This window comes from Bacillus cereus group sp. N21 (genome assembly GCF_016483395.1).
Taxonomy (GTDB): Bacteria; Bacillota; Bacilli; order Bacillales; family Bacillaceae_G; genus Bacillus_A; species Bacillus_A pseudomycoides.
Window position 1 is genome coordinate 1 of sequence record NZ_JAEHBX010000046.1, and the last position, 40,504, is coordinate 40,504.

Consider the following 40,504-nt stretch of genomic DNA (forward strand, 5'->3'; position numbering starts at 1 on the left):
CCCCTCCAAGTAAAAGTGTAACATCCATGTTTATTCATGGTCTTTTTACACTGTCTACCTTAAGGGGATAATATCAACCAGTCTGTCCAAAACAAAAAAGAGTTCATCCACCAAGTGTTTAGACTTATAGCATAAAATACGATTCCGTTAGGAGTCTACTATTCACCGTGTTATTCTTCATATATTTGCACCAGAACCGATTTTATCCAATTATTTTAGAATATTAAAATAATTAATAATAATACAAGCAACGAATATACTATTCATTTTTTTGTTATCATTATCATTTTTTATTTGTGACAACTTGTTGAACAACGGATTATTATACATAACCTAGAAAAAAATAGAGAATAATGTAGATTTTTGTCTAATGATATGTATGTACACTTCCTATCTGCTAGATATAGACTGTGAAGTGTAAGGACCTTATCTTACAAAAAACTTAAAGGAGGCTTATAAAATGGGGAAATTTACAGGATTTTCAAAGTTTACACTTGCTACATTAATAGGAATAGGTAGCTTAGGTGCCTTTTCTCAAACAGAAGGTGTAAAAGCTGAAAGTTTGGATCGTATTTCTCATGAAAATGTTGAATTTAATTCACCTTCTACTATCACAAATACTTTTGAACAAAGAGCTAATATTGTCCCTGAATCAAAAGTAATCACAAACCATTATGTGAAGTACTCAAAAACTAGTTATCAGGTTAAAGAAAGTATTCCAAAAGAAATTTATTATTCATCAGATGGTTTTAAAGGTTATATACAAGCAACAACTATAATTGATATTGGTGACCATTTCCTGACTCTCTATTCCGGAACTGTAATTCGATGTTAATTTCATGATTATGTTTATTAAAAGTAGTTTAAAACTTGTGGATTTACAAAAAATAAACCACAAAATTATTCAATTTTATGGTTTATCAAATAAAAGATAATGCTAAGACTACGTCTAATGCTCTTAGATTACCTTCCCCAAAGTTAATTATAGAGTATTAAAGTATTACTGTACAATCAAAAAGCACTCGAATGAGTGCTTTTTGATTGCTATTCCTAATGAAATTCTTTTTCTTTTCTAAAATCTGTTCATACTATTGATTCACAAAGCACTTATGCCCAGATATACAAATCATTTGTGTGAGATTTTTACATACATGTTTGAAATAAAAATTTACATGAATGATTTTAAAAGTTCTTGTACGAATGGAATTACTCCACCCACAAATTTTAAAACAGCCATTGCGATTGCCATAGTATTTCCTCCCCTTGTTTGAGTATTAAGATGTGGTAAATCTTATACCTTCATTTTAGATACATTCCGATATGCAATATTTCATATTAAAAATGTGTTTTATACAGTTATAATAGAATAGGTAAATTCTAAAGCACTCTTAAGTGAACAAAACAGCTAATGAACATATAAAAAAGAAGAGGATTATAAAAACCCTCTTCTTTTTTATGTTAATAAATCTAAGCTTGAATTCATGTTGGTCCTACGTAAGTAGTAATTAAACAAGTAGCAGAATATCTAGAAGAGATAGTTACAAATGTTTTTTACGGCTTTTTTTATATAAATATCATATTTTTATTTTTAACGTTAGGGAATATTGTTAGATGCATATATATATTTTCATTAATCTCTTTTTTTTTAGATATTTAATGATACACTATATGTTGTATAAAGCGAGAGAAATGGTTAAAGGTGGTTATTATAGGTGAAAAAGATATCATTATTTTTGATAATTATTAGTTTGTTATTAAGTGCTTGTAATGGTACTAATATTATTAAAAAAGAAGAGAAAGTTGTAGAAAAAAATACGAAGGGAAATAGCATTATTCCGAAATATTCTATTTCTGATAATTATTATAAAACTATTATTCCTTTAAAAGAACATAAAATAATAAATACAGTTAATATACAAACTAATTCTAAATTAGATATAGATAAATTAGAATTAGGTTTAATGAATATGGCATCTAAGCAATTTGATACAAAAAATCATTTATTACAAAGAAGTGAATATATTGCTCAAAAAACAATAGACGAATTACTCACAAAACAAGAAATACCTTATGTATCTAATATTATAGAATATGATTATTATACTAAGAAAAATTCAGGTGAATTGAGTTTAGCTGGTGTTGTTATCGGTTTAGCCATGACTTCAAATCATTCTAATGAAGAAGCAAATGTTAAGGGCAGTGAAATTGCTAATCAACTTTTAAAAGTTCTTTATGATAATAAGAACTTTGTAAAAGTTCCTATTACTTTTTCTATTTTTAAACAGGAAGCTTCTGATTCTTTAAAAGCCGGTACTTTTATTTCTAGTGTAACAGTACAAAAAGGTGAGAATAGTATAGGACAGTGGGCTAATATTAACGAAAAATCCTTTGCTTATCCTTCTGATGATTTTAAACAAGTATATAATAAAGATAATGAAGAGTTAGATCGTTTTTCTCATGAAGTGAAAAAATTCACTACAGCTGATTATGATTATATACCGGTTAATGCTACAATTTTTTATAAAGATGATCATATGGATACTATAAATATGAATGTTTTAGTTAAATTTAATGGTAAATCAGAACTGATTGCTTTTACACAAATGATAGTCCAAAAGATACTAGATATTTTACCTAAAGATGTTAAGGTTCAAATGAATATAAAGTCTGAGCAAAAAGTTGAAGCAGTTGTTGTAAGAGAAAAAAATGAAGATAAACCTTTTGTTTCTTTTATTGAATATTGAAAATAAAAAAGACAGTTATTATACTGTCTTTTTTATTTTCAATATTAGTTTAATGTACCATGGTTATTTTATCATTAGCGCTTTAAAATAATTAGGCGAACAAGTGAAAAAAGATTGTGCTCTAAAACAGATTATTTAGCTCTACAATTGTATCCGCTTCTATAAGCTTAAGTTGCTGCCCCGATTTAACCTATTCGTAACGAAGTGCTTCAATTGGATCTAATTTCGCCGCCTTATTCGCTGGAATTAATCCGAAGATAATACCAAGCGTCATCGAGAATAATACGCCGCCAACAACTACTTGCCATGAAACGAGTGGTGGCCATTTCGCAAATGTAGAAACAATATATGCGCCCCCGTAACCAAGACCAATTCCGATTAATCCACCAAGAAGCGTTAACATAACAGCCTCAATTAAGAATTGCAGTAAAATTTTACTGCGCGTTGCCCCAAGTGCTTTACGTACCCCAATTTCACGCGTACGCTCTGTTACGGATACGAGCATAATGTTCATAACGCCAATACCACCAACGACTAATGAAATGCCAGCAATACCTCCAATAATCATCGTCATGATATTTGTCATCTTAGAAATACCATCTTGAATTTCTTTTAAATTCATTACCTCATATTTACCTGTAAACTCACTTGGCTTACGACTATTTAATGCATCAGCCGCTTTCTTTCCAGCGTCATCTAAATTATCTACATTTTTCGCTTGGACAGAAATCTCTTGAATTTCATCTGTTCCATACAACGACGGCCATAACGTTAGTGGAATTAGAACTTCTGAACCTCCCATTCCCATGAATCCGCCCTCGGCTTTATATACACCAATAATTTGCAGCGGTTGGCCTTTCATTTCAATAATCTTTCCAACTGGATTTTCTTTTTCAAATATCTTTTCTTCTACATCGGAACTAATCATGACAACGTTATTTCCATAATCGATATCTGTATCATTTAAAGAACGGCCTTTTAACACCTTAACTTTATTCGCAGCGAAATATTCGCTGTCTAGCCCTTTAATATTCACCATATCTTTTTTATCATTGACATCAAGTGTTTCCATGTTTGAATTCGTCTTAATTACGTGTGAAATCTCTGGAAGCTTTTTAATTTCAAAAATATCTTCTTCTGTCAATTTCGGTTTTCCCATGGATTCCATACCAAATGAATCATTCATGTCAGGAGTATAGTGAATAGAAATCACACTATTCCCAGAACCAACAAATTGTGATTTTAACGCTGCTTCCCCGCCCTGCCCAATCGCAACAACAGTAATAATGGAACCAACACCGATAATAATCCCAAGCATCGTAAGTGCTGAGCGCAGTTTATGAGCTAGAATTGAAGATAGGGCAATCTTTATACTATCTAGTAAACTCATACCGCACACCTTCTATCTTCTGTAATTTTCCCATCCCTTAGTACGATTCGGCGCGAAGAATACGCCGCAACTTCATCTTCATGCGTAACCATAACAATCGTTGTACCTTCTGCGTTTAACTTTGTGAAAATGTCCATAACTTGCTCCCCAGACTTTGTATCAAGAGCACCAGTTGGCTCATCCGCCATAATAAACGTTGGATTATTCGCAATAGAACGCGCGATAGCCACACGCTGTTTTTGCCCACCTGAAAGTTCGCTTGGCAGGTGGTGTACACGATCAGCCAATCCAACTTTCTCAAGTGCTTCAAGAGCTCTCTGACGACGCTCTGCTTTCTTCACACCGCCATATATAAGCGGTAGTTCTACATTTTCTACTGCTGAAAGACGTGGCAATAAGTTAAAATGCTGGAATACAAAACCGATATATTCATTACGAATAAGGGCAAGTTTTGCTTCATCTGCCGTTAAGATATTCACGCCGTTTAACACATATTCCCCTTCTGTCGGACGATCTAAACAACCGATAATATTCATGAGGGTTGATTTCCCTGAGCCAGATGGTCCCATAATGGAAACAAACTCACCGTTTTGAATTGTTAAACTAATACCATGTAAAATCGGTACCGCTAGCTTCCCTTGGTAATATGTTTTATGAATATTGTTTAACGTAATCATTTTTCTTTCACTTCCATTCCGTCATACACGTTGTCGGAAGGATTTTTAACCACCTTTTGTCCCACTGTTACACCTTCAAGAATTTCTGTCCAATCTCCATCAGTAGAACCTTTTTTCACATTTTGTTTACGAAGCTTTCCTTTGTCTTCTACATAAACAAATAGATTACCAGCTTTTTCAATAATACTTTTACTAGGAACAGCAATCATCTTCTTATTCTCTAAGTTTACTTGCAGTGATACGTGATAGCCTGGAGATAAACCTTCTTGTCCACCTAAACTAGCTTTATATGTATACTGAGACATATTTTGTGTTCCCTCACCAACACCAGCTGCTTGAGCCATCTCTACACTTGTCGGAAATTCACTTACTTCTGTAATTTTCCCTGTCCATTTCTTCTTACTATTTGCTTTTGCAGTTGCAGTAAATGTTTGATCTTTTTGGATTTGTGATTTTTGAAGTTCTGTTAATGTCCCTTGAATTTGGAATGGTTCTTTAGATGCGATTTGTAAAAATGATTTTCCTTGTCCACCCATTGCTTGCGTCGAACCTTGTGCTGCATCTTTATCTAATTTTTGTACAACACCAGCAAAGTTACTATAAATTGTGAGTTCATCTTGTTTTTTCTTTAATTGTTGTGATTGTAATTGACCTTTTTCTTTCTCAAGTTCAGTTGTTTTTTGCTGTATTTCTAGTTCACTTACTTGCTCTTCTAACGGATCTGTTACTTCTTTTCCAGCGCCGCTATCTTTTGCTTTCTTAATCTCTTTATTTAGTGAATCTATTTTCTTTTTCCCTTGATCATAGCGCATTGTTGCCATTTTTTGATCAAGCTCAGCTTGCTTCAATTGTAGATTGATTTCTTCATTATCATAAGAGAATAACTTCGTCCCTTTTTCTACTTCTTGCCCTTCTTTCACCGCAATATCCTTCACTTTTCCTTTTGTCGGATCTGCATAGAAGCTCTCAATATTCCCAGGCTTTACTTGTCCAGAAATCAATTTTGTATTATTGAGTGTACGTTCTGTTACTTTCTCAAAGCTAACAGCGTCTCCCTTTGCTGTCTCCTTCTTCTTACCTTGCATAACAAAAATATTGACGGCTGCAACGATGACAATTAATGCAATAACCCCAATGATAATCCATTTTTTCTTTTTAGTTGGTCGATGTGTTGTAGTTGGTAACATAATGCCTTCCCCTTAATGATGATATAATTTAGTACATACGTTTATTGAACAATTTATATGGGACAACCCCCTAAAGTAACTGGCTATAAACCAAAAAATAAAAGCTAAAAACCTTTTAATACCTTAGGCTATATGAAGCACAAAATAAAGAGGTCGATCCTTTATTTTAAAGAAACTGACCTCTTTATTTTGTGCTTCATATGATATAAATAATTGCAAAAACTAAACTACATCACTGCTTTTAATAATTCTGTTACTAATGGAATTACTCCACCAATGAATTTCAAAACTGCAATTGCGATTTCCATATGATTTCCTCCTCTTTTTTGAGTATTGAATTGTGGTAAATTTTTATACTACTATAATAGCGAGAATTCATTTGGATATCAATGCATTTCGATATGCAATATTTCATATTTATACGCTTTTTTAATTTTTTAATATATCAAATCTAAAGTGTTTTCTGATGAATTCAACAGTTAATAAACATAAAAGTTTCCCTACTTAAAAAGAAGTTAATTTTTGTGATTTTCTTCTTTTTTGTGGCAGATCCTAGATAATTTGACTATTAATAAGTGAACTAATGTTCATTAGACATAGAGGACACCCTCCTATTATAAAGCATGACATTAAAAAAGTTATGGGATCTTCAAAAGAGGTGATACAAGCGACTCAATTGCGATATTTTAACAACCGAATACTCCGTCAGCCTACTCTGTTGTTTGATAAGTGTTTCTCGAAGCGGCTATTATAAATGGCTAAACTGACAAGGATTCCTTGCACCAAGACAATAGGAAAATGAAGAGCTGAAACACTTCATCCAACAGTGTTATGAGAAAGTAAAAGGTGTGTATGGTTATAGTAGGAGGTGATACATATGGTAAATTTACGTGAAATAAGAAATACTCATAAAAAAAGAGATAAAGCATTTTATGAAGTGCTTTATCTCTTTTTTATGAGTGAGGAATGTATTTGGGGATATTTTCGGTATGTTTTTACACAATTTCCGTATCGCATAAATTTTATTTTAATATGTGCTATTACATATTATTTTATCATTCCCCCGACAGAAGAATCCCACTTCAAAGAATGTAAAAGGTGTAGCCCAATGAGTAGGTGTGAGATGAATGTCGGTTAGGCGTAAGCCTAAAGGTTATTGGGTTTACAACGAATAAAGAATACTGGGATTTTAGTATTCAGCGTATCTAGAGATGTAGGTTGTGTGCAACGAATCCGTAAGTACCATATTTTAGAGTTTGTGTATCAAATACAATGTGTTAAAAATGTATGTTATGTAATTTTATAGTTCTTGGTTTTAATTTGATGTAAAGTATTTATGAATACGATAGTAAAAATTATGACCAATAAAGCCTTTTCCCACAAAAAGTTATGTCTAAGTATAAGATTTGCACATAAATTATACCAATTAATAATTAATAAGATCCCAAAAATCCACACACAACTTTTTAATGTGTTTAAGCGGTATTGATATTCTAATATGTTTCTCTTCATATATTTCTGCTCCTATTCGATATAATTAAATAGAATTGTAAACATGATAAGTTAATTTGAAACTTATGTGGAAGAACTTTCTCTTGGAAGAGTCAATAAATCTGGTTACAGCCCTAATTACACATAAAGAAAAAGAATCCCTTATGATTTCTAGGATTCTTTTTCTTGTTTAAAGTTTGCTCATACAAATGATCTGCACCTCAATTCATCTTTGATATACAGACCATTTGTATGATAATTTTTATAAATAATTGCTGAATAAAGAACTTACATAAATGCTTTTAAAAGCTCTTGTACGAATGGAATTACTCCACCTATAAATTTTAAAACTGCCATTGCGATTTCCATATGATTTCCTCCTCTTTTTTGATGTTAAGATGTAGTACATCTTTATGCTTTTATTATAGTAAGCACTTACTTTTTTATCAATACATTTTAATATGCAATATTTCATATTAAGATGCATTTTAAATTCTCTTCCTTTTTTTATGTGTTCATAGATTAAGTGATACAGGGGTTCAGACGAGATACCTGTAAAACGGGGTACCTTCAACATTTTATAAAATAGTAGGCCTCTTTATCTTGTATATATTGAAGGTCTTTCAAATGAAAATAACCTAAGTCTCGGATACATAAATCATTCGCTGTCACAGTTGGGACACACAGAGAGAATAGCGTATTTTTTCATTTTAGGGGGCATTTCTTTTTATTAGCTTGATAGCGATGTGGCGGTACCCCTATTCTCAATAGAGTACACTCTATTGAGAAGGTTAAATATGCAATTTTGCATTTTATAGCATGTAAATATATTGATTCGTATATAATTTTAGGGTTATAAGGGTAGCATGCCATTCCGATCAAGTTAAGATATTAAAGTAGCTCCTAAACGAAAATTCTATTATTTTACAGTTATTTATGAGAATTCAACTCTTTTTTTCGTCTTGGGAAACAACCCATTTCTTAAGTTGATGGGTATGTGTAGTGAGTCCTATCTTAGTCTAAGTACATCATAACATTCTAACTATTATGGAGCGTGTATTATAATGAAAAAGATCTTATTATTGTTTATAACATTAGGAATACTTATAGGATGTGAAAAATCTGATTCGTGTGATGAATCAAGAGCCATCTACTCTGGAAATTGTAATTTTTCTAATACACTCACAAGCGACAAAGCTGAATTACAATTAGATTCCAGATAATTGCTTTTATACTTAATTTTAAACTAATTGTTCATCAGATTATTATACATTTCATGTAGATTATTCTTGGGGTTCTGTTGCAAAGTTTCACAAGAGATAGACATAGATCAGCGTATATGACTAAATATGGTTCTGGTGCAAAAATGTTAGTTAGAATCATAGAATAGCAATTCCCTCTACATTTCTATCTTATGAAGCTAAGCCAAACAATTTATGAATAAATTCTTTCTGGTTTTGGACGGATTCGTCCGGTAAAACAACTTGTCCTTTTTTCATCATATGCATGGCTTCAATACCACTCAATATAGAGATTGCTGTTTTAAATGATTTTAATCCTAACATAGAATGAACTCGCCTTTTATGATCTCATATAATAACCTTTCACCCTCATAATAAGCATGAACGTGAAAGGTATTATATTTTTTACAGGGAGTTTGCAAACAGACATCATTTCCAATTAAAAAAATCCGAAATGGAGAATTCATCCTCCCGACTTTTCATTCTTTTAAATTTTTGAGGTAACAAATGAATGGGACAATACCACGTTAAGCAATTAATTGCGCCTCCCATTGTCGATATATCTCCTACATGAACTGGAATCGCATGTTTATCAGTATGTTTTTGGATGTATTGTAAGACTTCCTGATCTTTAGATAATCCAAACCTAGGAACATAGAGAGCATCTCTTGTTTCTAACATGTTTATATATAAACCTTTGGCTAATGCTATCTCTTGATCATATTGCCCTTCTTCTGTATATGAAGAAGGAACAACTACAAACTCCGCTTCAGGCATTTGCTCTCGAATAATCTCTTGAATGCTATGCCTAAATTCGTAATCTCCTAGAAAGTCACTGATAAACATTGTATGTTCATCAATAAACTTAATCATACCGTCTGCATGTGCAAGCACATCTCCTGGTTCAGAAGGAATGATAATAACTCGACTGACATCTAAATCCCATTCCAGTTGCTCTATAATTTCTTTTTCTGTCCAATCATAATTATCGTCAAGTATACGATCCGTTAATATAATTGTATCTTTTTTATTCCAAATGAGATTACCGCCATCTAATATCAATGGGGAAGTAATATATTCAAAGTCATTTTTCTTCAGCCATTTATTGAATTGTTGATTTAAATATCGACTTTGACTTTCAGGTAAGTAATCTGGTTGGTATTTAAATTTAACGAGGTGATTTGTTACAACTGGTGCAACGTCTCTTAACCAAATGTCGTCATACTCAAAAAAGTTTGTATCAAAGTCTTGTTCTTCCACAGTTCAAGATATAAGTTGATCGGTAAATGCTTTATTTTCATTTAGGTTCTCATTAAAATAAATAAGATCTTCATAAAATGGTCGATAATATTGATTCGATTTATTTGGTATTGCAGTAAAAATAATTCCATTGTGTATTTGATTCATATTGTTTACCTCACTATTTTAAGGGTTATTGAGTAACTGATTGAAACAAGTCATTATCAAGATAAAGTGAAACTTTAATCAGTAGGGGGCTTCATCCCTCAATGGCTATTAGCTCTCACCAATCTGACTTTTACGAGCAGCCCGATCCCCACCTAATTTCTTTGCTTTTGCCGAATTTTGAGATGGGGTTCTTACTGCCCGCAAATAGCTGGATACATACAACTATTCCTCAATTCAATTCTCTTATGATTCTATATTTTAGAAACGTGCACATTTCATGAGTGGATTATAGCACGGAGAAATATTATATATTTATATAAAAAATATAAAGCTGTGGTTAAGCGGAAAATTCGCTCTTGACAAGATTTAAAAACCAAGCCATCATCCATATAAATTCAACTTTTAAAATGAATTACATTCCAAAACACTCTCATAATAGTGTTTTGGAATGTAATTGGTTATTTGTTATTAGTAAATTGCGTAATAGTGACCTTTAGATAAATCTCAAGTAGTTAATATTAAGTTATATCAAAAAGGAAGAATTATTTCCCCTCAAAACACCTTAGAGAAAAATGATAAATACCAAAATTAAATTTACAAAAATACATAACATAATGAAGAAGTATGAAAAACGAAATTGAGGAAATTTCGTGGTATTAACGTAAAACAGTTCACTATCATATAACTCTGGAGATAAAAATATCATATGTATTTTTTTAGTACTGCTAATTACATGGTAATTATCTATCATTAAACTGAAGCTATGATATAAAGAAAAGTCCATGTGTGTTTTATTAAATGTATTTCTACTTTTGAATTCATTTATGAAGAGAATATAAAAAGAGTTCTAAATGAATAGAACTCTTTTTGTTAATGATATGAATAAATAATTTTAAAAGTCTCATGAAATATGCAATTAGATGATTTTTTTATGAGAATTTAAAGCTGACGACTCTAATAGATTATTTTGATTGTATAAGTGTAATAAATGAGTTTCCACTCCTATACAAATCCCTTCTAGTGGAAGGTCATTTGGATCATGACCGAATGGATCTTCGATTTCAACTCCTATCGCTTCAATCCCTATAAATGCAAAACTAATAAACGTAGTTGCAAGCACTGTAAACCATCCGAGACTATCAACAAGACCAATTGGTAAAGTCCCACAAAATATAATCAATAAACTTTTTATATGGGCGAAATATGCAAAAGGAATAGGGGTTGCTTTGATACGGTCACATCCACCAATTGCAGTAAGCAGATTATTCAAATCAGCTTCCATATTAATTATTATATTGGGGTGAAGGTGACCAGATCTTAATCCTTTTGATAGGATAGTTTTTAACATAAACACAATAGTAATCGGTAAATAGTTTGACTCAATCAATAGCTTTTTTTCCTTATCAGAACATAATTTAAACAAATCTTTTACTTCAGATAAATCTTTTTCATCTCTCAAATGTTGTTTAGCCAATTTTGGAAAAGCAATTAATAGATGTAAAAACTTCAGCTTCTCCTGATCCGTATTTTCCCCTTTAGAATCCCAATGACTTAAAAAACTCACCGCCAAATTCCTAGTAGAGCCACCAATAGCGCCAAATAACTTTCTTCCTTCCCAATACCTATCATAGGCAGTATTGGTCCGAAATACTAATAGTAAACCTAAAGCTCCACCAACAATAACCCATGGAGTTTGATTTATATTTATTTCTACATAATAGTGATTAATTATAACCATACCTGTTGAGACACATATATATAATAAAATTTGAGGGAAAATATCCCTTATAATCGTTCCTTTTAATGTAAATACTCGATGTAAGCTATCTTGATTGTTGTAATGAACCATATTTACATAAACCTCTTTCTTTATTAACTTATTTATATTTTTACGGTAATCAAATTCAACATAAAACCAGCTGGATATTATTAAAAAATACAATACCTAACTTTATTTTACTTAGAGGGGTGAAAAAATCCTTTTGTATGAAAAACATACCTGAGCTTTACCATCATCTAATTACAAATTCTTAATTTTACTTGATTGTTTTACAGTCTGTATGTTCTCTGTATTAAAAATTAACAGATTATAAAATTAAATAATAGAATAGTGAATCCAATATCGATTTATCCTTTGTTCATAAACATATGATTTTCTGAACAAGTATCTCTTAACGTACAGTAGCTGTCTGTACGCTAAGCATAAAGCAAGTTAAATAAGTCCATTCATAATGTCTAAAGGGACTTTGCTCACACAAATGATCTGCACATCAATTCACCTTTGATATACAGATCATTTGTATGATAATTTTTATAAATAATTGCTAAATAATGAACTTACATAAATGCTTTTAAAAGCTCTTGTACGAATGGAAGTAATCCACCTACAAATTTTAAAATTGACATTGTGATTTCCATAATATTTCCTCCTCTTTCTTGGTGTTAAAATGTGGGCATTTATGATGATACTCTACTAGAAAAAACTTTTATTTCCATATATTACATATTGTAATTATAATTTTTAAAGTTATACTTTTTCTATAACTTTAAAAATTTGTATTACCAATTATACACTATACGAAAATAATAACTACTCAGCAATACCTTTAATTTAGGAGTTTCATAGGCGAAAATTCGGTCTATTTTTTTGCTACAACACAAACATGTGCGATAACACTACATCTTGTGATAAAACAGGCAAACATATTTTGGTTAATTTTCCCAAATGCCTTATATCTTCATGAGGTGACTGAATAGTTACCAGAAATATTTATATAAGTTACGTATTAGGGTTGAGTTTTTAGGAGGTTTAAATGAGAAAAATATTGCCAGGAGCCATTTCATCTCATACCCAGTATGGGTATTTAAAGGTGCCGAAAAATGTCAAAAGCGAGTGTCCTAAATGCGGTAAATCAAGTGAATTTACGTTAAAAACGAATTTTTACCAAGTTACAAAAAGAGGATTATTCGCAGAAGGGCTTTGTTTTGAATGTAAAAAGCCATCAGAATTCGTGATTATGTTTAATGATTATATGGATCGAATAAATGAAGAAGTAGAAGTTTATATTTATAGTCCTTCGGATTTAAAAGATCCTTCGGATCAGCTCGAACGCAATAAACATGTCCCTATAGACCTTGTCAGGGCGTATCGCTCTACTTTAAATGTCAGTCAGTCAAAAGATAATTCTGCTGCTGCAGTAATGTCAAAACGAGTTCTTGAAAGTGTCCTCAAACATTTTCTTGGAGAGAAAAGTAATGGGCAGCCTCTTTCCCAGCAATTTGAGCAATTGCCAAAATATATCGATTTAACTAAACCGATTCAAGATGTTGGCCACCTCATTCATCCAGACAGCCCTCTTTATGAGATGCTTGAATTGAAACAGGAAATTGATGATGAAACAGTAGCTTTATTAACAGAATTATTAGAAGTCCTTATCCAGTATTTATTTGTGTTGCCTGAAAAAATCGAATCCGTACATGATAAGATTGAACAGAAATTTAAAAAGGTGTAGCACGCACATTTTAATATTTTTATACGCTAAGAGATTTTCAAAAACCAACAGCATGATTTCAATTGGGATTTTAATTTAAAGATAAGTTTTGAGAAACCGTTTAAGCTATTTTTAGCTTATTTTACGTTTTTTACGTTGAAGTGCATTTGTCTCAAATACTTACTGACGCTTTTGAGATTAGGGGATTTTCTTAGATTAGTAAAATCAACGCTTTTTCATGCCGAATTTTGCTTAGCGTATATTTTCGTTAAAATGCGGGCGGTACGTCCTACTCATCCACTTAAGAATTTTTCTATCCTCAAGTATAAAAAATGGTATTCTTTCTAAACCAACTAAATTATATTTCATAAAAATGTTTTAGACTGCAAAAGATATTTGTAACCTGAAAAGGGATTTTCCATTCACATAATCATCTCTATTGGAAGTGAGTGATATTAACTATTGAGTTCTTAAGAAAAATTGGCTTCTTTAGCTAACTAAAGGCATCAGATTTTAAAGTATTCAGCATCAATAAGTATGTATCCTATGAAGGTTAAGAGAAGAACTAGAGTAAAAAAGATTGTTTTTTGCTTTTTACTTCTTTTTTAAACCATCCCCATCTTTTGTTATCCATATCTAAACAATAGTAATCAACAAGAAGAAATAACAGAATGAGTAAGAAATAGAAAAAGATATTCAGTATAATTATCTCCTTTATTATTATCATAGACGCACTAACTTCCTTTTAATTCCATTTTATCAAAAATGATGCTATGTCACATTATGAATATTCTATTCATGGGGTACGGAAACGATTCACAGAATAACCCGCCATATCCGAAAATCCCTCTAATTTCGGCTGGTTCTTTTTATTATACTTTGTCTTGTAGTTCTATTTCTTCTGTCTATTTTAGTCAGAGTATATTTCAAAATTACATCAGCATTAAAATACAGGAACATTCTAAAAATCCCCCCTTATAAATTTAAAAATATATTGTTATATTCTTAAACTTATAATATAATAAACTTACAAAGTTCTTAATATTCAGAAATTTATAAAGGAGGAATTATTATGGCAATTGCAATTTTATCATTTTTAGGTGGAGTAATTCCGTTAGTAACAACTCTTTTAAAAGCGTTCATGTAATCCTTACTTCTTTACAATGAATTATCATCTTACAAATGATCTGTTTATCAAGGCTAAATTGATGTACAGATCATTTGTGTGAGTCTAAATAGCAAAAATGCTTATTTTCCTCTGAACTGTACCCTATAAAATGGACAGTTTAATAAAAAGACCTTTAAAAGTTAAGCACTTAAAAAATAGCCACACTCTGTTTATGAAAAGATCGTGGCTATTTTGAGTAGCCCCAAAAAGAAGGAATCGTTGCCGTGCCCCTTATACATTCCTCTTTGTTCACTAATTTACAAAATTCATTTATTAAACTTTTAGAAACTATATGTTATACTTGATAGGTAGATAGTCAGTAGTCGGCAATCTAATTAAACTGTGGGCCCTAGCTTTGCACCTAGCTAGGGCTTTTTGCTATTCATCAAGTACTATGTGATATACATTCACTATAATTATTTTTATCTATTCCTCATGGTTTCTAACATCTTGTCATTGTAATGTACTATTTCTTTTCTATGTTTCACGTTTTCCCTTGTTTTCCATCATTTCAAATCATAAATCCATTATTTAGTTACTTTATGAAGCGATACTACCATTTGAATTTAGATACAAAATATCAAAATTCAAATAATTAAAATTGATATATTATTGTTCCTACAATACTAGATCTATCAATATATCCCAGACCATTTCGACTATCTTTACTATGGTAACGGTTATCCCCCATTACAAATAATTTATTTGAAGGTACTTCTCTTTCTTCAAAGTTAGCAAGATATTTGGATTTATTACTTAAATCTTTATAAATATAGTTTTCTTTTTTTTCCTTTCCATTAATATACAGAATATCATTTTCTATTTTAACTTTGTCCTTTGGCAATCCAATTATCCTTTTCACATAATACTTAGGATCATTGGGTTTTTTTATAATAACAATTTCTCCATGACGTAATGGAAAAATTGCTGCACCTGCTCTATTAACTAGTATATACTCTTCATTTTGTAAAGTAGGATACATAGATTTCCCTTCTATTTTACATAATAAAAAGTTTAAACTTATTATCATAAGCATCACTGTAATCAATAAAAACAATGTTATATTACGCCAATATTTTGGGTTCTTTTGCTTCATGTTTTTCCATTCCTTATTGATTATTTTCATGAAAAACGCCTCTACAAAATTTTAATGTAGGGGCGTTTCGTTTATATATATTTACTAGAAGCATTCAACTTGTTTGTTTATGGAGAAACGTTACTTCCTTGATTCTTTTTTAAAGCGAAATATGCATCTAAGATATCTTTACCAATCATTGAATTAATTCCACCTTTATCATCATTTACCCATGGTACAACAACGGAAAATGCAACCTCTGGATTATCATATGGGGCATATCCTGCTAAAGTTAAATTGTAACAATGAATACGATTCCCTTCTGAATCTCTACCAACAGGGTCCTCGCCTCCATAAACTGTTTGCGCTGTTCCTGTTTTACCAGCTGGTTTATAAGGAGCTTTTTGAAAATACCTCACACCAGTTCCATCACCCTCTTGGAACACTTGCCTAAAGCCTTCTTGTACTCGGTCGATATATTCCTTTTTCATATCTACGCGGTTCAGCACAATCGGTTGCATAGTTTGTACAACTTTACCAATATCTTCTTCTTGCGTTGTTTGCTCCCGAATTTCTTGTACAATCTGCGGCTTCATTCGATACCCCCCATTTGCAATGGTAGAAACATACTGTGCAAGTTGCAAAGGCGTATATGTATCAAACTGACCAATAGCTAAATCTAGTAAAAAACCTGGTTGATAATTTTGTTTTTTTTGTTGTCCCAACGTTTCATTTGGTAAATCAATTCCAGTCGAAACTCCTAATCCAAATTGCCCAAAATAATATCTCATCCTATCAAATGTAGCCGCTTTAATATCTAAAGAACTGTTCGGTACATAATTTATACCTGCAATTTTTAAAGCTGTATTAAACATATACACGTTAGATGAAACTTGTAATGCCCTTATATCATCAATAGTTCCAAAGTCTTTCCAAGATTTCTTAGCTTTTGCTGTTCCCTTAAATTTCATTGGTGCATCATAAAAATATGTTCCTGGTGTTATGGCACCTGTCTCATATCCTGTTAAAAGTGTTGCTCCCTTTACAGTAGATCCAAGCTCGTAGGAGCTTGTCATTGTGCCTAAAGCATAATCTTCCACTTCTATATTTCCATCTTTTTTGACTAATTTTTTCCCTGCCATAGATAAAAGTTGCCCCGTTTTTGGATTCATCATAACAACAAATGCTCGGTCTAATAAACGTTCTGAACCTTTAAAAGCTTTTAAATGCTTTTCAATAATCTCTTCTACCTGTTTCTGTAATTTCATGTCTATTGTTAACGTTACATTGTTTCCGCTTTTCCCTTTAGAAACGGTTTCCGTTCGAATAATGTTTCCTTCTTTATCAGTAATATTTTTAATTTCTGCTTTTGTTCCATGTAATACATCTTCATATCGTTGTTCAATATAACTTTTTCCTACGCGATCATTACGGCTATAACCACGTACCATATAAGAGTCTAAGTGTTCTTTAGGCAGTCCTTCTTCAGAATTTGTTATATTACCCAATACCGAACGAAATAAATCACCATTTACATAATTACGTTCCCATTCAACTGTTGTATCTACCCCTGGGTATTTAGCTAAATTTTCACTTATAATGGTGTATTCTTTCTCAGGCACATTTTTCTTTATAATTTGAGGTGTCATTGAGTAGCCCGAACTCATTTTACTTTTAATAGCTAATACTTTTAAATCTTTTGGTGTTAATTCGCCTAGTTCTTTATCTGTGATACGTTCTCGTCTTAATTCCTCTATTTTTTTATCAAGCTCTTTCCCTTCAATATTTTTGGCTCGGAATTTTGCCTCATCTTGTTTCGTAATCTTTTTTTGAGCCTTTTCCTTATTTAACTTTACCCAAAAATCCTTTTTATCTGTTTCGGTTAACTTATTTATGTCTTCTTCTGGCATTTCAAGTACGTTTGCCAGATCTCTAGCTGTTTTTAGAATGCATTCTGAATCTACACCCTTCATCCTTGTATATGTAATAGTACGAATAGCATTGTTGTTAACAACTTTTTCTCCTTCCCGATCAAAAATTTGCCCACGTGGAACGGGAATGCTGATTGTGGAATTCCCTTGTTTCTCCGCTATATTCTTATAACTCTCTCCATCAATGATTTGTACTTTTCCTAGCTGAATAATAACAGCTGAAAATAGTAAAAATACACAGAAAAACAATATATTCAACCTTAAGGGAATCGTACTTTTTTTAGTATTTTTTTTCTGTTTTTGTTTCATTTCATTCTCCTCTTAAGTACAATATATTAAAATAATACAGTTCTAAATGTAATTAAAAATAATAAGTTTATTACAGCTGATAGATTTCTAATAAAAAATCATTAACTAATTTAGTATATTGCATTTTACGATTAACGATAATACAACTTCAAATACCCAAGTAAACTTATTAATATGTTATTAAACGGGAGTATTCGTACTTTTCAGAAATAATAAACATCATTGTAAATCAAATAAAAACGACATTATATTAAACGTTTCCAATCCGTCTGTTACTAGCATAACTACTAATGTGAGAGCGATAGATCCATTTTCAAATGAAAAGTAAAATAACAATACCTAGATAAACTCATTTCTTAATTATACAAATGAAAATTTTCCTGTCAAACAAAATTAAAGAACACTTTCTCTATTTAGAGTCTTTAGAGATATCTTTAACGACAATAATTTAATATCTTTATATATAAGTTTTATGAAATTTATTCCACAATAAATTTATTCAAAATCTAAATTGTAAGCACCCTGTCCTACGGATTATACACATTTCATGTTCAATCTTCTCAACAAGCGTGTTCCACAATTTTGTTATTGTTTGAAAAATGTTTTTTGAATCCTCACAAATTTTATCGAATTGTTAATAATCGTTTTATGAATGAACTGTATAAAATACCTTTTTAAAGTTGTGTAGTGTATAAGTTTTATTCAAAAATATAAATTACGTTTAAACGACATTTAAAATAAATAAATCACCAAAAATTGATTCCGATATACTTATTCACCACCTTTATCAATTTAACTTTTTGACAATTTTTTTTTTGTTGATACATCATTATTACTTATATTAATATGTTTTTATTGCTATATTTTAAAAATACATATTTAATAAAAACAATACGAATATTCTTGAGTAATAGGAGGTTTTATTATCAAAGGTAAACATCGTAAGATTGTCCTCACAATATTAGGTTTTTATTCAATTTTAATACTTTACTTTATGTTTCTTGGTTTTGATAGGTTGGGATTAAAATATATTAATTATGAATACCAATACCAGTTAATTCCGACTAGTATTCCTTTAGGATTACCAAATATGACAGGTGAAGAAGACTTTAACCTATGGGTTTTTAATTTTGGGAATTTAACTGCATTCATACCTTTTGGAGTACTAATTCCTTTGTTATACCGCTGTAGCTTCATTCGATTCATTACCTCATTTTGTATTTCAATCCTTATACTAGAAGTTTTACAAATGCTAACTTTTCTTGGAGGTTTTGACATTGATGATGTAATTGTGAATGCAATGGGTGCTATAATAGGATTTGCTGCATATAAAATAGGATTTCGTTCAAATACTTTTTTTAAAAAACTTATTATTACTTGTGTAACAGCATCAATCCTTACTTTAGGATTGATTGTTGTTGTAGGTGAATTTAACAAATCAATAGAAAAGCAGCAACACTCTCTCAAAAACGGAACTATTATAGGACTAAATCAACTGACAGAAACTAATGGATATGCACCGAAAGATAAAAATTTCCATAGTTTTGAAATTGCTCATAAAAAAATTGAATCTAAATTAAATATGTATAGTAGTAATGGAACAGATTTTCAGCAATTTAAATACTTGTTAAAGGGTAAATATGTAAAAATTTCGGGCTATCTTGGTATCCCAGATGGTGCTAGTAAACGTTCTGGAAAGATAATTATTTCTGTGGATGGAAAAGATGTACAAACAGTTCAATTCTCTGAAAAAAACATATCTACATCAAAAAGTTCCTTTGAAATAGAGTTGGATAAAGCAAATGAACTTTGTATCAAGTTCATTGATACCGATGTATTACTATGGGATGTTACACTTACAGAATGGAAAAAATAAAGAATAATCCGCCAATTTAGATACTGGCGGATTATTCTTTATTTGTATATACTTAATATAAAATACAAGTCTTCCAATTTAGGGTATATACCGAACATCTATATCTTAATATGCAATATTGCATATCATATTATTATTTATTTCTGTTAAAATCTTAGAAGTGGATTGTTCATCTAGCAGTTCACAACAGCGTATATTTATTAGTATAATGCTAACCCTAATTACAGACAAAGGGAGAAGAATGTTTATCACTCTTCTCCCTTTGTTTATGTGATTTTTTACGAAGCATTTATGAACTACTCGCCACCTATCCTTCGCTTAGAGGTGGCATCTTCTCAGTCCCGCGATGAAAATAATCATTCATCTTTCTTAGCATTACTTCCCTTATTCCCTATATTAGATATCGGGAGAATGAAATTTCTTTCGATACCTTGATTATTTTACAAAATGGTGATATTTTTTTAAGAACACTTAGAGATGATTTACTATATCACTAAATGTTACTAATTTTTTAATTAGAAATCTAAAATGCTGTATCTGTTTATTTAATTGTGAAGAATATCACTTGTATATTATAACTATATTGAGAAATTATTCTATTATGTATATAATGTTTTAGGAATTTATGTCCGTTTCAGGGCTAGGGGATACACCCTGCAGTGTAAAAAAGTCGAAATATGTACATGATGGCCATTAACATACTAAACAACAAATGTTAGAGCATTTTTTTAAATGGAATATAATAGGCTACTAGAGGAAGGTATTATGAATCAAAATAATGTATATCCATTTAACCAACAGGTTCGTCATCAACAACTAATACAAAGTCGAAATTTAAAAGCAACTAGAAGGAAAAAAGCATTAAGTATATGTGGATTAATAACTTTTATTTTGTTATTATTTTTAAATCGCTTTGGAAAAATTTCAACAATATATGTAACAGGAAATGAAATAATTTCAAAAGCAGAAATTATAAGTCTATCCAATTTAAGCGACAAAGATAATTATTGGAATTTACATGAAGAAGATATAAAAAAAAGAATACAGAAAAATAATCTGATTAAAGAAGTCGAAATTTCAAAGAACTTTCCAAGTCGAGTCACTATTAATGTTAAAGAAAATAGCACTGTTGCATATATGATTAAAGATAATAAGTATTATCTTCTACTTGAAAATGGTACAATGTTGGATAAATTTACAAATGATAAAATCTCCAAAAGTGTACCTGTAATAAAACAATTTACTAGAAATGATGAAAAACAACTTAGAAAACTTATTTCGGAGTTAAATAAATTACCGAGCGAAATACAAAGTATAATATCTGAGATTAATTTTTTGCCGACTAAGAATGATAAATTCCATATATATCTATATGCGAAAAATGGGTTTACAGTGAGCGCTTCAATCACTGATTTGTCTAAGAAAATGGAACTATATCCAGTCATAACTAAAAACTTAGATTCTAAACAATACCCTGTAATTCACTTAGAAGATTCTATATTTGCAAATAACAAATTATAAGCCTTGAAATTACATTTGCTATTATAGGAAAAATAAAAAAGAACTTGTAGTAATGAACTGCCCCCAATTGTTAAAATGTGTCTAACTTTTTGGGGTCACTTCAGAACTATCGGCTTTTTGTTATGTTGGGATTTTCAAAAACTAGTTTCTTGTCCTGGTCACATACGGATAAATCGGATCTCTTAATTCGAAGTCATACGTTTCTCCATTCACAATTCCTACCACCTTCCCACTGTCATATAAATCGAGCAAGAAACCGGCCATTTGTTCAGCTGTATGGAACTTAGGAACAACACCATTATATTCAAAATTATCAACATCATAGGATCGTTTCGCAAATTCGGTCTCTGTTGCAGCAGGAGCCAAGACTTTCGCTTGCATGGCTGCTCCTTTTCCTTTCAATTCTTGTGCGAGACCTTCTGTAAAGGCACTTACATAGAACTTTGTCGCGCAGTAGGTCACAGCATCAGCAACAATCAAGTATCCTCCTCCTGAAGAAATATTGATGATTTGCGTTCCTTCAACATCTGTATAGTCACGTACATAAAGAGAGGACAGAACGGTTAAGGCTTCAATATTCAAGTGAAGCATCGTCTCAATCTTATTTAAATTTTGTTCCCCAAAGGAAGCAAAGTTTCCAAACCCGCGACTTCAGTCGTGAGTCATTGACAGAATCATTCCCTATTCTTTAATTTTAAAAATCTTATTTGGATTCAGAATATTTTTCGGATCAAGAGCTTGTTTCATTTTTTTCATCACAAGAAGTGCTGCTCCATGCTCTTTTTCTTGATATTTTTGTTTACCAATCCCTACCCCATGTTCACCTGTACATGTTCCACCGCGCTCAAGAGCATACATCACAATTTTTTCATTTGCCGCTTCTGTTTTATGCACTTCCTCTGTATCATTTGGATTCACCATTAATAGAACGTGAAAATTCCCATCTCCGACATGTCCAAGTATTCCCCCAACAATTCCCATAGCATCTAAAGTCTCTTTTGCATACTGTATTGCACTTGCTAACTCTGAAATTGGTACACAAACATCCATACTCATCAGTTTTTTCCCTGGGCAACTATGAACATAAGCGTATGCTAAATTATGTCTTGCTTCCCATAATTTATTTCTTGCTGCTGTTTCTGTTTCAAATGAAACAGCCTTACACTTGTGATCTTTAACAATTTCTTTTGTGAAATCAATATCTTGTTTTAATCCCGCTTCATTTCCATGAAACTCTAAAAATAACGTTGGCTCTTCCCTATAGTTTGTTTCACTATATTTGTTAACTTGTTTCATTGAAAGTTCATCAACAAGCTCAATTCTCGCAATCGGAATGCCAGCTTGTAAAATATCAATTACAGCTTCTACCGCATCATTCACTGTCGGAAAAGATGCTCTTGCTGCCATCGTATGCTCAGGTATTCCATATACTCTTAGCGTTAATTCCGTAAAACAACCAAGTGTTCCTTCTGATCCAACGAAAATACCATTTAAATGATAACCAGATGACGACTTTGCAGCTAAATTCCCTGTATGTATAATCGTTCCATCTGCAAGCACAACTTCTAAATCACGAACTTGATCACGCATAACGCCATACTTTACTGAGGTCGTTCCGCTTGCATTTGTAGCAGCCATTCCACCTAATGTTGCATCCGCCCCTGGATCCACACTAAAAAACAATCCATACTTTTTTAATTCTTTATTAAGCTGTGAACGAGTTACTCCAGGTTGCACTTTAACTAGAAAATCTTTTTCTCTTACCTCCAGCACTTGATTCATCAGTGAAAAATCAATTGTAATGCCATTTTCATATGGAATTACATGACCTTCCAAGCTTGAGCCCACTCCAAATGGTACAACTGGTGTTTGGTACTTGTTCGCTAGTTTCATTATCTCACTAACCTCTTTTGTCGTTGTTGGAAATACAACAACATCAGGCAGACTGCTAGGATGATAAGATTCATCTTTACTGTGCAGTTCTCTCACCGTTTCATTTACTACTACTTGTGTTTCAGGAAGTACCTCTTTTAAAGCAATTATCAGATTTGCAGTTACAGCTTTCATTTCATTCTCTCCCACCATTCTGTTACAGATTTCATATACAATTTAAGATCTTTTTATAACGATTCATCTGATGAACTATTTCATACATAATAATCTGAAAAAACTAGTAATTCAAGTCCTAAATAAAAAATGCCGTGCAATTACTATTAAGTTGGACATCCATAAGTTAATCAACTCACAAAAATATGTAACATGAAATTAGAAAAAATCTTCTTTCTCGTTAATGTTTCAGTCAAATCATCCCCAGTAATATTTGTAAAATAAAGATATTTTGTTTATATTCAAATTAACCTGATTACAATTTAGCAATAGAAATACGATGTAAATTTAAATAGCATTTATGGGGGAATCAGACGTGCAATTACCAACCTTTAAATATAATCCAAACGCATTAGAACTAGGGATTTTTAAAAAAGAATTTACGACTTGTTCTGTTTGCAAAAACGAACGTGAGTATGTTTATAGTGGTCCTTTCTATTCTATAGAAAGGGTAGAAAGCATCTGTCCTTGGTGTATTGCTAATGGAAATGCATCTAAAAAATTTGATGGAGAATTTCAAGATCCATACTCCTGTGAGGAAGTAAGTGATGAAGAAAAAGTAAAAGAACTTATCCATAGAACGCCTGGATATGGTGGATGGCAACAGGAGTATTGGCTGAGTCATTGTAATGATTTTTGTGCATTTATTGAATATGTGGAATGGGAAGAAATCGCTCTTTTAGCAATTTCATATAAACGGGTTCCTACACGTTTTATTAGTTCACTACAAAATTGAATATCAATTGCCGTCATTAAATATGCCAGCCTTTCTCTTTGAAATAGCTTAACATTTTCCGGTAATTCTCCCCATACTTCTCTTGAAATTCTTTCCCAAAATCCTCTTCGATGTGCTGCATCATCATATCATGGTAAAAAGCATTTTTTATTACTTCAATTACTGCTGGATGATTCGTCTCTAATGCAGATGGCTTAATCTCTCCTCCGAAACTACCAATTAAAGCTGAACTAGAATCACAGAGAATAGAAAACTTCCTTTCATCAGCAGGCCACTCTTCATCCCTATAATGCTGGAATACATGTTTAAGAGGTGTTTTACATGTTCCGATTGTAATTAAGATAACACTAATTCCTTTGCATTCCGCTACTAGTAGTGCTTCCTCTATATAGTGCAAGTCTTCTGACCAAACATCTACAACTATAGATGTTTCCGCATTTGCAATAACGCGGCGTACAGCATTATCTAATGCATTACTTCCTTGCCAATTATAAAAAGCAGGTGCAGGTCTAGGTGGAGTTTTTAATTGATTGATAAGTGCCTTCGAAGTCTGTTCAAATTCAGTTTGAAAAAGACGGATTAATTGCTCAATTGGAACAGCATTATAAAGAACCGTCTCCCCTTCTATGCTTCGACAAGCTCCTTTATCCGTTAATGATCGTAACGCAGCATATACATTTGTTCTTGAAACAGATACCCGTTTTGCAACTTCATAGCCAGACAAATCGGATTCTTCGTGTAATGTCAAATAACATCGCGCTTCTAGATCTGATAATCCTATCTTTTTTAATAAATCAATCATGGAAACACTCCTTACTTTGCACATAAATTTCGCATTGAATTTAAGTGGTATTTTATAATACTACTTAAATTCATATTAATCTTCCCTTAAGAGAAAGTCAACAAAACTTTATCCGTCTTTTCTTACTTATAAAAAATCAGAACAACATTTTATTACGGATAAGTTTCACATGTATAATTATGGTATTTCTCATTTTTATATCGAAATGTATTCGTAAAGTCGGGGGAATTTTTAATGAAAAAATCATACTAGGGGGCGTTTACAGTTGTACTTGCATTAGCCGAAAGTAAACTGGCCAATTCACAAAAGATTGCTGAAAATAAAACATCCATAATTCCCCGATTAGTAAAAGCTAAGTTTTATTCCTTTCCCCTCTCCACTAGCAAGACAGTAAAAACATCTTTTCTCTATAACCATAGTAAAAAATATCTATACTAAACATTTGCAATATTCCATATAATAATTCTCAATTTACTGTTTATTCTATCAACGTTAAGTTTTTAATGAAGAGTGTTTCTGTTCAAAACCTTGTTCCCCTGCTAATAAGGTTCTGAAAAGTCGTTTCAATACGCGAAAACAAAAAAGTACTCATTGAGAGTACTTTTTTGTTTATTCTAATTTACTGACAGTATTCTATTGTCATCAGACTAAGAAACAAAACACATTCCAGACAGAAAAAATACTTATAACCTATATTCAAAAAGAAATATTTTAATGAATTCTATATTGTCCAGATAATTGTTCTTCTCCCATACGAACTAAACGCTTCGTTATTTCTCCGCCTACAGAACCGTTTGCACGCGCTGTAGAATCTGGTCCAAGTGTAACACCAAGTTCACGAGCAATTTCATATTTCATTTGCTCAATAGCACTCGCTGAAGCTGTTATAAGTATTTCATTTGTATTGTAATTTTCACGAATATTCATTGCTTCACCTCCAGTTAATTTCTTATATGTTTCTCTAATTACCCATAAATATACATACATAAATTCAAAATATTTAACTTCATAACAAAGGGATTCTAGAGTAGAAATCTTTTCCTAATCTATATCCTTTAAATTCATCAACATCAATATCTCCAAGTACTTTATTTCTCTACCATCCAAATTATGTTAAGATTATTTTAATATTTCGAAAAATATATAAAAGGAGCCTAATAATAATGGATGTCTACTTAGTACAACCCACAATTGACTTACAAGAAGAATATTTAGAATTCTATCAAGAATGGAAAAATAGTGGTGAAACGATGATTCCTTGGGTTATCACAAAAGATCCTTCTAATTTTCCAGCAATGGTTCAAGAGTTGCTGGATGCAGCGAAAGGTAAAAACATTCCCGATAGTTGGGTACCGGACTCTACCTATTGGCTTATCACAAATGACAACAAAATCGTTGGTGCTGTAAATATTCGTCATCGTTTAACTGAGCATCTATTCAATGCTGGTGGGCATATCGGTTATGGTATTCGTCCTTCAGCAAGACAAAAAGGATATGCTACAAAATTATTAGCTTTATCATTAGAAAAAATAATAGAATTAGGTGTTACAAAAGTACTTGTCGTTTGTGATGAAGGTAATATTGCTTCAGAAAAAACAATTTTGCATAACAGAGGACTTCGTGATAATGATTTTATCGAAGAAGATGGTAATGTTGTAAAAAGGTATTGGATTGAGCTGCAAACATTCAGTTATTAATGAAAATGGAGGGATTCACATGTCTACATTAGCAACCCAATTAGAACATATAATTCATACTGCATCTCAAAAAATTATACTTTTTTCTGACATGGATATAAAACTCGCCCCAACAAAATGGTCTAAAAAAGAAATATTAGGTCATCTTTGCGATTCCGGTACGGTAAACCATAGACGCTTTGTTGATATTCTTACTTCAAAGGAAACAATTATACTCACTGGCTATGATCAAGATTTGTGGGTGCAAGTACATAATTATCAACAATCTTTTTCAGCAAATGAAATTCTAAAATTATGGGAAGCTATTAACATACAAATGATAAAATTACTAAGCAATGTAAAGAATGAACACTGGCAACTTACATGTAAGTTGGAAGACCAACAGGAAGTAACTTTAGAATGGCTTGTTACAGATTATATTGATCATATGAACCATCATCTTAATCAAATATTTACAAAACATAAAAACTAAATTCCTTTTCACCCTTTCCCGATTTGGATTACATAACAAAAATAAAGAGGAAAGCTCACAGCCGGACCTCCTCCTTATTTTTGTTATAAAAAAACTTATGCTTTCTATACATAAGCACCTTTTTTCTCTATCATTATGCATTATGAGTCATTTGTTTTCTTTATTCTTCTTCCTTCTATTGACATCTTTTAACGTTTTACTAAATCCTAAAATCAAAATAATAAATATTATTCCAGCAATTGCTACCATTTCTAAAATGAATTGCATAGTTCTCTCCTCCTCAAAGTTATGCCTATTATCCTTTATTAAAACTGTTATCTATTTGGACAAACTTTCATTTGGTTCACTTGGCGTGTTTATATCAAATTATAGCTGCCTAATTGTAAATATACTTTTAAAACACCCTATTTCCTATTTATTCTAGTTTATCAAAAGAAGTTTTTTAAATCAGTAGATAAAGTAAATCTTTAATAATCGGTTGGGGCTTCATCCCCACTGATTATTAGCCCTCAAGAATCGAGCTTTTACAGGAAGTTTATCTCCCACCTAATCTCTTTGCTTTTGCTGATTTTTGAGGTGGGAGTATTACTGCCCGCGAATAGCGGATAAATTTTCATTACTGATTTATACGTATACAAAAAGCCACCCCTTCTAGAAAAATACTAGAAAGAATGGCTCAGATCATAATAAAGTGAAACTTCGATCAGTGGAGATTCCCCTAATCTTCCACTAATCGTTAGTTGAATCTATAAGACTTTTATGTACGGTAATTCTTATCTTGCTGCACGTACCTCAGCAACAAGTTTTCCACCCTCTATGCTCATATAAAGCTTCACAGGCACTTCATTTGTATTTTCAAACACTAAATCTAAATATGGATATGCAATTGTAGCATCTCGGCCTTGTGGAACGTATCCTACTGTTTTGGAGTGTGTAGTTCTCTCCACCATTTTTAAACCAGCTTGATCTGCAGCATTAAAAAGAGTAGAAGATGTTTGACATACTCCTCCGCCATAACCATCTACTAGTTTCCCGTCAACAATCTCTTTTCCTAACTGATACCCCTTGTCCGGTGTTGTATCTCCAATTAATGCGTTAAAAGAGAAACGATCTCCTTTTCCTAATACGACACCACTAATATTACTTGCAGACAAACGAATATTCTCGATTCTACCACCTGTAGAACCACCTAAGTTTGTTTCATATCTTCCTAAAACTGCACCATTTCCACTTGCATCTTCCGGCTTCGCTACAGGTTTTTTCTCAACAATTGGTAGTTGGTACGAAGAATCCCACATTCCTACGTTCATTAGTTTATCTACTAGCTCTTTTTCCATTAACTCATAAGAAGGCTTACCTTCTTGCCATGTTCCATCACTTGCCATACGAGAAGGGACCATCTTTTGATCAATAGTTTTTCCGACTTCCTTAGCAACCTTCGTTACTTCTTTTTTAAACTTATTTTCATCTTCAAAATAACCTAAGCTTGCTATATTAACATTTTTTACTTCTTTACCACTTCTAGCATCTACTAAACTTACACTTTCATTGACACCAGTCTTAGCTTCTACTGCATGCTCTCCTATGCCACTTACTAATGAAACTTCACTTATTTTTGTACCACATCCACTCACTATACTTACACATAGTGCCCCTATTACTATACTTTGTACCTTACGTAACAATATACTCTCTCCTTTTCCCTACCATTACTCTTTGTTTTCAATTTTATGTATGTATGATTACATGACTTTGCAATATGACTACAAAATATTACAATTTGATTTCCACTATATTAAAATTACTCTTTTCTTTAAGAAATGTCTACACATATTTACTTAAAAAACTTAAGTTTGTAATGTCCTTCTTATTTAACCAGTATATACCAAATGATTATTCAAAAACAATTTTAATACATTAATATTTTGGAATTCTTCATAGGCAATTCTCATTTATAAAAACTTATCACAAATTCTCTTGAATACATTTGATGAAGCACCCTATTCAAAATAGGTATTTGCCGTGCCACCTATCCGCTCTTACACATACATTATGATGAATTCAAGCAAATTTAGAGAACGGAGGATGTTTATGTATCCCTATAATTCATATGCCCCCTACAACCTTTATAACTATCAACCATCATATGACGGGCAATCGCAATATCAACCATATATAGAACAAACAGAACAAATTGATCCATATGATCCAAATAGACAATTTCAAATTCCAATTTCCTTTCCAGGTAGTGGCGGCCGTCAGTTAGAAAGACGAGTAAATGAGCTAGAACAAAGAGTAAATCAACTTCAACAGACAGTAGAACGTCATACACGTAGACTCAATCGATTAAATCAGCGTTTACGTACTGTAGAGAATCGACTAAACATTCCATTTTCAGCACTTGAGGATGGATTTTAAATTAGTAAAACAAAGAACTATATAGGAAGGGACTCTCCCTTCCTATATTTCAAATTAACAGATAGTAAGCCTCTGTTATCCGTTTTATTTTATTAAATTGACGAAAGTTTTCTCCATCTCTATACTGATAAGAGTCAATGAAATGAAACAAGGTGATAAATATGGATTTTGAAATAAACTTCCTCTCCTTCTATGTCGTACAAGTAGAAGGAAAAGGTGAACAAGCAGATAAGCGATATAAACATTTTCAAACGTTAGATGCTGAAGAATATGAGGACAGCCCCTTAAAAGAGTTCTTAGATGGTGAATTATTAAAAATATCTAAACGAAAAGTAGAACGTCATGCAAAAACCGAACAAGCCCCAACAAAGATTGGTCGATTTATTGTAGAAACTGGGCACGAATTCGATTCCAACCCTCATTATAATTTATTTAATCGTATCCGTTTTGCAGAAACAAAAGAGAATTTTAAAGATATGAGTGAACCTCTCGTTTATACATATATCGATACAAGTGCAGTACGCGGTGGTGTATTTTTAGTTGCTCAAGCAAAACTGAGGAAATACTTTGACGATCCATTCGTATTCGTTATGAAGTGTGACTTCGAGCCAAAAGTTGCTTCCATTTCCGACGAAACAACACTTATTCGCAACGTTGAAATGGCAATTACGACAAAAAATATGAAATCTATTCAATACCCATACATGCCAGAAGAAGGCATTGTCGAGCCTGGCGAACTAAAAATCCACCAAGCATCACACGCACGCTACTTTGAGGATTTCTTAAAATTCGTCGAATACGAACGCTCTATGCCAGAAATTATGAAAACACAAGTTATGGACATGGTATACGACCAAATCGAAGACGTATTTGAAGAAGGTACGGAAGAACGAGAACAATTCGACCAAGCGATGGAAGTATGGGCCGCCAGTCCTAAGCGTGAAATTATGGAACATTTCACAACGGAAGAAGTAATGAAAGCTACAGCGCAAATTGTGGAGCATACCCCTGAGATAGAATTAAAGCTAAAGGCAGATCATATTTCTGTGAAGGCATTGCTTGCAGATTTTGAGGAACAGATTCATATTGCCAAGGTTAATGATAAATATGTACTAATGATTGAGGCGGATACACTTACGTTTGAGAAGGGATTCTCTCCTATTGAGTTTTTGAAGCCGGATGAGTTAGAGAAAGTAATGGAGCGGATTGCGAGTAAGACGTAAAATAAAAGAAATTTTATTGTCACTAAAGCGATTTTTGTATTTGGTAATCTAAAAGTAAGCCCGTATAATCGTTAAAAACCCAGCCATTCTTCTTCAATTACTTCGAAGAAGTGGCTGGGTTTTTAATGACAAAATGGCTGGATTTTCAATTGACAAATACACTAGCTCCTCACATATGAGTTATCTATTCATTCTTCATACATACAAATTTCTTTAAGTCAGCTTTTACTTTGATTTGCTTTCTTTAAGTAAGAAATCGTTTGGTCTAAACCAAATGAGACGTCTGAAGCAGGCTTCCATTTTAATACTTCAATCGCTTTACTATTATTTAACTGGCTATGAAGAATTTCTTCTTTATAGATTGAGGCATCATTTCTTTTATTACGACGTTCCATACATGTTCTACATATCGCTTATAAAAGAGTGATAGATTCTTTCTATCTTTGAAATCATCCCACCTTGAGTTAGATGTTGTCGTGAATATTCCTGAGCATTTCTTCCTAAACGTTCACGAAGACTCTTATTTGCTAAAAGCAATTTAAGAGCATCGGAAAGTTGTTGTACATTTCCCGGTTCACAAATGATCCCTGTTTTTCCGTTTTGAATCATTTCTGGTATACCACCGCAATTTGTTGTAACAATAGCTTGACGAGAAAACATAGCTTCAATAATTGAAATCGGAAAATTATCGTTAATGGTAGGTAAGACATAGATAGCAGAAGAGGAAAGGATTTCCGGTATATCTGTTCTTCTGCCAAAGAACCTGATATTGTCGAGACCAAGTTGTAGTACTTGGTCTTCTAGTCTTTCTCTCATGACACCATCACCAACAATCCATATTTCTACATTAGATAAATCTTGTTGAATTTGCGAGAGCGCTTTCAGAAAAATGTCATGACCCTTTCTGGGAGAAAGGCGGGAAACACAGGAAATTACAAGATTATCATTATACTCTTGTTTAGGTATAGAAGCTTGATGAAAATGTATGCCTGTATGAACAGTAACCAGTTGTTCTATCTTTGCGCCATACTCTTTTAAAGGGGAATGAAAAGAATTACTGATCGTTATGATTTGATCGGATGCTCTTATTCCCTGTTTTTCAATTTCACTAAAATAAACTTCCTCAATTGATCCTTTTTTTATTTTATCGAACTTTAACCGGCTTTTTGTAAAATGTCCATGCGGTGTAAAAAAAAGAGGTTTCTTATATTCTAGATTTAGTTGTCCTAATAAAAAGACAGAAAATAAATCTTGTGCATGAAACACATCATATTGTTCTAGACTTCTTCCTCTTAAGAAAGACTTATACACATTCATGAAACTAGTGTTTTTTATAATTTTTTCATTGACTGTACCATATCGTTGCAGCAGAAAGTCCCTTGCATGTTCGGCAGCCTGCGGGATATCTTGCTCTAGATGAACTGCTGTCATTTGAGTAGGTGAGATGACATCTACGTCATGACCATACTTTTCAAAACCTGTTTTTAAGGAAGTAATATAATTTGATAACCCTCCAGTATTTGGATATCGCAAAAACGTTACGTAGAGAATCTTTAGTTTATTTGTTTTACTTGGTATGCGATTCTTTTTGATTCCAAATGTCTGAAATGGTTCCATTAAATGATTCGTTTTACTATCTATTTTATAGTATTCATCCATGACTTTTAGCAGGCTCGCATGGAAGGGACAGATGTATTCATTTCGCTCTTCCTTTATTGTATTCAGAAGCATCTCCTCCTAACTCTACTAATGTGAAAATTTTATTTATCTTATAAACCTAATTCTCTTCCCCAAGTTGAAACTTTTTCAAGATGATACGTTAATAGCTCACCGCCGCGGTTATCAAATATTCTTCGTAGCTGGGTATGCAATCCCTTTTCTAATGTTCTCTGCAAATACGCCATTTTGTAAAGGTCAATTGGGGCCGTTTTAAATTGAATGCCATTCTTCTGCATTTGTTTTGTATATGATTTCACACAATGCGTGCGAATTTCTTCTGCATGGCTCTGCCAATCTTTTCTGAAACCTAATAATATTTCGACTAAAACAACCATATCAAACCAGACGGGTGCATATTTAATGGACTCCCAATCGATAAACTGGATGTTCCATGGTGCACCCGGTGTCACATTGTTGCTGCACATGTTTTGCATATGAAGATCACCATGCGTTATAGATGAACCATTTTCAAATAGTTCCGGGAAAAAATCCGGTCCCTTATGAAATAGTTTTATTAGCGGTTTATGATAGGGTTTAATGATCTCCCTTAACCGGTCGTCTTTCGCTGCGTCATCGAGAAAAGCAATCGTCTTTCCAATATATTTGGCTCGATTACTTCTCATGTGGCTTGATTCATAAATAGGAAGCCAAGATTTCCAAACATCTTTATGCTTTTTAAAATTGTCTTCAAATGTGTGTGCGTGAAGTTTGGCAACGGTGGGGATAATGTAGTCAAAATGTTTCGGGGAGAAGGTGATCTGGCCGCGTACTTGCTGAACAAATTCCATGAATATCCAGGTGTCATTTCCGTTTTTTTCAACATGGTATATTTGAGGAAGAAACTCTCTCAATATAGGATAAGCTCTCTGATATACATTAATCTCTACTTCATTTTTATAGTTTGTTGAATGATATATTTTTAAAATAATGGGATAATGATTCGTTTTTTTTCGAAGAGATAATTTGTAGATACTCATTCTTGTTGTTGATTTTAGACACTCGATTTTAGCAGGGTCTATTACAACCTTCTCAGCCATTGAATAAGAAAGCTTTTCTGAAATCTTCAACTTCTCAAAATGATGGAATAATACTTTTGCCTCGTACAACGTTTTCATTCCTTTCGTTTTTGTTTCCAGGCGTTCTTCAAATGAGACCACGCACTTCTAATGAATGGCATTGGATCATCCCATGCAAACAAAGCAAACTCTTTTTTGCCTCGCAAGCCTTCATAAAAATCTTTCCACGTCATTTCAGCTCTTTTTTTCTTGTGACGGAACGTTAAATAATACCGCACAAGATAAATCCATTTGACACCGTCTATTTGTTTGATCCTCGGCCCGGGGTTTTGCTTGGTTAAATATAAATAATACATATAAACAAAATCCACGCCAGCAGGTCCTGTCAAGCTATGCGTTAACCAAAAACGAGGATTTATTTCAATAAACTTATAAACCCCATCTCGGGGGTCCTTTTTAAACTCTGCCATACCAATACCTTTAAGGTTCATTTTTTCAAAAAATGGTAAACATATATCCACCAATTCTGGAACTTGTTTACTAACAATATGAGCTCCCGTTCCAAATTCAGCTGGGAATTGATGATTCTTTTGCAAAGAAAATAACGCTAGTAGCTCCATATTGTCGTCATAAAAAGTGGCCACTTTATAAAAATGCTGATTGTCGCCAGGAATGATTTCCTGAATGATGAGCTTTCCATGCTGTCGATACAATTCATACTCATTTCTTAGTTGATCTGGATCTTTTATGAATATGGCCTTTTTATTTATTTTTTTTCGAAACTCATGGCCCAAAGTCGGCTTTAATATACATGGGAAATCGAGGGCCAATATCGCTTCTTCCATTTGTTCTTTATGTTCGATCACATACGTTTTAGGACATGTAATATTATGCTTCACTGCTAATTCATACATTTTGTGTTTATCCAGTATTTCTTCAATCAGCGAATGTTCAGGAAACAAAAATAAATAGTAGTTAGACAGTTCCATTCGATATTTTGAAATGAACACCACATAATCATCCGCACCTGTATACAAAATCGGTTTCAGTTTAAATTCTTTAGCCAAATTGATTAAAAAAGTTAGTAATTCCTTTTCTTCTGATAAAGGACTTGGGCATACTCCACATGAAGCAAGACGTGATTTTCCTATCTTATAAGGTTTCTCTATATCGAACGCATAAACGTTGATCCCTTTTCTCGCTAAGCTTCTGATGATTCCGATTCCATTGGCACTTAAGTCCAGTACAACTGCTGCGTGTTCATGATTCATAGAATTCTTCCTCACTCAAATACTTTTTGTAGATCTTTTCAATATGAGCTGTCATTGTCTCTCTAGTTAAATGCTTTTTAGCAAAGTTTCTTGCACTTTCACCCAACTGCTCCCGACCTTGCTGATTTGCAATGACGAACTTTAATGCACGTGCCAGTTTATCTGTATCTCCTGGAGCGACTAGAATGCCTGTCTTGGAGTGATTCACCAATTCAGGTATGCCTCCCGATGTTGTCGAAATGACACAAGCTCCACTATGCATGGCCTCAATGATAGAAATAGGCAGGCTGTCGTTTAGGGTTGGAAGTACAAAAACATCGGTTTTGCTTAAAATGTTTGGCACATCATTCCTTGCCCCTAAAAACTCCACCATGGAAAGACCCAAAGAATCAACTTGCTTTTCTAAAGTGTCTCTCATCTCACCATCTCCGACAATGAGCACTTTAATGTTATCAGTATATTTTCTTTTCAGCTTTGAAAGTGCGTCAAATAATACATTATGGCCTTTTCTTGGGCCTAATCTCGCCACACATGTAATAACGACCTTCTTGTGTGCTGATGTATTTTTTGTGCGATACTTCTCAGGGTAATCAATGCCCGTAAGCACAGTTGTCATGTTCTCTTGTTTAGTCCCTAGCTGCATTAACGGATCACGAAATGAATCACTGAGAATGATAAGGTGATTGGCAAATTCAATGGCTTTTCTTTCTAATGTTTTATAATAGACTTCTTCCAGCGAACCTTTTTTAAATATACCAAATTTCAGCCGGTTAAAAGTAAACATCCCATGGGGTGTAAACAACAAAGGTTTTCCGTAATATACATTGATTCTTCCTAATATATTCGCTGTAAACAAATCTTGCGCATGGAAGATATCATATTTTTTTAAGTCGATATTGTGAAGAAGCATCTTTTCATAGATATACATATGTCTGTGATTTTTCAAAATCATGCTATTATAACTTCCATAACGTGTATTAAAGAAATTTTTTAATCTGGGAACAACTACTTCACGCAGGGTCTCTACTTTACTCCGAGGAAATTGATTAGGGGAGATAATGTCGACTTGATGTCCTTGTTGTCTTAACCCTTCACTAAGTGCCGTAATATAATTAGATAAACCTCCAGTATGAGGATAGTCCCAAAACGTAGCAATTAATATAGAAAGGCTTTTCTTTCGGACCGTCTTTGGCCCTGTATTTGTATAACGTTCGTACATTTCATTCTTCTTTTTTTGAAATGAGAACGAATGAATTCCAAAATATTTATCCATTTCTTTAATTACATAAGGATATGGAAACATATGCTTCTTTTTCATCGCCAGATCCTCCTTACCACTTCGAACGCTTCAGCGTATTGTACGCCAATCGTCATTCCTCTAACTCTTCCTAAATACTGAACTCCTTCATATGAACGAGGATGAGGAAAATCTCTCATTTCTACATCGTAATGTTTGAGCGCCGCAATCTTTGAATCCATTTGATCTGTAATGTCGACAAAATAATTAGCTTTGAAAGCTTTATCATTCGTGTGGATATTCCACTCACTAGAGGAAACCGTTTCAAATGTAATTAATTCTATCGGTTTTTGGTTCGGCAGAGGTCGAGTCGCGGTCAAAACCGCTTGAAAAGTAATTAAATGATCAATATTGACATCTCCATAATGGTGGGTGAAGATTTTACTCGGTTTATAGGTCTGTATTAATTGTTCTATTTCTTTCGTTAACTGATGCAGCGGAATTAATTCTAACTCTAAATTAGCATGCTCGAGGAATATCACTTCTTCAATACCAATTACCTTATTTGCACACCGGCTTAGCTGCTGTATGTGATGTGCTTCCTCTTTTCTTCCTAAAGCGGTAATGATTGAAATTACCCGATAGCCATTTTCTACTAGTCTTTTTAAAGTCCCGCCGACTCCTAATAGCTCATCGTCAGGGTGAGCACCAATGACTAAAACACACTCTCTCATTATTTTTATCACTCCTTGTACTACTTAACTTATGATTGATGCTACAAAAAGAAACGGTCATTAGCGGAGAGCTTGCTCTATTGTTTATCATCTTTTAACAGTATTCCAACAGAAGTCCCCTTCCTTAATTATGTGCAGGGCATGGCCCAGGTCGTTCGGTTTTTTATCAATGTTTCACCCATGTATTATAAGCAGAAGAAGGTATATTCTTCACATAGTTTAAAAAATCCTGTGACAGTCCAAATTTTTTAAACCCCTTTAATAATTTAATAGGAGCCTTGCTATTTGAGGTAAAAGCTCTTTTATGGTCAATAACTTTTAACTGACCTTCTTCATTTATTAAAACGTGTCTTACTTCCGTGTCCCATCTGGTAAATCCGATCTTTTTAAATTCATCCAACATTATTAATATTTTTTCAGTTAATTCTTCAGTGATCTGTTTTTCTTTTTTCAAGTGACGTGCAAGTGAAATTCCATGTATATACTCCATGACAATATAATTTTCTCCATATTCATAAAGTCGTGGAATAATAGGTGATGATTGTCCAATTACCAGAGCTTTCAACTCTTTTTTTTGAGTTTCTTCCAGGAAAAACATTTTCACACATTTATCATGAGTTAATTGATATACTTCTCCATCCTTCCCATCCCCAATGAGCTTATATTCCTTCAAGTCTCTTCTGCTTATTCTTCTTTTATTAAAGTATGTCTTCATTTGATCGCTCCTTAATAAGTATTTCGTGTTTTTGCAATAGTATTACCTCATATTCTATGATTCATCACTTACATATGTAACCTAGATTAATATATATTTTTATAACTTGATTCAATTCATATGGTTTTTTAATAGATATTATTTTAAAACCTTGAAATGCAATAAAGTGAAAGTTTGATCAGTGGGGGGCTTCATCCCATTGCCATCAAGCCAAGAAATGCAAATATCCCCAAAACAAGAAATTCGTTCCTTTTATAGCAACGAAATTCATTTTTCTCATCTTGAGGTAGTTTATTTTTTAGATTGATAGAGATAAGGCGATTCCCGGGGGCGACTGACCCTATTAAACCGGTTGCCCTCGCTTAACATGGAATAAATACGTTATGTATTAAAAACCGACTCCTATTACATAGCCGGTTTCTTTTATTGCTTCACATACACTTAGTCTTCATTAGGAAACAGTAGGTAAAGTGATATTTGTAAAAATATTGTCTGAATCAACAAAGTTACGTATGTGATTTTTATTTGTATAGTATTTTAAATTCAGAGGTGTAGAGCCTGTATAAACAAACTCATTTCCTTCCAGAACTAGTTCATTCGCTGCATTAGCTGAGCCAGATGCTAATAAGGCACCAAAAGATGTATTGTTTATCGTGACTATACAATTTGCTGCTTTATAAATTGTATAGGGTCTGTTTGTATCTGATAAAAACAGATTATTTTTGGTATTGATAGTGATATCGCATTCTTCTAATGATGTGTATGATACTTGGTTGTCCACATTTGTAATACCGACTTCGCAGGTCGTATCTATAAGCTTTGATTTAGTAACCTTAACGTTCATGGGGCGTCCGCTAAACATATGATTTCTCAGCTCACAATTAATAAATTCTGATCTAGTGAATTCACAGACATCTACATTCTTAGGATTTGGATTTTCAGATCTGACTCGTAAGTTTTCGAATCTACAATTATCATACTCTTTCACTTTAAACGTCATTTCCTTTTGTATAGGAACAGATTTAAAGGTACATCTGCTTATTTTGTTTGCCTTTAGCCACGGTGCAGTAACTAGATTTTCTGTAAAAATAATGTAATTATTATCAAACGTGCAATTATCGCCCATTGCAATCATGTCAGGATTTACGTATTGATTGTTTGATAATGAAACCCTGTATGAATCACTAGTTACATTCATGATGCCACCTGTAAAGCTGTTGCCTTCGATATTCACAAACGCCGCACTAAAATTAGAAGTCATAAGGCCAATGTTGTTTTGACAGTTATATAAGAAGTTATCCTTAATGTTTGCATGCACGAGAGAATACAAATTGATTGCAATATTATCAATGTTGTAAATGTGATTGTGCTCTATTAAAACATCGTAACACCCGACTAAGATACCATGATAACTACCGTAAATTTCGTTATCTTTTATCGTACAGCTTGCCCCATAACTATCTTCCATATTTATCGAATACCTAGTCGGGTCATTGAAAAGCGGTTTTCCATCCAAAAACCTAACCAAACCTTTTCCATTATCACGGATTTTATTGTTTACAATTTTGTTATAGCTACCACCTAAAGTAATACCGCCCCTATGCCCATTAAATATTTCACACTTTTTCACTGTATTATGATGGGGAATCCCGCCAAACATAATAGTAATCTGCATATTCTTACTTGGGTTGGTTTCATTGTAATACTGCAATCTAAACTTAGTTGCAGTAACAGGAATAGAAATATCGGTATAAATTCGTCTTTTCTTCATAACCCCTATGAATTTGTTGCTATTGTCGTAAAAGAAGATGTCCAATTCTTTAGTATTTAAATTAGTTTTTCTAGCGTATCCTGCGCCAGCTATAAGGAAAGAATTTATCTTTGGTGTTAAATCTTGAGGTATGTTTAACAGTTTTGTTATGAGTGTATTAGCCGAGGTGATTGGTTGTCCAGTTGTGTAATCTAAAGCACTTAATGTAAGTCCTTGATCAAATTCACCATAGTTATATATAGAATCTGAGCTAAATGAAACATTATCACCCATGTAATCGCGAACTGTACAATTTGTCATAGAACAATAACTTGAACTTCTTTGAAAGAGAACTCCATATGTGTGCTCCATTGCTGCTTCTAAAGGATTCGAGAAACTCCTATCATCCCTACATCCAATGACGGTTCCGCCAAATAAATGAGAATTAGTGGTTTTGCTAAAAACAACACTATTTCCTTTAAAGTTGTAATAATCAGTAGTTGTTCTATTATCGAATGGTGATTTTTTGTTAGAATCATATATTACTTTTAGTGTTGAACCATTTAAATTAAAGTCAATATTAGAAACCATAGCGATTTCACGAGGGTAACAGATCGCATAATTCCCCTTTGGAAGAATCACTTCAACATAATTGTTAACCGCCGCAAATTGTAATGCACTGTTTATTCCCTGTATATTCTTATCAGCTTGTATATAATCAGCATCTGCATAGGGCTTGGTGGGGAATCCTTCTTTTATACCCCACTGATTTAGTTCAATTAAATAATCCAATTCCCTTCACCCCTTCATTTTCTTAAAATAGTATATTCATTGATAAAAGAAATCGTCCCTATAAAAGGAAACTGTTTTAAAAATCACTAAAATTTACAACCCTATTCATAAAAAAATAGTTATATTCTCTCGTTAGATTTAGCAGTACTCCAACAGAAGTCCCCTTCCTCAAGCGCGTGCAGGACATAGTCCAGTGGTAGGGAGGGGATGAATGTTGGTCGTGCACAGCACGAAGTTTTCATTTCCTTTTTCTGTAACTCCATGTATACTAGTAGTATAGGAACGTACATTCGTTTCTTTGTTTTTAG

Annotated in this window: 29 protein-coding genes and 4 pseudogenes; 11 read left to right on the forward strand and 22 right to left on the reverse strand. The window is 32.7% G+C overall.

Going from position 1 to position 40,504, the window contains the following annotated elements; all coding sequences use genetic code 11:
* The first annotated feature begins 460 nt into the window (after window positions 1-460).
* Complete coding sequence (locus JDS96_RS21320; protein ID WP_003205206.1) at window positions 461-835, forward strand: hypothetical protein; 375 nt, start codon at window positions 461-463, stop codon at window positions 833-835.
* 877 nt (window positions 836-1,712) lie between these two features.
* A complete protein-coding gene (locus JDS96_RS21325) occupies window positions 1,713-2,744 on the forward strand; it encodes a CamS family sex pheromone protein (protein WP_199667951.1) in 1,032 nt (343 codons plus the stop codon).
* 190 nt (window positions 2,745-2,934) lie between these two features.
* Here JDS96_RS21325 and JDS96_RS21330 read toward each other — a convergent pair whose 3' ends face one another.
* The 3 genes from JDS96_RS21330 to JDS96_RS21340 are packed head-to-tail and all read right to left on the reverse strand — an operon-like array spanning window position 2,935 to window position 5,998.
* On the reverse strand, window positions 2,935-4,134 hold the full coding sequence (locus JDS96_RS21330) for an ABC transporter permease (protein ID WP_018767608.1): 1,200 nt from the start codon (window positions 4,132-4,134) through the stop codon (window positions 2,935-2,937).
* Window positions 4,131-4,811, reverse strand: coding sequence for an ABC transporter ATP-binding protein (locus JDS96_RS21335; protein WP_199667952.1), 681 nt, complete (start codon window positions 4,809-4,811; stop codon window positions 4,131-4,133). Before JDS96_RS21335 ends, JDS96_RS21330 begins: the two co-directional genes overlap by 4 nt.
* Window positions 4,808-5,998: an efflux RND transporter periplasmic adaptor subunit gene (locus tag JDS96_RS21340; RefSeq protein ID WP_199667953.1), complete on the reverse strand. Its 1,191-nt coding sequence runs from the start codon at window positions 5,996-5,998 to the stop codon at window positions 4,808-4,810. Before JDS96_RS21340 ends, JDS96_RS21335 begins: the two co-directional genes overlap by 4 nt.
* 877 nt (window positions 5,999-6,875) lie before the next feature.
* On the opposite strand from JDS96_RS21340, the gene JDS96_RS21345 reads away from it, so the two are divergent.
* Window positions 6,876-7,136, forward strand: a complete 261-nt coding sequence (locus JDS96_RS21345) for a hypothetical protein (RefSeq protein WP_199667954.1) — start codon at window positions 6,876-6,878, stop codon at window positions 7,134-7,136.
* A 641-nt stretch (window positions 7,137-7,777) separates the two neighbouring features.
* Here JDS96_RS21345 and JDS96_RS33100 read toward each other — a convergent pair.
* The 4 genes and pseudogenes from JDS96_RS33100 to JDS96_RS21360 all read right to left on the reverse strand — a co-directional run bounded on the left by JDS96_RS33100 (window position 7,778) and on the right by JDS96_RS21360 (window position 11,986).
* Window positions 7,778-7,964, reverse strand: a pseudogene (locus JDS96_RS33100) (hypothetical protein).
* 937 nt (window positions 7,965-8,901) lie between these two features.
* A pseudogene (locus JDS96_RS21350) lies at window positions 8,902-9,072 on the reverse strand (IS6 family transposase); the annotation flags it as partial.
* An 87-nt stretch (window positions 9,073-9,159) separates the two neighbouring features.
* Window positions 9,160-10,137: pseudogene (locus tag JDS96_RS21355) on the reverse strand (agmatine deiminase family protein).
* Between the two features lie 916 nt (window positions 10,138-11,053).
* A complete protein-coding gene (locus JDS96_RS21360; RefSeq protein ID WP_199667955.1) occupies window positions 11,054-11,986 on the reverse strand; it encodes a bestrophin family protein in 933 nt (310 codons plus the stop codon).
* 964 nt (window positions 11,987-12,950) lie between these two features.
* On the opposite strand from JDS96_RS21360, the gene JDS96_RS21365 reads away from it, so the two are divergent.
* Window positions 12,951-13,649, forward strand: coding sequence for a DUF4145 domain-containing protein (locus JDS96_RS21365; RefSeq protein ID WP_199667956.1), 699 nt, complete (start codon window positions 12,951-12,953; stop codon window positions 13,647-13,649).
* Window positions 13,650-15,391: 1,742 nt separating this feature from the next.
* Here the strand turns inward: JDS96_RS21365 and lepB are convergent.
* Window positions 15,392-15,922 (reverse strand): signal peptidase I, encoded by a 531-nt coding sequence (gene lepB / locus JDS96_RS21370; RefSeq protein WP_097795867.1) that lies wholly within the window; start codon window positions 15,920-15,922, stop codon window positions 15,392-15,394.
* Window positions 15,923-15,999: 77 nt separating this feature from the next.
* Window positions 16,000-18,111: a peptidoglycan D,D-transpeptidase FtsI family protein gene (locus tag JDS96_RS21375; protein WP_199667957.1), complete on the reverse strand. Its 2,112-nt coding sequence runs from the start codon at window positions 18,109-18,111 to the stop codon at window positions 16,000-16,002.
* 976 nt (window positions 18,112-19,087) lie between these two features.
* Between JDS96_RS21375 and JDS96_RS21380 the strand changes: the two genes are divergently transcribed.
* Window positions 19,088-19,987 (forward strand): VanZ family protein, encoded by a 900-nt coding sequence (locus tag JDS96_RS21380; RefSeq protein ID WP_307838198.1) that lies wholly within the window; start codon window positions 19,088-19,090, stop codon window positions 19,985-19,987.
* A gap of 765 nt (window positions 19,988-20,752) precedes the next feature.
* Window positions 20,753-21,508, forward strand: a complete 756-nt coding sequence (locus JDS96_RS21385) for a cell division protein FtsQ/DivIB (RefSeq protein WP_242479957.1) — start codon at window positions 20,753-20,755, stop codon at window positions 21,506-21,508.
* 141 nt (window positions 21,509-21,649) lie between these two features.
* On the opposite strand, the pseudogene JDS96_RS21390 reads toward JDS96_RS21385, so the two are convergent.
* Window positions 21,650-22,153: pseudogene (locus JDS96_RS21390) on the reverse strand (SDR family NAD(P)-dependent oxidoreductase); the annotation flags it as partial.
* 36 nt (window positions 22,154-22,189) lie between these two features.
* Complete coding sequence (locus JDS96_RS21395) at window positions 22,190-23,575, reverse strand: FAD-binding oxidoreductase (protein ID WP_018767407.1); 1,386 nt, start codon at window positions 23,573-23,575, stop codon at window positions 22,190-22,192.
* Between the two features lie 355 nt (window positions 23,576-23,930).
* Between JDS96_RS21395 and JDS96_RS21400 the strand changes: the two genes are divergently transcribed.
* Window positions 23,931-24,350 carry a CbrC family protein gene (locus tag JDS96_RS21400; RefSeq protein WP_199667960.1) on the forward strand — a complete coding sequence of 140 codons (420 nt, stop codon included), beginning with the start codon at window positions 23,931-23,933 and terminating at the stop codon, window positions 24,348-24,350.
* 16 nt (window positions 24,351-24,366) lie between these two features.
* On the opposite strand, the gene JDS96_RS21405 is transcribed toward JDS96_RS21400, so the two are convergent.
* Together JDS96_RS21405 and JDS96_RS21410 are read right to left on the reverse strand one after the other, a co-directional pair.
* A complete protein-coding gene (locus tag JDS96_RS21405) occupies window positions 24,367-25,152 on the reverse strand; it encodes a TrmB family transcriptional regulator (protein ID WP_003202962.1) in 786 nt (261 codons plus the stop codon).
* Window positions 25,153-25,863: 711 nt separating this feature from the next.
* Window positions 25,864-26,079, reverse strand: coding sequence for an alpha/beta-type small acid-soluble spore protein (locus JDS96_RS21410; RefSeq protein ID WP_018767404.1), 216 nt, complete (start codon window positions 26,077-26,079; stop codon window positions 25,864-25,866).
* 236 nt (window positions 26,080-26,315) lie between these two features.
* Between JDS96_RS21410 and JDS96_RS21415 the strand changes: the two genes are divergently transcribed.
* Window positions 26,316-26,849 (forward strand): GNAT family N-acetyltransferase, encoded by a 534-nt coding sequence (locus JDS96_RS21415; RefSeq protein ID WP_199667961.1) that lies wholly within the window; start codon window positions 26,316-26,318, stop codon window positions 26,847-26,849.
* Between the two features lie 19 nt (window positions 26,850-26,868).
* Window positions 26,869-27,321, forward strand: a complete 453-nt coding sequence (locus JDS96_RS21420; protein ID WP_003198931.1) for a DinB family protein — start codon at window positions 26,869-26,871, stop codon at window positions 27,319-27,321.
* 773 nt (window positions 27,322-28,094) lie between these two features.
* Here JDS96_RS21420 and JDS96_RS21425 read toward each other — a convergent pair.
* Window positions 28,095-29,006 (reverse strand): VanW family protein, encoded by a 912-nt coding sequence (locus JDS96_RS21425; RefSeq protein ID WP_018781528.1) that lies wholly within the window; start codon window positions 29,004-29,006, stop codon window positions 28,095-28,097.
* Between the two features lie 406 nt (window positions 29,007-29,412).
* Between JDS96_RS21425 and JDS96_RS21430 the strand changes: the two genes are divergently transcribed.
* Window positions 29,413-29,739, forward strand: a complete 327-nt coding sequence (locus JDS96_RS21430) for a hypothetical protein (RefSeq protein WP_018767401.1) — start codon at window positions 29,413-29,415, stop codon at window positions 29,737-29,739.
* 161 nt (window positions 29,740-29,900) lie between these two features.
* Window positions 29,901-30,962, forward strand: coding sequence for a DUF3900 domain-containing protein (locus JDS96_RS21435; protein WP_199667962.1), 1,062 nt, complete (start codon window positions 29,901-29,903; stop codon window positions 30,960-30,962).
* A 218-nt stretch (window positions 30,963-31,180) separates the two neighbouring features.
* Here JDS96_RS21435 and JDS96_RS21440 read toward each other — a convergent pair whose 3' ends face one another.
* The 8 genes from JDS96_RS21440 to JDS96_RS21475 form a co-directional block, all read right to left on the reverse strand.
* Window positions 31,181-31,357, reverse strand: a complete 177-nt coding sequence (locus tag JDS96_RS21440; protein WP_199667963.1) for a hypothetical protein — start codon at window positions 31,355-31,357, stop codon at window positions 31,181-31,183.
* 7 nt (window positions 31,358-31,364) lie between these two features.
* Complete coding sequence (locus JDS96_RS21445) at window positions 31,365-32,693, reverse strand: glycosyltransferase family 4 protein (RefSeq protein ID WP_199667964.1); 1,329 nt, start codon at window positions 32,691-32,693, stop codon at window positions 31,365-31,367.
* A 38-nt stretch (window positions 32,694-32,731) separates the two neighbouring features.
* On the reverse strand, window positions 32,732-33,787 hold the full coding sequence (locus tag JDS96_RS21450; RefSeq protein ID WP_199667965.1) for a phosphotransferase: 1,056 nt from the start codon (window positions 33,785-33,787) through the stop codon (window positions 32,732-32,734).
* Window positions 33,788-33,792: 5 nt separating this feature from the next.
* A complete protein-coding gene (locus JDS96_RS21455; protein WP_199667966.1) occupies window positions 33,793-34,968 on the reverse strand; it encodes a carboxylate--amine ligase in 1,176 nt (391 codons plus the stop codon).
* Window positions 34,958-36,286: a glycosyltransferase family 4 protein gene (locus tag JDS96_RS21460; RefSeq protein ID WP_199667967.1), complete on the reverse strand. Its 1,329-nt coding sequence runs from the start codon at window positions 36,284-36,286 to the stop codon at window positions 34,958-34,960. Before JDS96_RS21460 ends, JDS96_RS21455 begins: the two co-directional genes overlap by 11 nt.
* On the reverse strand, window positions 36,283-36,939 hold the full coding sequence (locus JDS96_RS21465; RefSeq protein WP_003198951.1) for a PIG-L deacetylase family protein: 657 nt from the start codon (window positions 36,937-36,939) through the stop codon (window positions 36,283-36,285). Before JDS96_RS21465 ends, JDS96_RS21460 begins: the two co-directional genes overlap by 4 nt.
* Before the next feature lie 166 nt (window positions 36,940-37,105).
* Window positions 37,106-37,654, reverse strand: a complete 549-nt coding sequence (locus JDS96_RS21470; protein ID WP_098101310.1) for an AarF/UbiB family protein — start codon at window positions 37,652-37,654, stop codon at window positions 37,106-37,108.
* Between the two features lie 451 nt (window positions 37,655-38,105).
* Window positions 38,106-40,196, reverse strand: a complete 2,091-nt coding sequence (locus JDS96_RS21475; protein WP_003198956.1) for a right-handed parallel beta-helix repeat-containing protein — start codon at window positions 40,194-40,196, stop codon at window positions 38,106-38,108.
* Window positions 40,197-40,504: the final 308 nt, after the last annotated feature.

Coding starts and splice junctions, on each gene's coding strand:
- lepB (WP_097795867.1), bottom strand. CDS start 15,922: ATGAAAATAATCAATAAGGAATGGAAAAACATGAAGCAAAAGAACCCA.
- JDS96_RS21330 (WP_018767608.1), bottom strand. CDS start 4,134: ATGAGTTTACTAGATAGTATAAAGATTGCCCTATCTTCAATTCTAGCT.
- JDS96_RS21345 (WP_199667954.1), top strand. CDS start 6,876: ATGGTAAATTTACGTGAAATAAGAAATACTCATAAAAAAAGAGATAAA.
- JDS96_RS21340 (WP_199667953.1), bottom strand. CDS start 5,998: ATGTTACCAACTACAACACATCGACCAACTAAAAAGAAAAAATGGATT.
- JDS96_RS21375 (WP_199667957.1), bottom strand. CDS start 18,111: ATGAAACAAAAACAGAAAAAAAATACTAAAAAAAGTACGATTCCCTTA.
- JDS96_RS21320 (WP_003205206.1), top strand. CDS start 461: ATGGGGAAATTTACAGGATTTTCAAAGTTTACACTTGCTACATTAATA.
- JDS96_RS21415 (WP_199667961.1), top strand. CDS start 26,316: ATGGATGTCTACTTAGTACAACCCACAATTGACTTACAAGAAGAATAT.
- JDS96_RS21420 (WP_003198931.1), top strand. CDS start 26,869: ATGTCTACATTAGCAACCCAATTAGAACATATAATTCATACTGCATCT.
- JDS96_RS21410 (WP_018767404.1), bottom strand. CDS start 26,079: ATGAATATTCGTGAAAATTACAATACAAATGAAATACTTATAACAGCT.
- JDS96_RS21430 (WP_018767401.1), top strand. CDS start 29,413: ATGTATCCCTATAATTCATATGCCCCCTACAACCTTTATAACTATCAA.
- JDS96_RS21335 (WP_199667952.1), bottom strand. CDS start 4,811: ATGATTACGTTAAACAATATTCATAAAACATATTACCAAGGGAAGCTA.
- JDS96_RS21455 (WP_199667966.1), bottom strand. CDS start 34,968: ATGAATCATGAACACGCAGCAGTTGTACTGGACTTAAGTGCCAATGGA.
- JDS96_RS21365 (WP_199667956.1), top strand. CDS start 12,951: ATGAGAAAAATATTGCCAGGAGCCATTTCATCTCATACCCAGTATGGG.
- JDS96_RS21460 (WP_199667967.1), bottom strand. CDS start 36,286: ATGAAAAAGAAGCATATGTTTCCATATCCTTATGTAATTAAAGAAATG.
- JDS96_RS21435 (WP_199667962.1), top strand. CDS start 29,901: ATGGATTTTGAAATAAACTTCCTCTCCTTCTATGTCGTACAAGTAGAA.
- JDS96_RS21405 (WP_003202962.1), bottom strand. CDS start 25,152: ATGATTGATTTATTAAAAAAGATAGGATTATCAGATCTAGAAGCGCGA.
- JDS96_RS21385 (WP_242479957.1), top strand. CDS start 20,753: ATGAATCAAAATAATGTATATCCATTTAACCAACAGGTTCGTCATCAA.
- JDS96_RS21445 (WP_199667964.1), bottom strand. CDS start 32,693: ATGCTTCTGAATACAATAAAGGAAGAGCGAAATGAATACATCTGTCCC.
- JDS96_RS21465 (WP_003198951.1), bottom strand. CDS start 36,939: ATGAGAGAGTGTGTTTTAGTCATTGGTGCTCACCCTGACGATGAGCTA.
- JDS96_RS21395 (WP_018767407.1), bottom strand. CDS start 23,575: ATGAAAGCTGTAACTGCAAATCTGATAATTGCTTTAAAAGAGGTACTT.
- JDS96_RS21440 (WP_199667963.1), bottom strand. CDS start 31,357: ATGGAACGTCGTAATAAAAGAAATGATGCCTCAATCTATAAAGAAGAA.
- JDS96_RS21470 (WP_098101310.1), bottom strand. CDS start 37,654: ATGAAGACATACTTTAATAAAAGAAGAATAAGCAGAAGAGACTTGAAG.
- JDS96_RS21360 (WP_199667955.1), bottom strand. CDS start 11,986: ATGGTTCATTACAACAATCAAGATAGCTTACATCGAGTATTTACATTA.